Annotated in this window: 51 protein-coding genes; 36 read left to right on the top strand and 15 right to left on the bottom strand. The window is 40.7% G+C overall.

Annotated features, from left to right (window positions below; genetic code table 11):
- Positions 1 to 173: 173 nt before the first annotated feature.
- The 4 genes from miaA to KCG35_RS14865 form a co-directional block, all read right to left on the bottom strand.
- A complete protein-coding gene (gene miaA / locus KCG35_RS14880) occupies positions 174 to 1,148 on the bottom strand; it encodes a tRNA (adenosine(37)-N6)-dimethylallyltransferase MiaA (protein ID WP_215820575.1) in 975 nt (324 codons plus the stop codon).
- 398 nt (positions 1,149 to 1,546) lie between these two features.
- A complete protein-coding gene (locus KCG35_RS14875; RefSeq protein WP_215820574.1) occupies positions 1,547 to 2,287 on the bottom strand; it encodes an MIP/aquaporin family protein in 741 nt (246 codons plus the stop codon).
- Between the two features lie 348 nt (positions 2,288 to 2,635).
- Entirely contained in the window at positions 2,636 to 3,043 is a 408-nt protein-coding gene (locus KCG35_RS14870; RefSeq protein ID WP_215820573.1) for a YybH family protein, read from the bottom strand.
- Positions 3,044 to 3,090: 47 nt separating this feature from the next.
- Positions 3,091 to 3,762: an expansin EXLX1 family cellulose-binding protein gene (locus tag KCG35_RS14865; RefSeq protein WP_215820572.1), complete on the bottom strand. Its 672-nt coding sequence runs from the start codon at positions 3,760 to 3,762 to the stop codon at positions 3,091 to 3,093.
- Between the two features lie 136 nt (positions 3,763 to 3,898).
- On the opposite strand from KCG35_RS14865, the gene KCG35_RS26960 reads away from it, so the two are divergent.
- The 5 genes from KCG35_RS26960 to KCG35_RS14840 all read left to right on the top strand — a co-directional run bounded on the left by KCG35_RS26960 (position 3,899) and on the right by KCG35_RS14840 (position 7,190).
- On the top strand, positions 3,899 to 4,648 hold the full coding sequence (locus KCG35_RS26960) for a secretin N-terminal domain-containing protein (protein WP_215820571.1): 750 nt from the start codon (positions 3,899 to 3,901) through the stop codon (positions 4,646 to 4,648).
- Positions 4,548 to 5,036: a GspE/PulE family protein gene (locus tag KCG35_RS14855; protein ID WP_309227393.1), complete on the top strand. Its 489-nt coding sequence runs from the start codon at positions 4,548 to 4,550 to the stop codon at positions 5,034 to 5,036. Before KCG35_RS26960 ends, KCG35_RS14855 begins: the two co-directional genes overlap by 101 nt.
- A 6-nt stretch (positions 5,037 to 5,042) precedes the next feature.
- A complete protein-coding gene (locus KCG35_RS14850; RefSeq protein ID WP_215820570.1) occupies positions 5,043 to 6,182 on the top strand; it encodes a type II secretion system protein L in 1,140 nt (379 codons plus the stop codon).
- Positions 6,179 to 6,649, top strand: coding sequence for a type II secretion system protein M (locus KCG35_RS14845; RefSeq protein ID WP_215820569.1), 471 nt, complete (start codon positions 6,179 to 6,181; stop codon positions 6,647 to 6,649). The genes KCG35_RS14850 and KCG35_RS14845 overlap by 4 nt, the downstream gene beginning before the upstream one ends.
- Positions 6,650 to 6,794: 145 nt before the next feature.
- Positions 6,795 to 7,190 (top strand): fucose-binding lectin II, encoded by a 396-nt coding sequence (locus tag KCG35_RS14840; protein WP_215820568.1) that lies wholly within the window; start codon positions 6,795 to 6,797, stop codon positions 7,188 to 7,190.
- A gap of 129 nt (positions 7,191 to 7,319) precedes the next feature.
- Here the strand turns inward: KCG35_RS14840 and KCG35_RS14835 are convergent, their stop codons facing one another.
- The 4 genes from KCG35_RS14835 to KCG35_RS14820 all read right to left on the bottom strand — a co-directional run bounded on the left by KCG35_RS14835 (position 7,320) and on the right by KCG35_RS14820 (position 11,027).
- The gene (locus KCG35_RS14835) at positions 7,320 to 7,946 is read right to left on the bottom strand and encodes a type II secretion system protein N (protein WP_215820567.1); all 627 of its coding nucleotides are present in this window, start codon (positions 7,944 to 7,946) and stop codon (positions 7,320 to 7,322) included.
- A gap of 258 nt (positions 7,947 to 8,204) precedes the next feature.
- The gene (locus tag KCG35_RS14830; protein ID WP_215820566.1) at positions 8,205 to 9,026 is read right to left on the bottom strand and encodes a HesA/MoeB/ThiF family protein; all 822 of its coding nucleotides are present in this window, start codon (positions 9,024 to 9,026) and stop codon (positions 8,205 to 8,207) included.
- Between the two features lie 3 nt (positions 9,027 to 9,029).
- Positions 9,030 to 9,296 (bottom strand): MoaD/ThiS family protein, encoded by a 267-nt coding sequence (locus KCG35_RS14825; RefSeq protein ID WP_215820565.1) that lies wholly within the window; start codon positions 9,294 to 9,296, stop codon positions 9,030 to 9,032.
- A 168-nt stretch (positions 9,297 to 9,464) separates the two neighbouring features.
- Positions 9,465 to 11,027, bottom strand: a complete 1,563-nt coding sequence (locus tag KCG35_RS14820; protein WP_215820564.1) for an OprD family outer membrane porin — start codon at positions 11,025 to 11,027, stop codon at positions 9,465 to 9,467.
- A 669-nt stretch (positions 11,028 to 11,696) separates the two neighbouring features.
- On the opposite strand from KCG35_RS14820, the gene KCG35_RS14815 reads away from it, so the two are divergent.
- The 6 genes from KCG35_RS14815 (at position 11,697) to KCG35_RS14790 (ending at position 19,967) form a co-directional block, all read left to right on the top strand.
- On the top strand, positions 11,697 to 12,701 hold the full coding sequence (locus KCG35_RS14815) for a response regulator (RefSeq protein ID WP_215820563.1): 1,005 nt from the start codon (positions 11,697 to 11,699) through the stop codon (positions 12,699 to 12,701).
- An 8-nt stretch (positions 12,702 to 12,709) separates the two neighbouring features.
- Positions 12,710 to 13,681, top strand: a complete 972-nt coding sequence (locus KCG35_RS14810) for a sensor domain-containing diguanylate cyclase (protein ID WP_230409188.1) — start codon at positions 12,710 to 12,712, stop codon at positions 13,679 to 13,681.
- Between the two features lie 116 nt (positions 13,682 to 13,797).
- On the top strand, positions 13,798 to 14,955 hold the full coding sequence (locus KCG35_RS14805) for an AAA family ATPase (protein ID WP_215820562.1): 1,158 nt from the start codon (positions 13,798 to 13,800) through the stop codon (positions 14,953 to 14,955).
- Entirely contained in the window at positions 14,942 to 15,358 is a 417-nt protein-coding gene (locus KCG35_RS14800; protein ID WP_215820561.1) for a bpX5 domain-containing protein, read from the top strand. Before KCG35_RS14805 ends, KCG35_RS14800 begins: the two co-directional genes overlap by 14 nt.
- A 32-nt stretch (positions 15,359 to 15,390) precedes the next feature.
- Entirely contained in the window at positions 15,391 to 17,175 is a 1,785-nt protein-coding gene (locus KCG35_RS14795; RefSeq protein WP_215820560.1) for a hypothetical protein, read from the top strand.
- 2 nt (positions 17,176 to 17,177) lie between these two features.
- Positions 17,178 to 19,967, top strand: coding sequence for a bpX6 domain-containing protein (locus KCG35_RS14790; RefSeq protein WP_215820559.1), 2,790 nt, complete (start codon positions 17,178 to 17,180; stop codon positions 19,965 to 19,967).
- A 64-nt stretch (positions 19,968 to 20,031) separates the two neighbouring features.
- Here KCG35_RS14790 and KCG35_RS14785 read toward each other — a convergent pair whose 3' ends face one another.
- Complete coding sequence (locus KCG35_RS14785; RefSeq protein WP_215820558.1) at positions 20,032 to 20,388, bottom strand: hypothetical protein; 357 nt, start codon at positions 20,386 to 20,388, stop codon at positions 20,032 to 20,034.
- A 303-nt stretch (positions 20,389 to 20,691) separates the two neighbouring features.
- Positions 20,692 to 21,402: an SGNH/GDSL hydrolase family protein gene (locus KCG35_RS14780; protein ID WP_215820557.1), complete on the bottom strand. Its 711-nt coding sequence runs from the start codon at positions 21,400 to 21,402 to the stop codon at positions 20,692 to 20,694.
- Between the two features lie 228 nt (positions 21,403 to 21,630).
- Between KCG35_RS14780 and acsA the strand changes: the two genes are divergently transcribed.
- From acsA to KCG35_RS14710, 14 genes are all read left to right on the top strand, one after another.
- On the top strand, positions 21,631 to 23,418 hold the full coding sequence (gene acsA / locus KCG35_RS14775; protein ID WP_215820556.1) for an acetate--CoA ligase: 1,788 nt from the start codon (positions 21,631 to 21,633) through the stop codon (positions 23,416 to 23,418).
- Positions 23,415 to 24,404, top strand: coding sequence for a pyruvate dehydrogenase (acetyl-transferring) E1 component subunit alpha (gene pdhA, locus KCG35_RS14770; protein WP_215820555.1), 990 nt, complete (start codon positions 23,415 to 23,417; stop codon positions 24,402 to 24,404). The genes acsA and pdhA overlap by 4 nt, the downstream gene beginning before the upstream one ends.
- Positions 24,404 to 25,390, top strand: coding sequence for an alpha-ketoacid dehydrogenase subunit beta (locus KCG35_RS14765; protein WP_215820554.1), 987 nt, complete (start codon positions 24,404 to 24,406; stop codon positions 25,388 to 25,390). The genes pdhA and KCG35_RS14765 overlap by 1 nt, the downstream gene beginning before the upstream one ends.
- Entirely contained in the window at positions 25,387 to 26,661 is a 1,275-nt protein-coding gene (locus KCG35_RS14760; RefSeq protein ID WP_215820553.1) for a dihydrolipoamide acetyltransferase family protein, read from the top strand. The genes KCG35_RS14765 and KCG35_RS14760 overlap by 4 nt, the downstream gene beginning before the upstream one ends.
- Entirely contained in the window at positions 26,658 to 26,906 is a 249-nt protein-coding gene (locus tag KCG35_RS14755) for an acyl carrier protein (RefSeq protein ID WP_215820552.1), read from the top strand. The genes KCG35_RS14760 and KCG35_RS14755 overlap by 4 nt, the downstream gene beginning before the upstream one ends.
- Positions 26,907 to 26,935: 29 nt before the next feature.
- Complete coding sequence (locus KCG35_RS14750; protein ID WP_215820551.1) at positions 26,936 to 27,454, top strand: hydrogenase maturation protease; 519 nt, start codon at positions 26,936 to 26,938, stop codon at positions 27,452 to 27,454.
- Positions 27,455 to 27,737: 283 nt separating this feature from the next.
- Entirely contained in the window at positions 27,738 to 27,935 is a 198-nt protein-coding gene (locus KCG35_RS14745) for a hypothetical protein (protein ID WP_215820550.1), read from the top strand.
- Between the two features lie 28 nt (positions 27,936 to 27,963).
- Complete coding sequence (gene hypF, locus KCG35_RS14740) at positions 27,964 to 30,354, top strand: carbamoyltransferase HypF (RefSeq protein ID WP_215820549.1); 2,391 nt, start codon at positions 27,964 to 27,966, stop codon at positions 30,352 to 30,354.
- Positions 30,355 to 30,457: 103 nt separating this feature from the next.
- Positions 30,458 to 31,129 carry a response regulator transcription factor gene (locus KCG35_RS14735; protein WP_215820548.1) on the top strand — a complete coding sequence of 224 codons (672 nt, stop codon included), beginning with the start codon at positions 30,458 to 30,460 and terminating at the stop codon, positions 31,127 to 31,129.
- 2 nt (positions 31,130 to 31,131) lie between these two features.
- Entirely contained in the window at positions 31,132 to 32,406 is a 1,275-nt protein-coding gene (locus tag KCG35_RS14730) for a sensor histidine kinase (RefSeq protein WP_215820547.1), read from the top strand.
- Between the two features lie 92 nt (positions 32,407 to 32,498).
- Positions 32,499 to 33,173: a class I SAM-dependent methyltransferase gene (locus KCG35_RS14725; RefSeq protein WP_215820546.1), complete on the top strand. Its 675-nt coding sequence runs from the start codon at positions 32,499 to 32,501 to the stop codon at positions 33,171 to 33,173.
- Positions 33,174 to 33,189: 16 nt separating this feature from the next.
- Positions 33,190 to 33,900, top strand: a complete 711-nt coding sequence (locus tag KCG35_RS14720; protein WP_215820545.1) for a lipopolysaccharide kinase InaA family protein — start codon at positions 33,190 to 33,192, stop codon at positions 33,898 to 33,900.
- Positions 33,901 to 34,092: 192 nt separating this feature from the next.
- The gene (locus KCG35_RS14715; RefSeq protein ID WP_215820544.1) at positions 34,093 to 35,709 is read left to right on the top strand and encodes a phosphoethanolamine transferase; all 1,617 of its coding nucleotides are present in this window, start codon (positions 34,093 to 34,095) and stop codon (positions 35,707 to 35,709) included.
- 37 nt (positions 35,710 to 35,746) lie between these two features.
- The gene (locus KCG35_RS14710; RefSeq protein ID WP_215820543.1) at positions 35,747 to 36,433 is read left to right on the top strand and encodes a phosphatase PAP2 family protein; all 687 of its coding nucleotides are present in this window, start codon (positions 35,747 to 35,749) and stop codon (positions 36,431 to 36,433) included.
- Positions 36,434 to 36,461: 28 nt separating this feature from the next.
- Here the strand turns inward: KCG35_RS14710 and ampC are convergent, their stop codons facing one another.
- Positions 36,462 to 37,604: a class C beta-lactamase gene (ampC, locus tag KCG35_RS14705; protein WP_373687357.1), complete on the bottom strand. Its 1,143-nt coding sequence runs from the start codon at positions 37,602 to 37,604 to the stop codon at positions 36,462 to 36,464.
- Positions 37,605 to 37,852: 248 nt separating this feature from the next.
- On the opposite strand from ampC, the gene KCG35_RS14700 reads away from it, so the two are divergent.
- On the top strand, positions 37,853 to 38,767 hold the full coding sequence (locus KCG35_RS14700) for a LysR family transcriptional regulator (protein ID WP_215820541.1): 915 nt from the start codon (positions 37,853 to 37,855) through the stop codon (positions 38,765 to 38,767).
- A gap of 8 nt (positions 38,768 to 38,775) precedes the next feature.
- On the opposite strand, the gene KCG35_RS14695 is transcribed toward KCG35_RS14700, so the two are convergent.
- Positions 38,776 to 39,378 (bottom strand): nitroreductase family protein, encoded by a 603-nt coding sequence (locus tag KCG35_RS14695; RefSeq protein WP_215820540.1) that lies wholly within the window; start codon positions 39,376 to 39,378, stop codon positions 38,776 to 38,778.
- Positions 39,379 to 39,511: 133 nt separating this feature from the next.
- On the opposite strand from KCG35_RS14695, the gene KCG35_RS14690 reads away from it, so the two are divergent.
- From KCG35_RS14690 to hypE, 3 genes are read left to right on the top strand one after another with little or no spacing between them, the layout of a single operon-like run.
- Positions 39,512 to 39,751 (top strand): HypC/HybG/HupF family hydrogenase formation chaperone, encoded by a 240-nt coding sequence (locus tag KCG35_RS14690; RefSeq protein WP_215820539.1) that lies wholly within the window; start codon positions 39,512 to 39,514, stop codon positions 39,749 to 39,751.
- A 37-nt stretch (positions 39,752 to 39,788) separates the two neighbouring features.
- Positions 39,789 to 40,919: a hydrogenase formation protein HypD gene (gene hypD / locus KCG35_RS14685; protein WP_215820538.1), complete on the top strand. Its 1,131-nt coding sequence runs from the start codon at positions 39,789 to 39,791 to the stop codon at positions 40,917 to 40,919.
- The gene (gene hypE / locus KCG35_RS14680; protein ID WP_255561976.1) at positions 40,916 to 41,944 is read left to right on the top strand and encodes a hydrogenase expression/formation protein HypE; all 1,029 of its coding nucleotides are present in this window, start codon (positions 40,916 to 40,918) and stop codon (positions 41,942 to 41,944) included. Before hypD ends, hypE begins: the two co-directional genes overlap by 4 nt.
- 271 nt (positions 41,945 to 42,215) lie before the next feature.
- Here the strand turns inward: hypE and KCG35_RS14675 are convergent, their stop codons facing one another.
- A complete protein-coding gene (locus tag KCG35_RS14675; RefSeq protein ID WP_215820537.1) occupies positions 42,216 to 42,593 on the bottom strand; it encodes a hypothetical protein in 378 nt (125 codons plus the stop codon).
- Between the two features lie 870 nt (positions 42,594 to 43,463).
- Between KCG35_RS14675 and KCG35_RS14670 the strand changes: the two genes are divergently transcribed.
- From KCG35_RS14670 to KCG35_RS14640, 7 genes are all read left to right on the top strand, one after another.
- On the top strand, positions 43,464 to 43,790 hold the full coding sequence (locus tag KCG35_RS14670) for a hydrogenase maturation nickel metallochaperone HypA (RefSeq protein WP_215820536.1): 327 nt from the start codon (positions 43,464 to 43,466) through the stop codon (positions 43,788 to 43,790).
- Positions 43,790 to 44,596, top strand: a complete 807-nt coding sequence (gene hypB / locus KCG35_RS14665) for a hydrogenase nickel incorporation protein HypB (RefSeq protein ID WP_215820535.1) — start codon at positions 43,790 to 43,792, stop codon at positions 44,594 to 44,596. The genes KCG35_RS14670 and hypB overlap by 1 nt, the downstream gene beginning before the upstream one ends.
- Positions 44,589 to 45,704, top strand: coding sequence for a 4Fe-4S dicluster domain-containing protein (locus tag KCG35_RS14660; RefSeq protein ID WP_215820534.1), 1,116 nt, complete (start codon positions 44,589 to 44,591; stop codon positions 45,702 to 45,704). Before hypB ends, KCG35_RS14660 begins: the two co-directional genes overlap by 8 nt.
- Complete coding sequence (locus tag KCG35_RS14655) at positions 45,685 to 46,515, top strand: FAD/NAD(P)-binding protein (RefSeq protein WP_215820533.1); 831 nt, start codon at positions 45,685 to 45,687, stop codon at positions 46,513 to 46,515. The genes KCG35_RS14660 and KCG35_RS14655 overlap by 20 nt, the downstream gene beginning before the upstream one ends.
- Before the next feature lie 27 nt (positions 46,516 to 46,542).
- Positions 46,543 to 47,337, top strand: coding sequence for an NADH-quinone oxidoreductase subunit B family protein (locus tag KCG35_RS14650; protein ID WP_215820532.1), 795 nt, complete (start codon positions 46,543 to 46,545; stop codon positions 47,335 to 47,337).
- A complete protein-coding gene (locus KCG35_RS14645; protein WP_215820531.1) occupies positions 47,334 to 48,632 on the top strand; it encodes a Ni/Fe hydrogenase subunit alpha in 1,299 nt (432 codons plus the stop codon). Before KCG35_RS14650 ends, KCG35_RS14645 begins: the two co-directional genes overlap by 4 nt.
- Before the next feature lie 224 nt (positions 48,633 to 48,856).
- Positions 48,857 to 49,345 carry a hypothetical protein gene (locus KCG35_RS14640; protein ID WP_215820530.1) on the top strand — a complete coding sequence of 163 codons (489 nt, stop codon included), beginning with the start codon at positions 48,857 to 48,859 and terminating at the stop codon, positions 49,343 to 49,345.
- A gap of 26 nt (positions 49,346 to 49,371) precedes the next feature.
- On the opposite strand, the gene KCG35_RS14635 is transcribed toward KCG35_RS14640, so the two are convergent.
- Complete coding sequence (locus KCG35_RS14635; RefSeq protein WP_215820529.1) at positions 49,372 to 51,312, bottom strand: aconitate hydratase; 1,941 nt, start codon at positions 51,310 to 51,312, stop codon at positions 49,372 to 49,374.
- Positions 51,313 to 51,423: 111 nt separating this feature from the next.
- Entirely contained in the window at positions 51,424 to 52,329 is a 906-nt protein-coding gene (locus KCG35_RS14630) for a substrate-binding periplasmic protein (protein ID WP_215820528.1), read from the bottom strand.
- Between the last annotated feature and the right edge of the window lie 450 nt (positions 52,330 to 52,779).

The raw sequence follows: 52,779 nt of genomic DNA, 5'->3' as shown, positions 1-52,779 counted from the left end.
CAAGCAGGCCATTATGACGCTTTATAAAATAAAGCATAAACAGCCTTATAAAGCAGTATCATATACACCCATTACTGTTTGCTATCCCTATAATGTTGATCAGTGTACGAACTATTAATGTAGTTCGACATGTTTAATTCAGCCGTAGTTGAATTTGTAGGTGAAACAAGTGCTTAGGGTGTATATAAGTGATTTTGCATCAAAACAGTCTGTGCCTGCTGGTTTATATCCTGCTTGGCATCGAGCCAGTGAATAGTCCACCCTTGACGCTCCATACGGCGAAACCAGGTATCTTGCCGTTTAGCAAACTGATGGATTTGAGAATTGAGCTTTTGCTTCATGTCATTAAAGTTCAGTTGATTCTGCAAATATAAACTGACAAACCGATACTCAAGGCCACACCAGTCTAGCATTTCGTGGGTCACCCCCTGTTGCAGTAAACCTTCCACTTCTTCAATCATGCCATTGTTAAGCCGTTGCATTAAACGCTCAGTAATTCGCTTACGGAGTAAAGGCCGATCCCAGCGTATACCGATTAATAGCGGATTAATGGTGGGTAACTTAGGCACTGAGACCCCAGCCAATTCAGCTTCTGCAATTTTTATCGCTTGTTCGAGGCGGGTTCGATGCTGTAAGTCAGATGAATTATGTAATGGTTGCTGGAGATGTTGAGTTAATCTAAGGAGTCGTTGCTGTAGCTGTTCGACTGAAAGACCCTTGAGTTCCTCATCAAGTTCTGGATTTTCGGGTATATCAACAAAGCGATAACCATTGATTACTGATTCGATATACAAACCAGTGCCACCAACCATCACTGGCCATGTCTTTTTTTGCCATAAGGTTTGTATAACACTAAAACAGTCCCGCTGATAACGATGAACATTGTATTCATCACCAGGATTCACAATATCAATTAAGTGGTAGGGACATGAACCAAACTCTTCAAGATCTTTACCTGAGCCAATATCCATTCCTCGATACACTTGTCGTGAATCGGCCGAAACAATTTCGCCTTTTAACCAATCTGCAAACTGCACAGCTAAATGGGTTTTACCAGATGCTGTAGGTCCTAAAACCACAATAAGATTGATTTGATCAGGATTGCTTTGAACAGCCGCAATATTGGTTGAGTTGATAGAAGAAGACATGGACCAGAAAAATCTCTATGAAAATCAATTTTAAATAAGGCATAAAGCGCAGGGTAACTTAACAAAGTTATTTGTATCAAGGCAAGTTCTATACCCTTCACGAATCAATTTTATACCCCAGAGTGCAAGCGGTTTTTGTCGGCGCTCTTGACCATATAGTGCCAATACTTTGTGTATTATTTCAATGTATGCCAGGGACAAACAAAGGCTGGGTAACGCTCGTCGAACTGTTTGCCGCAAGGAAGCGGCAACCAAGCCTCCAGGAAGGATTTACGGCATGTTCGAGGAGTGTTATGCAGACTTTGAGCAAAAGTAGAGGGAAAGAAAGTAACCTCTAACGATTAATATTGACTACATTAGTCAGAGGTTACTGCTAGAAAATAATGCTTTAACTTAATTTAATGGGAAAGCAGCAAATAAAGCATACTGGCTATCCCTGCACCGGTTAACGGTCCTAACACAGGAACCCAAGCATAACTCCAGTTACTACTGCCTTTCCCCGCAATGGGTAAAACTGAATACACTAACCTTGGTGCCAGGTCACGGGCGGGATTGATCGCGTAACCTGTGGTGCCACCCAGCGACATACCAATGACAACCACTAACAACGCCACAGGTAGTGCACCAATAGAGCCTAAGCCGATTTTCGCCTGACTCAAACCATCCAGTTGGAGGCTGGGGCCTGCCATATACAAGATGACAAAGACCAAAGCAAAGGTACCCACCAACTCTGATAAAAAATTTCTGGGAAGGTTACGTATGGCAGGGCCTGTAGAGAAAACAGCAAGTTTAGTTTGATGATCATCCGTAGCATCAAAGTGGTCTTTATAAATTAACCAGACAACTAATGCCCCTAGAGCAGCACCTAACATTTGTGCCACACAGTAGGTAATAACAGATGCCCAGGGAAATAATCCAGCAATGGCTAAGCCGACTGTTACAGCAGGATTTAAGTGTGCTCCACTATGGGGACCTGCAACGATTACACCCGTAAAAACCGCTAATCCCCACGCAAATGTAATAACAATCCAGCCTGCATTATGGCCAATCGTTTTCTGTAAACTGACATTTGCGACTACGCCTGCACCTAATAATATAAGAAAAAACGTTCCTAGTAACTCTGCAATAAATGGTGTCATTATTATTCTCCCAAGCAGGATCGCCCATTATTCTTTTAATACGGGGCTATTATTATTGAACAACTTTTATACGACAATTATCGTCAATCCATGCAACGCACATTTAACCTGCAAATACGGTGAGAAACAATATTTTCTTGAAGAGATCGTTAGCAAATAGCTGAAGTTTCAGGAGAATAAAAACCTACAAAGTGTGTTAGTCATGTCAATACACTGGATTTAGTATTTAAGTTCGTTACTAAATTTTCATTTATTGAAGATAGCTTATTTAAAGTTAAAAGCGCCTAGTGTTTGCATCTAACAGAGGGGCTATGTTCTCAGTTATCATGTACATGTATTTTAATATTGTTATGAGTCACTGAGTTCATTAGGATCAAACGAATGGTGCATGTGACGAATTTTCCATGCTCCATTGTCATCACGCTCTAGAACATACGTCGTTCGTACACCTGGATAGGGTTTCGAGGAATACCGAAGCGTTGCGGTAATGCACGCCATATCGTTTGTAATAAACACACGGACATTTTCGCGAATCAAGCTTCCAATATCGCCATATTTAAAGAAATTGGCGACCTTATCTTCATGAGCTTTGTAGTTGCTGGAATCACAGTTAGCGTGGTTGTCAAAGAAAACGACTCCATTATCAGAAACATGTAATGACCGAAACTTATCAATATTTCTAGTATAAAAACTCTGGTCATACTCATCCATAAGCTGCTTGAATGGTTGAAGAGACTTCTCATCAGTCACTTCCATAATGTTTATACCTCCTAGCCATTATACTATATATTTATACAGTACAACTAAAATTGTACATCTGTTGTCACATGTTGACCACGCTTGATGTGGATAGGGGCCAGTCGTACTTCATTACGAATATCCGTTAGTCTTAAAGTGAAAGGGCCTTGACCAAAGCGAGCACGGCGGACAAATATATTGTAAGGCTTTCGTTGTAACTCAAACCACTGCCCCTGACCATTACGTAAGGCGACTGAGCGAACAGGGTACTTATGATTTAATATGGTCAGTGCTAAAAAACGTCCACCCGTGCCTTTTGTAAACTTAACTTGTATATTACCAATGACATTACCAGCAATGAACCGCCAACGTACTGGAACTCGTCCCTGTCGCAAGTCAGCTACCTGTTGAAAGGCTTGCTTACTTAAGTCCAACCCTCCTGGTTTGCATCCTGGGCAGCGATCAACCACTCGGACGATCGCTTTACCTTTTGGACCTTCCACTTCAATAAAGGCACCACAACTGTTTGAACGTTGATAATCACGGTTATTTAACGCAACGACATTGAGATTCTGAGGGGAAGGGGAGAAGCCACAATTGCCAGTACCATTAGCATGATAATAACTTGCTTGGCCTTTATACGATTGATCAAACCAAGCATTTGCCTGTGAATGATTCACAGCAAACATCAATAATAGTAGTGACACATAGCTCAAACACTGTCGTATACCACTCATTCAATACCCCACAACACCAACACCGACTTATTGGCTATACCAGAACCTTATTGCTAACCTGAAAACAATGGCTTATCCAGGCAATACCCTGATGAAATGAAGTGCCGCATGTTACTGGTAAAGGGTATGTAGTGCTATGAAGTTGTGTATTTTGAAGTTTTTTTGCGCATTAGTTGTTGCATTTTTTGTGATCAATCCTTCAGTCTCGTCTTCTGCAGACAATGAGGAAAAAAACAGTGAAGCGGTTACTATCAATATGCAGGATACCGATATACGCACATTTATTAAATGGATTGCTGAGCGTACCGCCAAAAATTTTGTCATTGATCCGAGAGTAAAAGGCAAAATAAATGTTATTTCTCACGAAGCATTAACACCAGAAGAAGCCTATCAAGTTTTTTTATCTGTCCTTCAAGTACACAACTTTACCGCAGTCACAACAGGCCAGGTAATAAAAATTATTCCTGACACACAGGCCAAACACACAGCCCTTCCTATGATTGATAAACCACCAGCTACCCCTCAACTCGATCAGATGGTAGTGCGTGTACTCAAGCCCAAAAATATTGCTGCTGATAAACTTGCGAGCCTGTTAAAACCTTTTATTCCACAATCTGGTTTGCTTGTAGCTTATCCGGAAAGTAATGCTTTAATTTTGTCCGACAGGATGGCAAATATCGATCAGTTACTCAAAATTATTCAGCATATTGACCAAGAGGGTGGACTTGATGTTGAGATAATTAAACTGAAACATGCAGAGGATCAGGGATGGGGAAACAGCTCATATTGCGGTCCAAGCCAGCTTAACGGGACACTTAGTTTTATCAACGTTACACACCAACACAGCGATTGGTGCTATTGCTCGACTAAGAGATATGGGTATTGAATCATTTCTTTTAGCGACCAGTTTAATTGGATTAATTGCTCAGCGGTTAGTGAGACGTTTATGTGACCAGTGCAAAAAGCAACAGACGGCATCGCCTTTGGCGCGAGAACAGTTTGGACTTACCAATAATACTGAACCTTTTTTACTCTTCACTCCTACAGGCTGTGATCAGTGTAATATGTCAGGTTTCCGAGGACGTCTCGCTATTTATGAAGTCATTGTTATTGATCACGTACTACAGAAAATGATTTATGAACAAGCTGCTGAACAAGAAATGCAAGCCTATGCTCATCAGCATAGCCTATCTATCAGAGAAGATGGTTTAGGTAAAGTACGGCAGGGCATTACCACGCTTGAAGAAGTTATGCGGGTAACACAGGACCGTTAACGTATCATGAGCAGGCTTTTTATTCATTTTCCATCACAATCTCAAGCGTTCAATGCACTTATTGAAAAACCCGTATCTTACGCTATTTATGATCGGCACGATAAGCCATTACAGCGTAATCAATGCTTGTTAACTGAAATAAATGAGATTGTCTCCTCAGCATCCATAAAAGAAACCATTGTTTTTTTTCCATTAGTGCATACTGTTGTCTGGTTTAGTGAACCTCCCTCAAAAAACATAAAGCACAATATTCAAGCGGCACCATTTTTAATTGAAGAAAAATTATGTGGCACACTTGAACAGTATGCTTTCTCTATTTACTACGGAGCAGATAAAACCTACCTATGTATTTGTGCAATAGAAAAGATCTGTCTTGATCAACTCTTACCTTTGATTACATTACCAAATTGCACAGTACTCCCAGAAGCTCCATTTACCTGCCTTCTCGGATGGCAGCTTATTCAACTACACAGCAGTTATATTTTAAACTGCAGTAAAGGGTTTACCTGTTTACCTAATGATAAGCAGCCCTTAAGCTTGTTTGGTGAATTAGAAAATACTGTTCCAGTTATACTGGACGATAATGAGTACTTCCAACAGCTAGTGACAATGTACTTTAAGCACCGATCAGACGTAATTAAACCTTTTGTAGGTGAAGGTTCTGCAGCCCCATCACTTATACGACAGTTTCGTACATCACTGGTCGCCTCATTTATTGTTTTAGTAGCTATTACAGGGTTTAATTACTGGCAAGCGCATCAAATTGGACAAAAAACATCTGCTTTACAAAACAAAACCACACAATTTACTCAAAAACTCTTTCCGGGTCTCGAGCTTACAGAGCCAAAGTTACAGCTAGAACGGCTTCTTAACCGCAGAAGCCTCCAAAAGCAACCCCTGTTTGTCCTTCTAAAGCATATTCAGCATACAATTAAGCAACTGCCTAAAACCAGTGTTTCACTTCAATCAATAAATTTCCATGAAGATCGAGGCATTAATGTAGTACTACAAGCAAGTACGATTAACACCATTGATCAGTTTATTGAAAAAGCCAGTACACAAAAAAATATGTCTATTGAATTAAAGTCAGCCAATCAACAAAATGAAGGTGTAAAAGCCATCGTTTTTATGAGTATGTTATTATGATTAAAGCATACTGGGCTAGGCTTTCTCCACAAGAAAAAAATGCATTAATATTTTTAGGTGTTTTTATTGTTCTTTATGTTTTAATTGATTATATCATTATACCATCATTTAACACTGTTGATACAGCTAACAAAGAGTGGCAGTATTGGCAAGAAAATGCTAATTATATTTTACAGCACAAACAGCAATTAGTAAAAATAAGCCAACAACAGCAATCAACAGAACATTTGGTTAGTTTACCCCAAAAAAGACAACGAATTATCAAACGTGCCGAAGCGTTAAAACTAACAATTCAACGGGTTGAGCCTTCTGAAGAGCAGCTCACTGTGTGGTTCAACCATGTTCCTTTTAATACAAGTATAAAATGGCTACAACAGCTAACACAACAAGATATGCTGGTTGTTAAAAGCCTTTCTGTAGACCGTCAAAAAAGCGGAAAAGTAAATATTCGAGTCGTGCTATATTAAATTAACAAAAAAGAGATTATTACTTCATCAACTGTCTGCTTTTTATTAATACAATATTATTTATTAATTATCTAAAGTGTCATATCAGCCTAATACCATATTACATTCTTAATGATAACTATTGTAAACAAGGAAGGAATGTATCATGCCAAGCCCAGTTACAGGCAATCAAATCATCAACATTGATCCACAAGATAAACTGGTACAAGTTGTTGCTTATGCTCAATCCAGTGGTGTCCAATCTGTTGTTATTAAGGATTCCAGTGGTCGTTCAGTCTTTGAAGCTAAAGGTAAAAGCAGCAGTGGCGGTGAAATAACTCGTATTGGTGAAGGTTCGTTCCTTTCTGGAGGAAATGGGGTATATACCGTAGAATTAACACCGAGTGCAGGCATACTTCCTTGTGAATCAGCCTGTGTCTATAAAGGATCTCCTTATATCCACTCTTATAGCTTTGCAACTAATGATGGTGGAGCAGATGCAGGAGATAAAGATTTTAATGATTTATATGTAGATATTATCGTGTTTAAAAACAAAGGGTAGTCCATACCCATAATACTTAGTGTTTTTTTGTATTCAACCCGTGACTATAAAAACACTCTTCATTAAGCCAGCTTTTATAGCTGGCTTTTTTATTAATATTTTTGGGAACGTTTTAAGAGAAAAAGTCATTTAAAGACTTGAACGAAGATTGAGTAATCGAGCTCTTATTTTATCTTCCTGCGTTGTTTTACCAGCAAGATTGAGCGATGCTCGATTTGTTCTGTTTAAATCTGCACTTGGCTGATAGGCTAACATTGAACTCACTTTCCCACTCTGGTCATAGTCTGCCATTGCTAAGCGTTCCAAACTGCCATTATGTGAAAAAACGATCTGACTTTTATTGATATTTTTAATGATAATTCCAGATTGTATTTCATCACCCACTTTAACTAATTTTTCATCATTTTTATTAACTTTAACGACTGCAACTGAGTCTGTTTCTTTTGAAGAATGAAAAACAGCTTCTAATGTCATCGCAAGCTTAGTTTCTTTAGGCTCTACTTTGGGCATTACTACTTTTTTGTCTTGTGTGACAACACCAAATAAATCGGTTGGAATTTCGCTATTGTTGTCGTTCAGCGCTTGAACTTTTGTTTCGTGAATAGAGGCAGTATCCAGTGATGAACTAAAATTAAATACGGGTGACTTTACAGCGTTAACGGATATAGCAGAATAAGCAAAGGCCAGGGCAATTGAAAAAACGGTCAAAGCAGTAACATAATCTATAATTCTAAGCTTTCTTGATGCCATGATCATGATCCATCAACCTCTACGAGTCTTTTTGATATGACATTTCCCGTCATAAGTGATTGGCGCCCACTATACGGTTTAATGGAACGCCCTAAAATGCGTAATTCACTCGTTTGTGAAATTAGTCACCCGTAGCTACTAATAAATTTGAAATATAAAAATAATTTTTATATTCGTAATTCTAATACGAAGCAAAGTGCCACTGCAGGCTAAACTACAGTGGCTAAGGGTTATGTGAGAACAATGAACCTTTATAAAATTGAACTACTCACAGGCATGTTCAGCCAGCCCTTTAGTTTTTATGGCTTGTTGGCAAGAGCACAGCGTATTTTTATTTAGCTGTAACTTACGTGTTGACATGGTACGTAAGTCGATGGTGAGCAGTGTATTTGTTAACAGTGAGCCCAAACCACTAATAAGTTTTATTGCCTCCATTGCCGCCATACAGCCTACTGTACCTGAGACAGCCCCAAAAACAGGAAACTCTCGCTTCCACAAAGGTGGTGTTTCAGGATAGATACAACGCAAACAAGGGGTTTGTTCAGGAATAATTGTGGTTAACTGCGCTTCAAGTTCATACATTGCGCACTCAATCAGGGGGATACCCTTAGCCAGTGCACCATCATTCATGGCAAATCGTTCGGCAAATAGTGGCGCACAATCAATAACCAAGTCGGCCTCAGCCATAATTTTATCGCAGTTTTCTGAGCTAATATTTTCATCAAATGCCTGAATATCTAGGCGAGGATTTAACTGCAATAACCGCTCTTTTGCTGAAGCTACCCGAGACTGACCAAGTCCTTGATAAGTCATCAAAATCTGCCGATTGAGATCCGAAGGTTTAATTTGTCCCCCATGAGCCAACACTAATTTACCGATCCCTGCAGCGGCAAGCTGGTAAGCCACAATAGAGCCTAGTCCACCTACACGAGAAACTAACACAGAGGTTGACTTTAATTTCTGTTGCCCTAATTCGCCAAAACCCGGTGTCCACATCTGCCACTCATAGATGGCTTGCTCTTCAGGTGTAAGCGCAGACAATGTCTCATGCTTAAGTGGCATCGTATCAATAACTTCTTGCTGCATAGCTTAACCCCCAGAAATAGGCGAGAGTAGGGTAAGCGTATCTCCTTCTGCAAAAAACACCTCATCTGTTGCTTTTATTTGTTGATCGCCCAGAAAAAAAAGAATGCTTGGAGAAATTGAACCATCTTTTGCTAATAAACGATGTCCAAATGAACGTTCACAAAGCATTTGCAGTGCAGTCGAAAGAGAAGGCTTAGTGAGTGATAAAACGACTTGATCTTTGCCAACTAAAAGACGTAGCTGTCCCTGTAAAAAGACCGTTAACTTCATGCTATCCACCTATCCATGTGATCCTCAAAACAATTACTCCTTCACGTATTACTCATAGTTAAGGCAACTATAAAATAATTCGTGAAGGTCATACATAATCTGAAGGATTTATATGCTAGGCAAATCTTTGTCCAATCGCAAGTTAAAGTCTTCCCTTTTGAATACCGTCTAAAAATTAGCCAAATTATACGTCAACAGAAAACGGCTGCTGTCTTCATTATTTTCAAAGCCTTGCCATCGAGCAAAATGCCAGCCTAACGTTAACCCTTCAAGTAAGCCTGACTGCAAGGTATAGGCAATATAACCTCCCACTTCCTGCTCAGTGTTCTTTTCGTCAAGTTCAAGGACAATATCTTCACCAGGTCGTTTCCCTCGTGCATAGTGAACCCCCAGATTAAGGCCTGGAAGCTTAATACCCGAAAAATCGTAGTCTAAGCCAATGACCCAGGCCAGCTCATTTTTATGGTTATAATTTTTATACAAAGCCAGTGTCGAGTTGAATGCACTTTGATCATCGTAAAAGTAGCCACTTCCCCAGTCAGCTAACTCCGTTTTATTAATACCAAAATAAAGCTTGCTATTTTGCGTATGTAGTGCAGCAGTTACATTATAATAGCGACTTTTATAGTCTTCATATTGAACATAAAAAAACTGATTGAGCGGAGACAGCCAGTCATAATAGCCATAAGCCTGTTTACCATGGGCTAATCCAACCCGACCATCAAGAGATAATGAAATCCCCTCAGCTACATCCATTAGGTAATAAAGTTTACCAAAGTATTTTTTTAGCTGATTACCAGCACGCCCCATTTCAAGCTGGCCTACCAAACCATTCTCAAAAGTGTATTGGGTGCCCAATACATCGATATACTTAACTCGCTGTTCTTGTGAATAACTAGTAAATGGCTTAATGAACTGGCTAGAGCCTCGCTCGTGGTATTGATTAAAGCGCCCATAATACACATCAGCACCAGAAACATTGGTACTTACTAACGCACCAAACACTGAGCTTGGCAAAACATAAGAACCAGAAGTAGAAAATGTTTCTAAGTTGAGACTTTGTAAACCAAAACGCACATGGAATGGCTGCTGTTTACTACCAAAACGCATTTTTGTGTAGGCTTGAGTGATAGCAGAGATTTCATTGGCCGAGGAGTTACCTAACTGTGGTTGTCGGAGATAATCAACTCGTTCTTGACCATATGGCAACTGGATGTCAGCACAGTGACTAGGTGTAGAAGGTGTTGATCCTGAGGGTGAGCATGCTTTTATTTGTTGCACTGTCGATCCTGTTAATGCTTCATAACTCGCACTTACATAATTAAATGTTTGCTCATCTGAAGGCTGAAGACTTTGAGCAATCCCAGTACTACTACCTGAACTACCTGAGTTATTACCACCTTGAGCGATGCCATTATTGATGTAGGTTGCACTACCAAGAGACACATCCATCCCAATAAAATTAAAGTAGTAGCGAGACTGAAAATCAACTTTTAAACCATGCACCCACTCATCGAGGTCAAAAATTTCACTCCGTTGAGAGGTATTTTTGGATAGAAAGTGATTATCATAACTAATATTAAATATGCCATGCTTTGGATCACTGTTAAATTGTGACGCATTTGTAGACTGAGAATCAAAACTCAGCGCATAAGCATTAAAGGAAGAAAACAAAGCTAACGTGATGGATAAAGGATTATTTAAAATCCGGTGTTTAAATAAATTCCACATTGTTTACAACTGCCGTCCATAACAGACCATGATACTCACTAGAAGATAATTTTCTGTAGGTATGCCTATAGATTTTTACGATAAAGTGAGCTTGTTTATGTCTTTTCAAAAAAAGCGCACTGAAAAACCATCTTCTTTCCATTAATGCATTTATGTCCATTAATTTAAAAAATTAGCAGTGTTATTTCTACCAATTAAAAATGGACGAATTTATTTGGTTTTTATAGGTATGATTGAATTGTAGTGTTTACTATTTTGCGGCGTATTTTAAAAGATACCTCTAAAATATACAGCATATAGGTCACATTTAAGACTGTAGCCTTTCGTGTACACCATAAGGCAATCTTGTTATTGCCAACTACTTCTCTCAAAAGTATTGAAGTAATCCAGACGCCTAAAACTATATGCACAAAGACCTCAATAATTTTTATTGTAATATCTTCGGGATAGAGAATTCAGCGTTAACACTACTATTACTGAAAAAGCGCAGTTATTGAGTGTATTTTCAATAAATACTGCCATAAATCAATTATTCGATTGTTTGATGATTGATTTACTGATCAACAAATAATCGAATAATTGATTCAGTAGCAATAACAGAATTTGTCCGGCTTACCCAAACGCTTGCAGCTATACTTTAACAAAAATATCAGGCGTAATGGTTAACCAATGACTCATCAAGTATTAATTTGTGATGATTCCAGTGTTGCAAGGAAGCAAATGGGGCGCGCTTTACCAGAAAAATGGGATGCCAATATCCAGTTTGCCAAGCATGGTAAAGAAGCCGTTTCAATTTTACAGGAAGGAAGTATCAATATCCTTTTCCTTGATCTCAATATGCCAGAGCTTGATGGTTATGGTGTGTTACAACAAATTCAAGAGCAGAGTATTAATGTAATAACAATCGTTGTTTCAGGTGATATTCAACCCGATGCCAGGAAGCGCGTCATGGATCTAGGGGCACTTGAGTTCATCAAAAAACCCGTATCGGCAGAAGAAATTGATCACTTGTTAAACCAATATGGATTATTGGTTGAAAGCCAGGAATCAAAAGTGCCCGAAGCCACTTCAACTCAGCCAGATCAAATAAGTGAAATGGAATGCTACCGAGAAATAGCCAATGTTGCTATGGGACGTGCTGCCGATCTACTTGCCCGTCTACTGCATGTTTTTGTGGTAATGCCCATTCCTAAAGTCAATACCCTTGAAGTTTCTGAACTCACAATGGCACTACAATCCTCAGCAGATACTGATACTTTTTCTGCTGTGTGTCAGGGCTTTATCGGCTCTGGTATTTCTGGTGAAGCATTGCTGCTGTTTTATGATTCCAGCTTTGAAGATATGGCTAAGCTAACAAAATATCAGGGTGAGCGAGATGAAAAAATGGAGTTGGAATTGATCATGGATGTCGCCAGCCTGCTGATTGGTGCTTGTGTTAAAGGATTTAGTGAACAGCTTGATGTCAACTTTAGCCAAGGACATCCCATTGTGCTTGGTCAGCATGTCAAAGAAGGTGATTTAATAAAGCAAGGAGAATGTTATTGGAAAAAAACCTTAACCATCGAGATTTGTTACTCGATCGAAAACTACAATATCAATTGTGATCTACTGCTTTTATTTACTGAAGACTCACTTACATCGCTACAACAAAAAATTGCTTATTTATTAGAGTAAGGGGCTACATGGTTGACCACAGCTTATTAGGGTTCAAAGAACTCCATTGGATGATGGGGATGCTTCAAGATATTGAAGTAGGATTGGTCGTATTGGACCATGAATATCGAATCCAGGTATGGAATAGCTTTATGGAAAACCATAGTGGTATGGGGCCAATTAAAGTCAAAGGCCAGGTTCTCTTTTCACTTTTTGATGAGATTCATGAAAAGTGGTTTCGAAATAAAACTGAACCCGTTTTTCTCTTAAAAAATAAAACCTTTACTACCTGGGAACAGCGTCCCTACCTATTCCGTTTCCGTAATTACCGCCCCATAACCGGTACTGAGCCTTTCATGTACCAGAATATTACAGTGAGTCCTTTGGTTTCTGCCAATGGTGAAGTAAACCACATATGCCTTATTATTTATGATGTAACGGATATCGCAATTAATAAAAGTGGTTTAGAAAAGGCCAATCACCAGCTTGAAGAATTAAGTCGCACAGATCGCCTGACCACGCTGTTTAACCGAGGTTATTGGGAAGAATGCCTGCAACGTGAATTTTTTCGGTTTATACGCACTCATGAAACGAGTTGTCTTGTGATGTTTGATATTGATCATTTTAAAAAGGTGAATGATACTTATGGTCATCCAGCCGGCGATGCTGTTATCAGTACTGTAGCAACAAAACTAAAAGACAATTTACGCTCTTCGGATATTGCTGGACGCTATGGTGGCGAGGAGTTTTCAGTAATTTTGGTCAATACTGACTCGCCTAGTGCCTTATACTTTACTGAACGGCTGAGAAAATCTATTGAAAAAACGATTGTAACTCATGAAGGGCGTGATATTAGTGTCACTATTAGCTTAGGGATTGCTCAAATTATTCCTGAAATTCAAGATTACAAAGTTTGGTTAGAAAGGACAGACCAAGCGCTTTATCAGTCCAAGCAAAATGGGCGAAATCAATCCACTATATACGACACAAGTAAAAAATAAACTGCTTGAGCAACGATACATTTATCCTTGTCTTGTTATACAAATAATAATAGCATCACAAATTATCATACTTTAAATTAACCCATTCAAATTTTTAATGAGAAGTAATACGTCGTATGCCTGAACACTTGTCTCAGTTAGTTGAGTCAGCAGCACATTCTATTCGAACAGGACTCAAGCAAGCCACTCAAGGACTCATTGATCGAGAGTCTTTAGTCGATTTAATTGCATTGGCTGCAGTAGCACAAGAACACCTTCTCGTTATTGGTCCTCCAGGTACAGCCAAAAGTGCAGCTGTTCGACGCGTTGCCCATGCATTAGGTGGTGAATATTTTGAGTATTTATTAGGTCGATTTACTGAACCAAGTGAGCTATTTGGTCCAGTTGACTTACGCAAGTTACGTGATGGCACCGTTGAGACTGCTACTGAAGGTATGCTTCCAGAAGCTGATATTGTTTTTTTGGATGAAGTTTTTTTGGCTTCAACGGCAGTCTTAAATACATTACTGGGTGTATTAAATGAACGTATTTTTCGACGAGGGCATACACTTCACCAATGTCCTTTAAAAGTATGTGTTGCAGCAGCTAACCATTTACCTGAAGATGAAGCACTTGCCGCCTTTGCAGATCGTTTTTTATTGCATACTTTTATCGAACCCGTCAATGAAAACTTGCTAGAAGATTTGTTAAGAGGTGGTTGGCAAGTAAGGCATAAAGCAGTTAGTAATGTCACTTCATTAGAACACCTTGATGTCTTATCTAAAGCTGCTGCAAATGCTGATATGGAACAAGTCTATCAACCGCTGACTCACTGTGTAAGCTTGCTACGAAAAGAAGGCATTATGTTATCAGACCGCCGTCTTGTGAAGTCATTATCACTAATCAGTGCAGCGGCTGCATTACGCGGAAGTACTAAACCAGATGCACGAGATTTATGGGCATTAGTTTATGTTATTCCCACCCAAGAAGGTCAAGAACAAAGTCGAGAAGTGCTACATGATATTTTGCAAGAAACTGAAAACACAACGTTAAATGCAGCGGCCGAGTTAGCATCATTAAGCCTGGCTACCCGAGCTCAGCATATTATTGATCGTGCTCAAACACTGTTACCTGAAGCCAATATACCTTTACCAGAAGAAACTTTAGCCAAACTTGAAGCCATTGGCCGAGAAATTGATTCCAGTTTTTCTCCAACCCAAATGCCTCCAGAGCTTAAGGCATTAAGAGAAAAGTTGATTGGACTGTTGGAACATTCTGCAAATGACTCAAACTAAGCTTGACTGGCAACTAAGACAACCTCCTCTAGAGCCCACCGCTGTGTTATGCAAACAGCGTCAATTTATACCAATGGTCAAGCACTTACTAGACTGGTCAGCAACAAAGCAAAATGCACTACAAGGATTACATTTTAAACAAACACTTATGGTGTTGATAGGCAAAGTAGAGACATTACCATGGTTACCTGGCTGCGTTTATTTTGGCAAAGATCACCTTGCTCCAAATCTGATGATGCCAACTTTGTTAGCGCCTACAATTAGTGCAGATATTGTGCAGTTTAGTGTGACTCAAAAATTAGGCACGGGTTTGTACTTGATTGATCCAGCAGAGCAACAAATACTTCCATTACATCAAGCACGTCAGATTCAAGCAGCTTACCTTGAATCACTACTGACTTAAATAAGCTAACTCTCTATTCATATTTTGATGTTATGCAGTTACCCTCAGGTTTAAAGCACTGGCATGTAATTTTAAGCATTTTTCCTGATGATATTCAGGCAGTGCTCATCTCTCTTATCAAACGACTAACAGGTTATATTCAACCAATACAACATAACGAGTACGAAGGGGTCGCTCTTCCTGATGGCATAGATGGCCTTTCTACGAGGGGGGATTATCAACGCCTGCTACTTTCTGAATGGGCATTACTTGATGATTATCCTGATGAGTTTACCCGTAGAGCTATTATGCAGGAGCACTTATTTACAAAAGTAAAACGAATCAATCAAGATGAGGGAAAACACTGCGTTATATTATTTGACGGCGGTCCAGACTTACTGGGACAACCTAAAGTAGTCCTGTTAGCCTTACTGATTTTACTATGGCGAAGAACACAGCTTGCAAATGCCACATTTGCATTTGGTTTTTTACAAAATACAACACTTCATAATCTCAATACACTTGAACAAGACACCATAAACATCTTGCTCTCCGAGCGCTACAGTGAGTCAGTGACAGAAAGACATCTGATGTATTGGGATAACAGGCTAAATGACCTCAGTTGTGAATTCACTGACTTATGGTTAATCAGTGGACACTCTCATCGTCTTTCTACATTAAACCACCATACCATTCAACTGCAGGAGCAAATCCTGTCCCAACCTGTGTTAATTGATTGTGTCATTAAACAACAAAAAATAGCTGAAAAATCCATTACTTTACCACTGCCTGAAGCTCAACAATGTTTACGTATTATTCGTAACCCATTTATTGTCAAGCAAACATTACCCGTTGTTTTTACGGGAACACATCATGAAGTGAAAGAACTTGGCTTTAGCTGTAATGGAAAAAAACTGATCCTTATTGATAAAAAGCAAAACTTATACGTTATTTATGTACCTCACCAAGGGCAGCGTCAGGCCAAGATCACACGACAACAATCGGGTAGTCCCATTGCCGCAGTTCACTTTAGTAAACGCTATCAAACAAAAATACTTGTGCAGCACGAAGGTTTAAAGTTTATAGATGTACCAGGCATGTGTTCGTTTATTAAAACCAAAGAACAGTCACTAATACTACCAAAAGGTACTGTCTTCAATACATTCATTTATCGTAAGAATACAGCAGAGCAGGGGGAAGCTCATTTACAGATAAGAGACATCAAAAACCAACTACGAAAGCTTGAGCTGAAAGCACCTTATCAAATCACAACCATTGATCAACAGGTGCTGTCTATTGGCAAGCTATTTTCCTATGCATACAAAATTAAAGTTGAGGTTAATGAAATAAATGAGCATGAATTAGTTCTGGTGCAGATGGTAGGCAATCGTGAAAAGTGCCATCGTTATGAATTGGGCGCATTCCAGCAGCCAGCACTATTTATTCATGGAGCATCAAGTAATTATTGGGTTGCGTTTCCCTACAATACATCAATTTGGCACATTGCTGCATGTTCCAATCAGAACGCAATCATTTCCGTAACCGTTCCAGACAACGCTCATGTCTTTGGTGTCTATCACGCATTTAAATCATCAAACCATACAGTTAAAGGAACGGCTAATAATGAACAACCTGTATTACTTGTACTCAGTGAAAACCGCATGAAAATTATTGCCCTTATGCCATCTGGAAGCGAAGTCATTCATCATGCTGAAGCCATGATCATGATGGCTGTTGTGAATCCTGTACAAGATACTATTGCGTTTATATGTGAGGAAAATAAAGTAACATTTTTTTCTATCAACCAACGTTCAACTATTTTGTCGGTGCAGCGCTAACAATGAAATTACCACAATGGGTTTTTAGCGGTAAAGTTAATGCAAATGGTTTATTGCTACCAGATTCAAAACCGACAAAACAAATTCAGTCAACTATTTTGCAGTGGTGGCAACCTGGAGCAGAACTTTATAAATTTACATCATTTTATATTTTAATTTATGCTCAACCAGTGCAACTTGTATGCGAATTAACACCAGGCTATGCATTGGTCAAAAAAGGTACTAGTTATGTCTCAGGAGACCATTTCTCAGATGATGAATGTTATCCACACACAGTAACTCATAATGATCAAGGCCAAGTACAGTACTATAAGCTGAATGACAGTGCGCGCTGCCATCCTGGAGAGTGGTTGACATTAGAAAATTATAACGTCGTTACTTTAACTGAACTTGCTTTTCCTCCAGTAAAACCCAAACTGATTGACAATAATGTGGATAAAACAACTCGTGATGTATTTGGGTCTGAAAAATTCGCTGCTTCTAGAGAACAGCAAACGCTTGCCGATGCGTTAAAAGAAGCGGGACAATCTACTCGTTCCATTCCAGCCAAAAAACCGTCATTTTGGCAAAAAATGCTTTTTCAATTAGCTCAACGACTTAATACTCCCACTCATCATAATTCAAATAACACCGCACCAGAGTCTTCCTCCTCAGTCGATCAATCCTCTTCTCAAGGTTCTGTTAAATTGAAAGGGTGGCAGCAATGGTTACGGAAAAAGTTGCTCACTTCGCGTTTCGGTGTATTTGTCGGTCATCAACAAGCAAACTACCTTAAAAATATGTTGGAGATGTTTCAACAAGGTAACTTTGATGAAGCACTTAAGCATGCGATTTCAATCGATAACATGCCAACCTCACCACAACAAAATATGCCTTCAGGTTGGCTTAGTCAGCAACGAAACACCCTAAACTTTAGCAAAGAACAGGCAAGTGGCACATCATATCTTAATGTTCATGATGACTTAAATAATCATCTACAAGATGTTTACCAGCAATCTTTTCGACAACTTGATCAAGCTGGTCGCTATGAAGATGCCGCATTTGTCTTAGGTGAGCTACTCAATAAACATGATGACGCTGTGTCCTATTTAGAACAGAAAAAAATGTATCGGCTTGCCGCTGAGTTAGCAGAAGCAAAGCAACTCTCTATTGCCAGAGTCATCCGTTTATGGATGCTTGCTGGAGAAAAAAAACATGCACTTTGGTTAGCACTCTCAACAAAGCAGTTGCCAGAGGCGATTAATTTATTGGAAAAAACACACCCAGAACTAGCAGAAGCACTAAAGGTTTACAGCGCACGACAGTATGCTCTTGCGGGTGATTATTTAAACGCTATAACAATAGGGTTAGGCGTAGCAGAGCTTGAAGATGAAGTGACAGGATGGTTTGCTAACTTGGAACAAATTGCAGACAGCGCTCTTTCTCTAAAGTTACACGTACACGGCTTATACTATGATAAAGCAAATGCCAGCCATCATGCGCAAATACTCCATAACCTATTCCAGCTACAGGGAAATACTAAAGCGGAAAGTGATCCCATCAGAAATCATTTACGGTTACAGGTTATAAATGAGCTTATAGCATTAAAACCCCAAACAACAGCAATAGCCTGGGTTGCAAAGCTTGCTACACGCTGTTATTACCGGTTAGCTGAGCAAGGTGAATATCAGTTATCCTCAGATATCCTTAAAAAATTACTAAGCAAAATCGATGACCCATGCTTTCTTTCAGAGGCACGCAAAGTAAAAATCGAACGTGAATGGCAAGGGCTTAACCAACGCTCAAACCTTCCCTTATGTTTTTCATTATCCACCAGTTACCCACAGACACCATTATTTGATGTAGTGTGCTTTGATAATTTCAATTTATTACTCGCTCAAGGTGATACAGGCTTAAGGCTTGTTGATATTACAGGAAAAACCATACAAGAATACAGTCAACCAGGTCATAAACTTATTCTATCCGATCACTGCAATAAGGCTTTAATTATATGTCAACGCTCAACATTTATCTCACTTACTGAGTTTGAGCTTGCTTCCCATAAACTTACAGTAATAGGTGATTTTGAGATTGATCATTGGGCGAAAACTTATGATGGTACTTTTTGGTTTTGTGCTAATAAACAAAGTGTTTATTGCTTTGATTTTTTGACTGATCCTGGCAGCACACATTGGCAAATTAATGACCTACCTGGAAATGTTATTTATATTGAACGTAATGAACAAGATGTAAATATTTTAATTGAAACTCAACATGATATTCAGTTTTGGAGCTACCGCTTTCCTGCACTTACCTTGAAATGGCGCGAACCCATTAAGCATTGCACTTTTGAAAAAGCCCTTGGTATAACCATGCTCTCCAATACTCAACAGGTTATTATTGCAAAACATGTCGAAGAGCAAGCTCTTTTACTGGGTTGTCAGAGCCTGGTTAATATCTCATCATCCCAATCTGCATATCAGAATGTGCCTATGAGCTCAGGTACATTAGAGCGAGAGTGGTTTAGCTTCCCGTTAACGGGTAATCTCGCAGGTTTTTATCAGCTGTCTTATTTTCACAATGTAGCTGTTTTTAGTTATCAAACAGAAGCTTACCATGTAAGCCTATTTAGTATGAAACAACCTATTACAAGACGAAGCAATAAAATTGAAAAGGAATTAATAAATATTACTGCCGATGGCCCATTACAAATAACACATTATCAACATTATATGATTGTATTCTCTCGCTCTGGCAGTATTTTAGTCATCAATACGTTAACCGGACAGAAAATTAATCAACTCAATATATGAACACCCAATATTTAAAACAAAAATCGAGTCCCACCTTAGTGAGACTCGATGGGTTACTCATAAACTACATATTGCAAATATGTTTTTGGGTTTGAATCCACAACCGATCAGCTGTGCCAATAAAATTGCCATTGTCATCATAAATTGGCGCTTTTTGGTCGATTAGCCCTTTACATACATAACCTTCATGAGTTTCTTCCAGATAGCTTGCCATAGCTCGCTTACAATCAACAACATCCTGGAAAGAGCAGGAGCGTGGTCGAGTTGGTTGTCTGGCAGCCCAACCATTGACAAGCTCATTGCATGTAAACTGGGCACCTGTCCATCCCATTTTCCAGGCATCACGAGTGCATTCAGCGGATGCAGGCAGGCTTACTATAGCTGATAATACAAGTGAAGTAAGAATTGATACTTTTTTCATTGCGGTCACCCTTTAGACTGAGCAAAAATCCATTTTTTAAAAGATGTGACGCATAAACTTGTTGATTGACTTTTATGTTAACTTATCTCGTTGCGTATTAGGCGCATGCCCTTATCAGTATAATCTATGCAATCATCAATCAAATTTTGTGTTTAATACAATAAAGAATACTTTTTGTGCTGTGTGAATTGGCTAAATTTAAATTTCCCTATAAAGAACCTCTTAAGACTTATTTAGAAAAACATATTTTAGTACTTTCGTGGCACGAATATAAGCCATACAGTTTCAGCTAATTGACTAAAATCAGACATCATGCACTTTTTTTACAATTTCTGTAGCAAGAGCCTCTGCCCAGCATTTATACGTATCTGGACTGGGGTGAAAACCATCCAAGGCAAGATAAGAAGGTTCAAACGGTAAATTCATAGGCAAGTATTGGCAATGTTTATATTTAGACAAATGCGTAGATAACGTACCGTCAAGATAACGGGCTCGTTTTCCTAAATACCACTTTAGTGGAAAAGGTAATGCTGAGAATAAATGCATGGGTGGTAAGCCAGAAAAAAACAGCGTAGGAGAGGCAAGTTTTTCTGTTAATAATTGAATCAGCAGATCCAGCTGCTGTTCCCATTGCTTTTGGTGGGTCCCCTTAATGACATCGTTAACACCCACCACCACAATGGCAATATCAAGTGGCATCTGTGGCATCGTGAGTAATATGTTAATCAAATCTTTTATGGTATAGCCGGTTTTCGCGGTCAGGGTCCATGCAACCGTGTACGACGCACTGAGTATTTCTACTAACTGCCCTGACAGTGCTTGCTGTTGAGAGGAGGCACCCACCCCCGCAGCAGAAGAGTCGCCTAGTATAAGTAATTTTAACGTGGGTCCTTGTCCCTGTATACCTTGTCGCGGACCTGCAGGTTCTGGTAAGCGAGGTGTTTTTCGCCTTACATATAAACCTTGAGCAAGCAAAAATGGTGCGAGTCCAAGGGTGACTAAGTGATGTTTCATTTCCTTTTCCCAGATGTCCTTTTTCCAGTTTGCATTTCCATGACAGCCTTAGGTGTGCCCTTATTTTAAGAATGAGTAGAAGCCATATCCAATTCACTCTTATTAAGTCTTAAAAAGAAGACGGTAAACGTCTTGTAAAAAGTCACATTTAGGATAGTGACACAATAACAGTATAAAAATAGGCCCGTAACATATGACTAAAAATGGGCCAGTAACAAATGGTGGCCTATGGACTTTCCAATTATTCATAAAAACCTGAAAAAATTCAGTCTTACGCCAAACCTTACCGACTATCATCGTTGTTATCAGTCATTTAGCTGGCAACAGGCTCGTGCCAATATCAAAGGCTATGGTAAAGGGATTAATATTGCCTTTGAAGCCGTTGACCGACATGTCGATGAAGGGAATGGTGAACAAAATGCATTGATTTGGTTAAGCAAGAAAGGAGAGCGTCAAACCTATACCTATACTGACTTAAAAATGCTCAGTAATCGCTTTGCTAATCTTTTAGATCAACTAGGTACCAAACCTGGTGATCGAGTTTTTAGTCTCGCAGGGCGCACCCCCCAACTTTATGCCGCAATTCTAGGCACGCTAAAAATAGGTGGCGTATTTTGCCCGCTTTTTTCTGCTTTTGGTCCTGAACCTATTCAGTCAAGAATGACGATTGGTGATGCCAACATTCTGGTCAGCAGTTTAAAACTGTACAAAAAGAAAGTCGCTGCTTGGCGAGATCAACTGAATACGTTGCAACATGTCTTATTGTATGACTGTAAAGGACAGTGCCCTGATGACTGTATCGATCTCGATAGCCAACTGTCACTTGCCAATGACCAATTTACAATCTGTGAAACCTCGGCAGAAACACCAGCCTTATTACACTTCACCAGTGGTACAACAGGGAAACCCAAAGGCGCGGTTCATGTTCATGAAGCCGTGGTACACCATAAACATTCTGGTTTTTATGCACTGGATTTACATCCTGGTGATACTTACTGGTGCACAGCAGACCCAGGCTGGGTGACAGGTACCAGCTACGGCATTATTTCGCCACTGTGTAATCGAGTGACATTGATTGTAGATGAAGCAGAGTTCGATCCTGAGCGCTGGTATCAAATTCTTCAGCGGGAAAAAGTTAATATTTGGTATACCGCACCAACAGCGATCCGGATGCTGATGAAAGTGGGAGAGGAGCTGATTCAACAATACGATCTTAGCAACCTGAGATTTCTTGCCAGTGTGGGTGAACCATTAAACCCCGAAGCTGTGACCTGGAGTCAGCGCGTTTTTGGTAAACCCTTTCACGACAACTGGTGGCAAACTGAAACAGGGGGCATCATGCTCGCCAACTTTGCCGCTGAACCTGTTAAACCTGGTTCAATGGGCCAGCCTTTACCGGGAATTCAGGCAGGTATCGTCAGAGTGGATGAGCAAGGGCAGCTGACTGAAGTGAATCAACAGGGTGAAATTGGTGAGCTAGCACTAAAACCAGGCTGGCCTTCTATGTTTCGAGAGTATTTGCATGAAGCTGAGCGTTATAAAAACTGCTTCAATAGTGACTGGTATCTCAGTGGGGATTTAGCTTACGAAGACCATGATGGTTATTTCTGGTTTGTGGGTCGTAGCAAAGACCTTATTAAATCAGCAGGTCACTTGATTGGTCCGTTTGAAGTTGAAAGTGTTCTGGTTGAACATCAGGCGGTAGCTGAAGCGGGTGTTATTGGTATACCTGATGATGTGGCTGGAGAAATAGTGATTGCCTATGTGGCACTCAAGCCTGGTTATGAGGCCAATGAAGAGCTGATAACGGCATTAATGGCCCATGCGCGAAAAAAACTAGGCTCCGCAGTGGCGCCCAGAGCAATCCATATTAAAGATAATTTACCGAAAACACGCAGCGGTAAAATCATGCGTCGGCTATTAAAAGCACGAGAGCTGGGCCTACCAGAAGGTGATATTTCAACCCTGGAAAGTGATGAACACCCACCGCATCAAAATGCAGGGGATGAAGTATGACTGCAGCCAATACCAAGCCCCATATTAATAAAACTCATCTGCACTTTTTACTCAAACAAATGGTGCGCATTCGACGCTTTGAAGAAAAGTGTGCAGAGCTCTACATGCAAGAAAAAATTCGTGGCTTTTTACACCTCTATATTGGTGAAGAAGCCGTTGCCGTTGGGGTAATGAAAGTGCTGCAAGAAGACGATGCCGTTGTTGCTACCTACCGGGAGCATGGTCATGCGCTTGCTAAAGGCCTCAGCATGGATGAGGTTATGGCAGAAATGTTTGGCAAAGTCACTGGCAGTAGTCGAGGCCGAGGTGGTTCTATGCATATTTTTGATGCTAGCAAACGCTTCTATGGCGGCAATGCTATTGTGGCTGGCGCATTACCAATGGCTGTAGGATTGGCACTGGCGGATAAAATGCAAAACCGCAATCGAGTTACTGTCTGCTTCTTTGGGGAGGGGGCTGCCGCTGAAGGTGAGTTTCATGAAAGCCTCAACCTTGCCAAGCTTTGGTCATTACCCGTGCTGTTCGTCTGCGAAAATAACTTGTATGCCATGGGGACAGCCTTATCTATCTCGGAGTCTGAACAGCATATTTTCAAAAAAGCCCAAAGTTATGGTCTCGCTGCTGTCGAAGTGGATGGTATGAATGTGGTTGATGTTGAAGCTGCCGCACAAAAATGCTGTACCGCAATACGTCAGGGCGAAGGCCCCCACTTAATTGAATGTCATACCTATCGTTTCCGTGGCCATTCGATGTTTGATACCCAGCTTTATCGCTCACCTGAAGAGGTTTCCACCTGGCAGCAAAAAGGACCTATTCTCCAGTTAAAGCAGTGGCTGGAGCATAATGGCAAGCTGGATGAAGTTGAGTGGCAACAAATAGAAGTAGAGGTTCAGCAAGAAATAGAGCAAGCCGTAGCGTTTGCTGAGCAGTCTGAGTTTGAACCTGCCAGCGAATTATGTCGCGATGTCTATCTGGAGTCCGCCTGATGAATCATACCGAGCAGCTCACTTATCGTGAGGCCATGCGTGAAGCGATTCGAGAAGCCATGCAGCAAGACCCCAGTGTATTCCTGATGGGGGAAGATGTCGGTCATTATGGCGGTTGTTATGCAGTGTCTAAGGGACTACTGCAAGAGTTTGGTGAATCGCGAATCGTCGATACACCATTATCTGAGTCAGGGTTTGTCGGTGCGGGTATTGGTGCAGCCATGGGCGGTATGCGACCCATTGTCGAAGTAATGACCGTTAATTTCAGTCTGCTGGCATTGGATCAAATTGTTAATAATGCTGCAACGTTACGCCATATGTCAGGGGGGCAGCTTGGGGTGCCCTTAGTCATTAGGATGGCGACAGGGTCAGGCAAGCAACTAGCAGCTCAACATTCCCATAGCCTGGAAAACTGGTATGCCCATGTGCCAGGCATTAAAGTGCTGGCACCTGCTACCATCGCAGATGCGCGTTATATGTTAGCCATGGCGTTAGTTGATCCCGACCCCGTACTGATCTTCGAACATGTCATGTTATATAACAGGAAAGAAGCTGTTCCCAAAGCAGACGACTGTCCAGCCATGGATCAAGCAGTGGTTCGACAGCAAGGGTCAGATATTACACTGGTCAGTTATGGTGGTTCATTGTTTAAAACATTAGCCGCTGCAGAAGCACTGACTGAACAAAAGATCAGTGCAGAAGTGATCGATTTACGCAGTTTACGACCACTTGATACGCAAACTCTATTTTCCTCAGTTAATAAGACCCACAGGCTGCTCGTCGTTGATGAAGGGTGGCGAACGGGGAGTTTAGCGGGAGAGATATGCGCATTAGTGGCAGAGCATTGTTTTTGGGCGTTGGATGCACCACCTCAACGTGTTTGCAGTCAGGAGGTCCCTATACCTTATCCAAAACACTTAGAAATAGCCGCTACACCACAGGTTGAACATATTGTGACAACAGCAAAGCAGATCGTGTACCGATGAAAACCATCACTATGCCTTCCTTTGGCGCAGATATGGAGCAGGGTAAAGTTGCAGAGTGGAATATAAAACCCGGCGATACTGTGCACAGAGGCGATATCATTGCCACCATTGAAACCATGAAAGGCCTAATTGATATGGAGGTCTTCGATGATGGAATTGTTGAACAACTGCTGGTACAAGCTGGCAGTGAGGTTCCCGTGGGAGAGCCAATTGCCACATTAAGGCTGTTAGGGGAAGTAGCCGTAGAAACACCACAGATTAAAACAACACCTGTTGAAAAATCAGAAAAACCATCAACCCCATTATACGCTAACAATGAAGCAGATTATACAACACCTGTCAGCACACCACCTTCTGAAACTACAGCGGCTATTTCCACGCAACCTCATCTAGAAACAGCACAACAGGCTATTTCATTAATATCACCCGCTGCACGCTATCAGGCAGAGCAACAAGGTTTTGACTGGCGAACACTACCAATGGGAACTGGCCCTAATGGTGCAATCGTGCTAGCCGATATCCAGCGTTACTTTCAAGCTGAAAAGTCTGATTTAAACGCTACCACGCCGGTAAAAAAACACACTCATATTGAGCACGATGAAAATGAACAAAAAATGCGTCAAGCTATCGCGGCAGTGGTCAGCCAATCCAAGCGTGAAATTCCACATTACTATTTAAACCAGGATATTTCTTTAACGCATGCGCTTCAGTGGTTACAGCATTACAACGAAACTCAACCACCTGAAAGTCGACTGCTTATAAATGCCTTGATTTATTGTGCTATTGCTAAAGCACTACAGAAGTTTCCTACCTTTAATGGTTTTTTTCAAAATAACCGTTTTCAACCGGCAGAACAGGTTCACTTAGGAAATGCAATTAACTTGCGTCAAGGTGGACTCATGGTGGCAGCCATACATAATGCAGCAACGCTGACACCCGTCACCATGATGGAAAAACTGAAAGATCAGGTTATCCGGGCGAGAGAAGGGCATCTTACAATGTCAGAGATGCAGGATGCGACTGTCACGATTTCTAACTTAGGAGACCGGGGTAGTGATGCCATTTTAGGCGTCATTTTTCCACCACAGGTCGCTTTAATTGGAGTAGGCCGTGTCCGCGAGGTGGCCTGGGTAGAAAACCATATTATAAAGCCTGTTACCATTGTCAGTATGAGTCTTGCCGCTGATCACCGTGTTACGGATGGACATGATGGTGCACGTTTACTGAGTAAAATTAATAAACTATTGCAAAAGCCGGAGCAGCTAACATGAAGGATAAGAATACATTAACACGTTTTCTGCTAGAACAAATTCAAACCATTGCACCTGATAGCGATACGGATAATTTAGATCCGGACGAGGACATGCGTGATGAGCTCGATTTAGACTCTATGGATTTTCTACGACTATTGGAGTCTATTTCCAAGCAATTGAGTGTCAATATTCCTGAAGTTGATTACAATAAAATCACAACATTAAACAACATGGTAAACTATATTCAGGCAATAGCACGTTAACTAATTTCTACTCATTGTAATCATTAGCTATGATACAACAATGCGAGTTTACGGCTGAAAAAATTGTACGCATTATTTGTCTCGGTAACCCACTTCATGGTGACGATGGTATTGGTTTTCATGTCTTGAATAGGCTACAACAACAGTATAAATGGCCACCTGATATTGAATTAATTGATGGTGGAACAGGAGGGGTTACGCTACTCCCTTGGTTTCACCATTGCTCTAAAGTCATTATTATTGACGCAGTAAACGCCCCTTCACAAGCAGGGCAGCTTATTTATTATCTTAATATTGATCCTGCGATGTTTTCGCAAACCGATATGAATAGTCAAACATTTGAGCATGGTGGTAATGCAAGTTCGTTGCTTGAATTATTGGCTGTATCGGGTGCACCCACACCCTGTATTGATATTGTTACTATTGCTGGCTGCAACTTTAATGCATTTAGTCATCAGCTGAGTCAGGAAGTTTCCAGTAGGCTACCGATAATTTGTGAGAAAATTTATGAAATAATATGCAAAGAGTTTAAAGGCACTTGCAAATAAAAATAGTTTTTGATGAATAGAGATTATTCAAGCACGGCAAACCCACTTTTTGCTATACCTCAATTATTGCGGGTTCAACGGGCATTATGCAGCCGTTGGACAAAGGTGCTTTAGAAAATGGCTTTTATAAAGGTAAAGTTATAGGCGATTGCCCTGGGTAACGTTCGATGACATCCTGTATTGATAACAAACATAATAGTTTTTAAATATTGAGAATAAGGCTGTCAAAATACAGGTGTCGTATGATATTTTATAACCAAGAAAATGTGCAAGGACTGCGACTATGAATATTAAAGCTTATATTTTGAGTTTATTATGTATTTTACCTATTTCAGCCTTTGGTCACCCAAACCATGGTTTATTTGACTTTTTTAATGCATGGCTGCATTACTTAGTGGAGCCAGAACATGGTTTAGTATTTGTTTTGTTATTTGGCCTTATCACCTTAGTTGTCTGGCAATGGCGAAAGCAACATAAATAACTGTCGTTAAATAGAGTATCAATCTATTGTGAGAACCATAATTAATGGTTTCCTGTTGGACGTTAAAGGCCAAGTACAAGGAATTGGCTTTCGTCCCTTTGTTTTTCGATTAGCTACATCGCTTGGGTTATATGGCAGTGTCAAAAATACCTCTGCCAGTGTAGAAATTAAGCTTTATACTGATCAGCCAACGGTTGAGGAGTTTTCCCAGTTACTCATTCAACAGTGTCCCAGCCCAGGCTTTATTGAAACCATTAAGAGAAAACCTTACCTATATGCTAAACGACCTAACTGCTTCGCTATCTTACCTAGTTTGTCAGAGGGAACAGGACTCTCATTTCCGCCGGATTTAGCTATTTGCCAAGCATGCATTCAAGAATTAACGAATCCAACAGACCGACGATACAATTATCCGTTTATTAATTGCACTCAATGTGGGCCTCGCTATACGTTAATCAACGAGGTACCCTATGATCGAATGCATACCAGTATGGCTGCATTTACCCTATGTGCTGACTGTCAAACAGAATATACCAATCCAGCCAGTCGACGCTTTCATGCAGAACCTATTTGCTGCCCACAATGTGGGCCTTCGATTTGGTTTCAATATAATACGGACTCGTTTCAACAAAATACTGAACAACTTGAAAATCATACAGCATATTGTACGACACTAGATACATTAAAAATATGCGTTAAACAATTATCTCTGGGGAACATCATAGCCATAAAAGGCATTGGTGGTTTTCATTTAGCTTGTGACGCCACCAATGAACAAGCTATTCATTTATTGCGTAAACGTAAACAACGGCCAAGCAAACCACTCGCCATCATGTTGAAAGATCACCAGCATTTACAAGCCTACTTTTCTTCCTCATCAGATATTTTGGCTCAGGCTCAGAAACAACTTATAAGCACTGCGGCCCCTATTGTACTGATCCCTAAAAAAATCTTGAAACAATCGTTACCCGATATACTAGCCCCAGGACAACATCATCAAGGCGTAATGCTAGCTTATTCACCACTGCATTGGTTGTTGCTGAATTTATTTCAAAAACCGTTAGTGATGACATCAGGAAATGTATCAGGGGAACCTATATGCATAACCAATGAGCATGCATTACGCGAGTTACAACCTTTCGTTGACGGTTGGTTACTGCATAATCGAAATATTATTCATCGATGTGATGATTCTGTGGTAAACGTTATAAATAAAACTTCCCATATCATTCGTCGCGCTCGGGGCTATGTGCCAAATTCATGGCCATTACCTGAACAACTTGAACAGAGTTTATTAGAAGAAAAATACCTTTTTGCCTTAGGCGCTGACTTAAAAAATTGTTTTAGTATGACAGTAGGTCAACACATATTATTGTCTTCACACCATGGAGATTTTGCCGATTTAGCCTGTTTACAGGCAATGCAACAAGATAGAAAAGATTATCAACGATTATTAAATCTACCCGACAAAAAAATTCAGGCTGTTGTTATTGATTCACATCCCGATTATCACACCAGTCGTTATGGAAAGCATTTAGCCGAAAAATACCAAGTCCCTATTATCAGTGTTCAGCACCACCATGCACATTTTGCATCTTGTTTATTAGAGAATCAGCTTTCCCCAGATCAGACAGTGTTAGGTATTATTTTTGACGGTCTAGGGTATGGCAATGATCACACTTTTTGGGGTGGTGAGTTTTTACTTGGAAATTACGCTTCTTTTCAGCGTGTGGCGTACTTAAAGCCTTTTCCATTATTAGGCGGAGAGAAAGCTAACAAACAACCATGGCGTAATCTGATTGCATTACTCGCTCAAAGTGATTGTTTACATCATTTAAAAGCAAACTTACCTATTCAGTATATTGTAAATGAAGAAATTGAATTACTGTTAAAACTAAGCTCACGATTTCCTTTATCCAGCTCAATAGGACGGCTGTTTGATGCGGTTGCTGCATTATTAAATATTGCGCCCTACGAACAAACCTTTGAAGGTGAGGCAGCCATGCAATTGGAAGCACTTGCTTTACAGTATACAGATTCAGCAGATCATTATGAGCTTTTTAGCATTATCCCACAGCATAAACACTTATTATTAGATTCTTCTCCACTTTGGCATTTCCTAATTGAACAGTTAAGAAATAATAAAAATAAAGCAAGGTTAGCCTATATTTTTCACCTCAGTCTTGTCGATACCATTATTAAAACGGTGATCACACTAAAAAAACAAGAAAAAGATTTTAATGCTATCGCATTAAGTGGTGGTGTTTTTCAAAATACGTTATTACTTTCAACACTCAAAAATAAGCTCGAATCTGAAGGTTTCACTGTTTATACCCAACATCAAATACCCTGCAATGATGGTGGTATAGCGCTGGGACAAATAGCAGTAGCATCAACACAAATTCAATCTAAAATCTAGACTGTTAAGCAATTAAACCTTTCCTAGCATTTAAGCTTTTCTCATTCAGACAATATGTTAGACTGGACAGCGGTATAGATTTTAATCAAAATGAGTCAATAAAATGCGCATTCTGGTGATTGAGGATAACCAAGACATCCTGAATAACATCCTAGATTACCTGGAACTTAAAGGTTGTACTGTTGATTGTGCTCAAAATGGGCTTGGTGGACTCCACTTAGCGACTACTGAACATTATGATCTTATTGTGCTAGATATTATGCTTCCTGGTATTGATGGTTTTCAGTTATGTAAACGATTACGTAATGATGCACAAATCGATACCCCTATCATTATGCTTACTGCTCGTGATGAACTCAATGATCGATTGGAAGGCCTTCATTCAGGCGCAGATGATTACCTCATTAAACCCTTTGCATTATCAGAGCTTATGGCACGTATTGAAGCTATTTTGCGACGCAGCCGTAAAACATGGCAACGCCAGTTACAAGTGGGTGACCTGTCGTATGATTTGGATACATTAGAGATTAAACGTAAAGGCCAAATACTCAAAATAAATCCTTTGGGACTAAAACTTTTAGCGTTACTCATGCAAAAAAGTCCCGCAGTTGTCCGTCGAGAATTACTTGAAGAAACGCTCTGGGGGGATCAAATGCCCGATAGTGACAGCTTAAGGACACACATTCATCATTTACGCCAAGTGGTTGATAAACCTTTTGCTACGCCTCTGCTCCACACTGTGCATGGCATAGGCTATCGCCTCGCGGAAAAATAGCCATGGCTTTTCAACAACCTTTAGTCTGGCGTATCACCACTGCATTTTTAGCCATGACACTTGTGGTTAGCGGCGTATTTTCCTTAAGCATTGTCGCCATTGTTCACTTTATTGAAGAACAAATGGTTTCCGAGTACTTGGATCATAAACTAAATAAAATCATCACAACCGACAATAAAAAAGACATATTATCCACTCTGGATGACAACCTCCACTATTACACGACAAACTCATCTAATCAGCCACTACCAAAGCATTTCTCTGACTTAGATACAGGTTTTACAGAAGTTATACGAAATAATGAAGCATTTTATGCCTATGTGCGAGATTTAAACGGCCAACGTTACATATTGGTTCAGGAGCAAAACGAATTTGAAGCGCACGAACAAGCACTCTTCACCGCAGTACTTATCGGTTTTTTAGTCAGTATCTTAGGGGCTTCCTGTTTAGGTTGGTTGACTGCTCGGCGAGTGATTTCACCTTTAACGCGCTTAGCCCAGCAAGTTCGTTATCGAGACCAGTTACACTCCTTGGCTCCCACATTGGCACAAGAGTATGCTGATGATGAAGTGGGTCATCTTGCTGCCGCCTTTGATGACACATTGAATAAATTAAGACAACTGCTGGAACGAGAAAAATTATTTGCAAGCGATGTCAGCCATGAACTACGTACACCACTGATGATTATTGCCAGCTCCTGTGAATTGCTTAAGGAAACCTCACTTGATAAGCCTCAATATAATCAGATAACACGTATTGCTCGTACCACAGATGATATGCGTGATTTAGTGCAAACATTTTTAATGCTAGCTCGTTCAAAGCATGACAAAACTACACTTGGGGGCAGCACAACATTATTTAAAGCGGCTAAAGAACAGGGTGAGTTATGGGCGGCGCAGTTTAAAGAGAAAGGTATTTCTTTTGAAGTGATCGATGAACAAAATGTTAATGAAAATTTAACTCAGTACAATTTAGCGTTCCTAAAAACGGTAATTACTAATTTACTGCGTAATGCGCTTCATTATACCGAACAAGGTCAGGTCCAGCTGATTTTAATGTCAGAGGGATTTAGAGTAGAAGACAGTGGGATAGGTATCCCCAGTGAACAAAAAGAACAAATTTTTCTGCCTTTTATCCGTGGAAGCCAAACCAGAGGAGAAGGGTTAGGACTAGGCCTGTCTTTAGTTAAACGGATCTGCGAACATCAACATTGGTTAATTAGCGTTAATCAATCAGCTTTAGGTGGCAGTTGCTTCCAAGTGATATTAAATTCTTAGTCTTAACGTTTTTTTGACATTTTCCTAACGAGCGCTTTATGCCCCCGCCTGTAGAGTGGTGGTTTCAGCCATGATTAAATGGATGGATCACCATGCCCAATATCGAACTTGAGTTTTCACAAAAATATACGTCAGAACATGCCCAGGAATACTTGCTTAAACATCAAGATGGGCTAGCCCGACGATTATCAAATTGGCGGGACTTTCAACTTGCCCGCCAGGCATTAAAACAGGCGGGTGATCCCACATTAGTTCTGGACTTACCCTGTGGGGCAGGTCGTTTCTGGCCCTTATTGGCTGAAAACCCCAATCGAGTGATTATTGCTGCCGATAACTCACAAGCCATGCTTGAAACCGCACTGGCAGCACAATCTTCTGAAGTAGTCGCTCGCATTAACGCTTTTCAAACCTCTGCTTTTGCCATTGATCTAGATAACAATGCGGTGGACTGTATTTTTTGTATTCGACTGTTACACCACATTGCAGAACACAACCACCGCCTTGCACTTCTCAAAGAATTTCACCGAGTAACACGGGATACCGTGATTTTATCGCTATGGGTTGATGGGAACTACAAGGCCTGGAAGCGCAAACGTCTAGAGCAACAGCGTGTTGATCAGGGAAAGAAAAACGAAAACCGGTTTGTGGTGAAACGAGACATGATAAAAAACGAAATAAAACAAGCTGGTTTTACTATTTTACATCAACAGGATTTCCTTCCAGGTTATGCCATGTGGCGTGTATATACCCTGCGCAAAGCAGCCTAAAGCGGGACTGTAGTTCATGATAAGCACAAAGTTAAGTGGCTTCTCGTTTGAAGATTGGTGGCAGTGCAAAGGGACATGGGTTGAGCCACCGAACCAGCGGAGAGGAGGGGAGAGTGGTGTCCAACACATACTATTCCCTGAACAGGTTCAACTTTACTGTAAACGTCAACAAGGGCATTTATATCATTCATTACGCTATCCTTTTGGTCGTCCAACCATACTACGTGAGTGGCATGCACTGCATATATTTCAACGCATTGGTATTCAGGTTCCTCGTATTGTTTATTGTGCGGCTCGAAAATATTCAGGTCAGTGGCAAGCACTCTTAATTACCGAACCATTGGCAGGGTTTATAAGTCTTGACGCATTTTACCAACAGAAGCTGGAGCGCGGGCAACGTGAAAAAGTACTCCATGCTGTCGCAAAAACATTAAGGCATTTACATTTAGCACGATGGCAACATGGTTGTTGTTACCCAAAACACATCTTTGTTAAGGCACAGCCGATTGAACACACTATGAATGTAGAAATAGCTCTGCTTGATCTTGAAAAAAGCCGGCGTCGATTAACCGTAAAAAAAGCGTCTACTCATGACCTTCAACAATTATTTCGTCACAGTCCAAACATGACACGAAAAGATGAACATTATTTTTTGAAACGTTATTTACAAACAGTGATACAACCACGTAATGTTTTAGAAAAAAATAGCATTATTTATGAGACATAAAACCATATAAATGTTTCGACTCTATTTATAGAGCATAATAGAAGGTTATTCTAATAATAACTAAGATCAATTAAATTAAGAATAAAGTAAAAATTCACAAAAAATGAGGCAACAACCATTTCAAATAGTTTTGCTTCAGAAGTCAAATAAAGTCTCTAGGTTAGTAAAATAAGATTGGAAATAATGTAATATATGCATCACTACAAACTCACCGCAAGGTGGATAATTTTTTTTACGACTATTTTTATCCTCACCTCAGGTAATATAGCCTTTTTTAAACAAGTGCTAGCCGTTTATCCATGGTCTGATAATGCTGCATTTATTCTCTCATTATCCATAATGTTGGGCGGCGTTATTATGTTGCTCTTAAGCCTCTTTTCTATTGTAATTCCTATCAGAGTTGTTGCCAGTATATTTCTATTATTTACAGCATCTATAAGTTATTTTTCTGATCAATTTGGTTCAATCATTGATGTCAGCATGATTCAAAACATGGTCGAAACAAATACACAAGAAGCTATGGATCTGGTCAGTACAGAACTTGTCTTTCGTATTGTGCTATTAGGTATCCTACCTGCAACGCTTCTATGGTGGTTGCCTGTTAAAAAAGCAGGATGGGGCAGGGAACTAGGTTTTACAATGCTAACAGGTTGTGCTGCGCTGGCCATCATCATACTCACAATGTTACCTTTCAGTGATTACTACGCGAGTTTTTTTCGTCAACATAAACCCTTGCGCTATTATACAAGCCCTATCTATCCGCTGTACTCGGCTACAAAGTATATTGTGAGCACGGTGAATGCTTCAGAGACATCCACTACTTATACTCGTGTGGTGCATACAGTAGAAAAAGTAAAAAATAATAGTCAGCCAAAACTCTTTATTATGATTGTTGGCGAAACAGCCCGTGCAGATCATTTTTCACTAAATGGATATTCACGTAATACCAACCCAGGTTTGTCAAAAGAAAAAAGAATTATTAGCTATCAACAGATCCACTCTTGTGGCACATCAACAGCCGTTTCTGTGCCCTGTATGTTTTCTTTTTCAAACCAAGCTGATTTTAACCTCAGTGCAGCGAACTATACCGAAAATGTCTTGGATGTATTAGTCAGGGCAGGGGTAAATGTATTATGGCGAGACAATAATTCCAATTCCAAAGGTGTTGCATTAAGAGTCCCTTATCAAGACTTTAGGAATAAAAAATTAAACCCTCAATGTGATGAGATTGAATGCCATGATACGGGTATGCTTGCAGGACTTCAGCAATATATTAACCAACAGCAGGGGGATATATTCATTGTGTTGCATCAAATGGGGAGTCATGGTCCAGCCTATTTTAAACGCTATCCAATTAGTTTTGAAAAATTTAAACCTGCTTGTCACTCAATTGAATTATCAACCTGTACCCAAGAAGAAATCATTAATGCTTTTGACAACAGCATTTTATATACGGACTATTTTTTATCAAAAGTGATTTCATTACTTAAGGCAAATGCACAGTATGAAACAGCCATGTTTTATGTCAGTGATCATGGCGAATCATTGGGTGAACATAATGTTTACCTTCATGGGTTGCCCTACTGGTTTGCACCAGACACTCAAAAACATGTACCACTGATTGCCTGGATAGGGCCTACCTCCAATATTGATTATCCACGCTCGCTAACACTTAAAGAAACACCTAACACTCATGATGCAATTGCTAAAACGTTATTGGATATCTTTGAATTAAAAACAGATATTTACCCCTATTTTAATCAAATCAAACCATTATTTTATTTGAGAGCAGTCAATGTCGTTCAGTAAACACATTATTTTAACAAGCAGTATAATGATTTTGAGTATGCTTTTGTTTGAGTGGACATCGCTGGATATTTGGGTACAGCATTATTTCTTCAATATTGAGCAACAACAATGGTTATGGGATAAATCAGAGCCTATCGCTCAATTTGTATTATATGATGGTATAAAAGTGCTACTCATCGTATTAGCATTATTTTTGATCATCTGTCTAACATGTTTCCGGCATATTCATTGGGTTAAGGAACGTTTACATGGCTTCCGTATTGTATTATTATCGCTGATTTTGGTGCCTTTAACGATCAGCACACTAAAAGCTACCACAAATGTAGCCTGTCCTCACGATCTACAAGTATTTGGTGGACAGATACCTTATATCAAAGTATTAGAAACTTACCCGGAAAATGAGCGGCCACTTAAACAGCAACGCTGTTTTCCTGCTGGACATGCCAGTGGTGGCTTTGCATTATTATCACTAACGTTTTTATTTCAAAGTAAACGAAACAAACAACGTGCATTGATTTTTGCTTTATGCCTAGGATGGGTAATGGGCGGTTATAAAATGATCATTGGTGATCATTTCTTAAGTCATACGTTGGTTACCATGGAAGTTTCATGGCTGTTAATTTGTTTTATCGTACTCATAAATCAATGGATACAAGCAATAAACGCTAAGCTATCAAGGAACGTGTCAAAAACCTTTTTACAGCCTGGTGAAAGCCCTCCATAGCTTTCTATACAGACATACGAGTGTACTCTTAATCATGTAGTATGGTTAAAATTTGATAACCCAAGGTGACTCTTTGCTCAATTGGGTAGGATTTATTAGCTAATATCACAACTCCTAGTTTTTGCGATGGAATAAATGCCGCGTACGCAGAGAACCCATTGGTTGAGCCTGTCTTATTAACCAGGACATCAGCTTGCAGTTGTTTTGGCGGATTAAATTTTTTCACTGAAGAAGGTTCTAAAATCATTGCGGGGGAATTACCCTCCAATAGCCTTTTTAAGCTGATTGGATAATCATAGTGTTCCCATATCAAGCCCTGCATCATGTTTCCAGACTTAAAATAACCGATATGCGTATTATTGATCGCTTGTTGCCATGTTTTTTCCAGTTTAATAAGTTGCATGTTGGCATCAATAAACCGAATTAAATCCATTGTAGATGACTTAACTCCATAGGCTTCGGAAGCAAGCATGCCCATATTTAATCTGATTGGTTCATCTTTTTTCGTATAGCCCTGTGCATAATACTTCTTCTGATCTGCTGGAACATTAATGTAGCTATGCTTCATACCTAGTGCTGGAAATAACTGCTTTTCCAGCGCCAAGTCAAACGGCTGGTTCATAACTTCAGCTGTGACCTTACCCAACAAGCCAATACCCAGGTTAGAATAGGTTCTGCGAGTACCTGGCGTATACGTCGGTTTCCACTTTTTATAATAATCCATTAATTGACTTCTATTATGGATATTCTCAGCTACAAATAATGGCAACCCCGAAGTATGAGTACCTAAACTCAATAAATTGATTGCATCAAACGTGCTGCCATGTAAGGCAGGCAAATATTTACTGGCACTGTCAGTGAACGATAACCTTGACGTGACGTGAGCATAAGAGGCAAGTGTTGCCGTCAATGTTTTACTTAAAGAGCCAATTTCAAAAAGGGTATGATTTGTGATCGGTTGCTGAGTGTTCTTTGATGCCACACCATAATTATAAAAAGAGTGATTACCATTATAGGTAACTGCGATGGCCATGCCAGGAATAGCATATTTTTTAAGCACAGGAAGAACTACGTTATCCACTGAATCTTTTAAATTACCCGACTCTAACCCATCGCCAGCATAACTCAAACAGGCTACACCAGACATTAAAATACAACATAGTTTTACCATTTTAATTTTCTTCATTTTTCCATACATGGCTTAACTCACTATCATTAACAGTAAATAATCAACTCCACTGCAACCAACGCATTAGTTTGGAATATTGTTATTGATATATAGAACTTTTACTGTGGAGATGGGGTCAGACGAAATGTTCGCAGTCAATTTTCAGGCTTAACTATCCACCCTTAACGACATATTGACAAGCGAGAATAATTTTATAGAGGGTAAAGAAAATCTTATGTTTCCATTCTAGTATGCGGCCCTATCTTCCTCTTAATGCTCTGAGAGCCTTTGAGTCATCAGCTCGACATCTCAGTTTTACCCAGGCCGCTCAAGAGATGCATGTCACTCAGGCTGCTGTCAGTCAGCAAGTTAGAATGCTGGAAGAACGGTTGAGAACCGTCCTTTTTAAACGTTTACCTCGTGGGTTAGAAATGACCGACGAAGGACGTTTATTGTTTCCAGTGTTAACCAATGCTTTTGCTCATATTGAGGCTGTCCTAAAACAGTTTGAGAATAAGCATCATAGCCATGAAGTACTGTCCATTGGCGCAGTAGGTACCTTTGCAATCAGCTGGTTGATGCCTCGACTTAACGTGTTTCGTGAAAACCATCCCTTTGTTGAATTAAGACTACTAACCAACAATAACCTGGTTAACCTTGCAGCAGAAGGATTGGATTTCGCCATTCGATTTGGCGATGGCAATTGGCCAACCACACATAATGTATTATTGTTTGAGGCACCACTTACCGTATTGTGCTCCCCCAATATTGCTCAAAGACTAAACCATCCGCAAGACCTTCAAAAAGAAACATTATTGCGCTCATACCGTACTGAAGAATGGAATAATTGGCTTACCACTGCAGGGCTTGAACCATGGGTTATGAACGGTCCAATGTTTGACTCATCACGTTTAATGGTTGAGGCAGCGATACAGGGTGAGGGCGTTGCATTAGCACCTAACCACATGTTTTCTCGCGAATTAACCTCTGGGTTACTGGTGTGTCCCTTTGATCATTATGTTAATGCTGGCGGTTACTGGCTAACGTCTCTTAAATCAAGACCAGCAACACCAGCCATGCAATACTTCTATGATTGGATTGTTCATGAAGCAACAAACGAAAAACTAATTAGGGAAAGAAACTTACCTGTGAAAAATAAATCTTGAGCCTTATGTTATTTCGGCTGCCAAATTTCTGCTAATGCTTTGCGGGAAGAGGGCTTTTCTTTTGCTTGCATCGAATCATTAAGCATTGTTTTATCACCTAAATAACCAATGACAAATCCCATCAATACCTGCTGGTTATCACCTAACTGCAAATATTGAGCTACTGCTTCGTAATGAATACCCGCCATACCGTGCGTGTAAAGTCCTTCCATTCGTGCCTGTAAAGTCATTGCCATCCATGCCGCACCACAGTCCAGCTGGTAAGATGAGTTCGGTTTGTTATTACGAGTAAACTGAGTATTTCCCACAAGAAAGCCAATCACACTGGCATTTTTGGCCCACACTTGATTACCTTCCTGCAATAACGCTAAAAAGTCACTGAATGTTTGTTCCGTTGAAGTATAAAAACACCAAGGTTGTTCATTGAAACAGGAAGGTGACCAACGTGCCGCATCAAATAGCCGGGTTAATGTTGTCTGATCAATTTTTTTCTGCTCAAACGCGCGAGGGGACCAGCGTTCAATAAATAAACGGTCCACACCGGGTACAACATCACGGGCACTAAAATCAATCGATAGATTGTCTGATCCTTTTTCATTGTGATTCATCATGCTCCCTCCAATGTAACCAATTTAATCGTTATGTCATTGCCTTAAGCTACAACGCTAGTGTAGTGTATTTTATGCACCATGCTGTTTATCGATATAAAAGTAAAAAGCATAGAATGAAACCAAATGGACGCTTATGTGCTTAGGTATTCCTGCAAAAATTATTTCTATTACTGATAAGGAAAGTGCCACCGCCTTAGTTGAAACAGCGGGCGTGAAACGGGAAGCCTGTATTTCGTTACTGTCACTGCAAGGCAATTCTTTTGATGACTTGATAGGCCAGTGGGTGCTCCTCCATGTTGGATTTGCAATGGCAGTTATTGATCAGGACGAGGCACTTCGTACCCTAGCGCTTTTAGCATCCCTTGAGGGTTAACCATATTATTGACTTAAGGAAAGAGTGAAGGGATGTAATGACACAAACAAACGCCTTTCGTGATCCATCTCGTGTCAATCAGTTAATAAAATGCATCCAAACTGAAGCGGCTCCTATTGCTGAACGCTTGGGACGTCCCATACAAATTATGGAAGTGTGTGGTGGACATACCCATGCAATTGTGAATACCGGTATTAATCAACTGTTACCGTCGTCTATCGAACTGATTCATGGTCCTGGCTGTCCTGTTTGTGTATTACCCACCACCGCAATCGATCAAGCGGTTTCTTTAGCTGAAAGTAGCAACCATATTTTAGCTAGTTTTGGTGACCCATTGCGTGTACCTGGTAGTCGGCATAGTTTACTTGATGCCAAAGCCAATGGCGCGCATATTCAAACCTTATATTCTCCTCTGGATGCGCTTAAACTTGCTAAACATCACCCCAATAAAACGATTATTTTCTTTGCGATTGGCTTTGATACCACCATCCCCAGTACCGCTTGTACACTGCAAATGGCAGCCCAACAAAGCATTACAAATTTCCGAGTGCTTTGTCACCACATTTGTCTTATGCCGGTTCTCACCACATTACTTGAACGTCAAGAAATCCAGTTGGATGGCTTTTTAGGGCCAGGCCATGTCAGCATGGTCATTGGGGCTAAAGCGTATGCATCAATTGCCGACAAATACCATAAACCACTGGTTATTGCCGGGTTTGAGCCAGTAGATATACTGCATGCTTTGTATTTATTAGTTCAACAGCTATCGGCCCAGCAACATTCTATTCAAAATGCTTATTCTCGTGTTGTGTTGGAGGAGGGCAATAAAGCTGCGCAGCAGTCCATAAATGATGTTTTTATTTCAGGCATAGATGCAAAATGGCGAGGTTTGGATTTAGTTCCAGGGTCAGGGCTTAGCATACGCCCCAAATACCAACAGCATGATGCTGTCCAGCTACTCAATTCACAACATGTCGCAGAGAATAATACAGATCCCGTCTATTGTAAGCAGGTATTAACAGGATCACTCAAGCCTCATCATTGCCCATGGTTTGGTAAACAATGTACGCCTCATCACCCCCAAAGTGGTCTAATGGTATCAACGGAAGGTGCCTGTGCCGCTTATTATGCTTCACACGCTAAGACAGCAGTAGGGACACTATCTTGAGCCAACAAATCATTACCCTTGCGCATGGCGCGGGCGGTGCAGCCATGCAACAGCTCATTGATAGTCTTTTCCTTAAAGCATTTAATAATGGATCATTAGCATTAAAAGAAGATCAAGCCCGATTACCCCTTGCTGAATTACAGGCTAAAGGTGATCGTCTGGCATTTACCACTGACAGCTATGTCGTTTCCCCCTTGTTTTTTCCAGGAGGCGATATTGGCAAGCTAGCGGTATGTGGCACATTAAATGACTTAGCTGTAGGTGGCGCTCAGCCATTATATTTAAGTGCTGGTTTTATTATCGAAGAAGGGTTGTCACTATCTTTACTGGAAAAAATTGTTTACTCAATGGCAACGACGGCTAAAGAGCAAGGTGTCTCCATAATTACGGGGGATACTAAAGTCGTTGAGCGGGGGATGGCTGATAAGCTATTTATTAATACTACAGGTGTTGGGGTTATTCCAGCGTCTACTCAGATAAGCGCTGCCAGTGCCCAGTCAGGAGATAAGGTATTAGTGAATGGTTTTATTGGTGATCATGGTGCCACAATTATGTTGGCAAGGGATAACCTTGGCTTACACACTGATTTACAAAGTGATTGCACTGCCTTATACCCTCTTATTAACCATTTATTGCTGCAACATACTCATGATATTCGCTGTATTCGGGATGTCACACGGGGAGGGTTAGGGGGCGTATTAACAGAGATTGCTCAAGCCTCAAATATCACCATTGAGCTGGATGAACTAGCACTGCCTATTCGACCTCAAACCCAAGGTGTTTGCGAATTACTTGGTCTCGATCCTTTATTTTTAGCTAATGAAGGACTTGCCGTATTTATTGTGGACCATGAACAAGCTGAAACTGTTTTACAATTAATGAGACAATATCCCTTAGGACAACATGCACAAATAATTGGTGAAGTTACAGAGTACTCAATTAACCACTTACATTTAAAAACCCGTTATGGAGCAAAAAGAATAGTTAATGTACCTTATGGGCTTCAATTACCAAGAATTTGCTGAAAAAACGTCTTAACACTCCAAGGCTATCGCATATAATTTTGCCTTTAATTTAAAGCTATTTATGGTGTTTTTAAACCACCTTTGCCCAAAGTCTGCATAACGCCCTTCGAACACACCGTAAATCCTTCCCTGGAGGCTTGGTTGCCGCATCCTTGCGGCAAACAGTTCGATGGGCATTATCCAGCCTTTGTTTTGCCAGTGGCTAACATCGAGATATTACAGTTGTTTATTAAAGGGTGATTAAGTGATACACATCCGCACCATAATATATTCATGAAAAATAGCCCCAGCGATGCTCTAATGGAAGACATTCCATACATAGATCCTTTCCTTCAAAAGTTCCCCCATCCCAAACTATTCCATTGTAGTCAGAGTCTAAATCAATCCAAAGGTCTTCCTTGTTGAACCGTGCAGGATTTTTATCGCGATTTACCATCAAATTATCACATTGCTCACACTTTGTTGCGGACATCTTCTTTTGAGGGATAAATCGTGTATCTATATTGAGTAGCTTTAAGTCATACCTTTCTAATAGCTTTTCTAACTCATTATCGAAAGCTGTCAATTTCTCATCAAAAGAGCAATTTTCAATTTCCTCTGAATTTGTTTCAAAGTAGCTATAAAACCTTCTTATTGCGAATTGCTTCATTCTATATTCCTAATCAATTATAGTTATAAAATCGTTAAAGCAGCTTTTATCCAGTTATGCGCATATTTTACGCTAAAGTTTACGTAAGACAGTTTTTGTTTCAAACTCAGCAGTAAACCTAGAACTCTAAATTCTACATACTTTTTTGGTATTAATTTTATAAATTCAATTCGCATGGCTCTTGCCAATCTATTATTTAAATTTTTTGGCCCCAGTAGCGAATTTCTAAAGTGACTGGAGTATTAATGAGGTACTAATAGATGTGGCTAGGTACCAGATCTTACGCTTCTCTGGTGTAAGGTTCATATACTGCCCATAAATCTAATTTAGTATTTGAAACCTCAGCTAAATAAACCACAAGCAATCTTGGTTAATTCAATTTTGAATATATCTTCCGACAGGTGCTTATCAATTACTGATACCCCTGGCATTAAGAAAAACAGCTCGCAAATTGTATCTATCAGATGTTTATTCTTCATCTTCTTTGTATCACTAATTTTACACATAACTTAACATCATTCTAGGCATAACCGTTTCTGCAATCTAGCAAGCAGAGATACTCTTAAATATGTATACAGCTATTTCAACCTTTACCTATAAGTTCAACAACACCAACTCTAGCCAACACATTTTTGTAGTATCTTCTAAGTATGCAGGTTTCAGACAAAGTCTGGGTAATACCTGTGAACCGTCTGCCGCAGGGAAGCGGCAGCCGAGCCTCCAGGGAAGGATTCACGGCGTGTTCAGCAGGTATTACTCAGACTTTGTGGCAAACTAAATATGTTGTACAACTACTTCAACCAAAAAGCTTTTAGACCTGAAGGTCACATTGTGAACATAAAATAGATAAGGACTATTAAGGACCAAAATGTGCATGAACTATCCATCATTAATGCTTTATTGAAATATATACAGCCGTATTTAAATCGAAAGATAAAATGTATTAAAATTGAAGTAGGCAGTATGAGTTGTATTGATCCTGAACGACTGATCGGGTGTTTTGACTGGGTAAAAGCCACGGCAGGCTTGAGCGATACGCAACTCATTATCGACCATCACCCAGCTAAAGCGTCTTGTCAGCAGTGTCACCAGGATTTTTCCTTAACCCAACTGGGTCAACCCTGTCCGTGTGGCAGCTATGACTATACGCTGCTATCAGGACAGCAACTAACGCTGACTGAAATCGAGTTTGCCTAATGTGTACTCATTGCGGATGTTCTTCAGATAAAGCGGTACTGACTGAGTTTGCGTCAGATCATCATAGCCATCATCACCTCCCTGCTGAATCCCAAACGCTGCATTTACAACAAGCATTACTTGCCGAAAATGAAAACCTGGCTGAACAAAACCGACACGGGTTACATCAGCAGGGTATGACCTGCATAAACTTAATGGGCACACCGGGTGCAGGTAAAACAGCCCTATTGGAAGCCACACTCCAAATGCTCGCTAACGATTTACCGCCCATAGCCATTCTGGAGGGTGACCAACAAACCCTGAATGATGCCAACCGGGTGAAAGCAGCCGGTGGTCATGTTGTGCAAATCAATACTGGGACAGGCTGCCACTTAGATGCTGAGCTGATCAAAACCGGGCTGGAAAAGTTAGCACCAGAACCTGGCTCGCTTATTTTTATTGAAAATGTCGGTAATCTTGTCTGCCCTGCGTTATTTGACCTGGGAGAGTCACACCGTATTGCGATGATGGCGGTTACGGATGGTAACGACAAGCCAAATAAATACCCCCACTTATTCAGTAGCTGTGAGTTGATCATTATTAATAAAGCGGACTTAATGGGTTATGTTGATTTTGACCTCAACACTGTCCAGCAAGCCATTGCTCAATTGAATCCTCAAGCAGAAGTCTTATTACTCTCGACCAAAACCCAACTTGGCTTTGACCAATGGCGTGAATGGCTAACCACTGCAACCAATACTGGATATTTAAACAGTAACCATTTTTTAGGCACTCACCAAGAGTCTCCAACCCTGCCTCATGATTAAACATTTTTTAGCGCGACAGCATCTGGACCAGCTCTTCAGCGTATTATCCAATGCGGGATACCAGGTTGTTGGGCCTACAGTTAAAGACAACGCTATCGTATTTACTGAGCTTAGCCATGTAGAACAGCTACCTTGGGGAAGGCAGGAAATAGCTAAACCAGGCCATTATCAATTAACAGATACATCGACAAACCGATGTTTTGCCTGGAATACAGGGCCTCAAGGATTAAAGCCCTGGTTGTTCAAGCCTGAACAGCCACTTTGGCAGGCAGAACAAACTGAGCAAGGGTTATGCTTTCGCCAAGCATCCATAGAAGCTCACCCTATTGCAGTAATTGGCTTAAGAGGATGTGACCTTGCTGCCTTAAAACTACAGGATCAGCATTTTCTGCAAGGTCCTTATCCTGATCCATACTACCAAGCTCAACGAGAGCAGCTTTTCATTATCGCCGTCAACTGCGCTCAAAGTGCAGAAACCTGTTTTTGTGTCTCAACGGGTGATGGTCCAGAAGCAACTCACAGCTTTGACTTAGTTTTAGACGAGTTGGAGGAGGGCTATTTAATGGGTTGTGGCAGTGAGCAGGGGCAGGCAATTTTTCAACAGCTCACATTGGGACCACAAGTTTCAAAGGACCAATTACATACAGCCCAAAAACAGTTAGCCGATGCCAGTCAGCAACAACGACAGATGCCAGATGAAGACTCACTGCTAAAGTTGACAGAAAATCTGGAGCACCCCCAGTGGCAAGATGTCGCTGACCGTTGTTTAGCCTGTGGAAATTGCACGCTGGTGTGTCCTACCTGTTTTTGTTCAAAACAGGAATCAACCAGTGATATTAAGTTACAACAAGCTGAGCAAGTACGTTTATGGGACTCATGCTTCAGCGAGCAACATGGCTACATCGCAGGCAAGCTGTTCCGACCCGAAATACGTCATCGCTATCGTCAGTGGTTATTACACAAGTTAGCGAATTGGCAACAACAGTATGGCCGAAGTGGCTGTGTAGGTTGTGGGCGATGTATCAGCTGGTGTCCAGTGGGAATTGATCTGGTGGCAGAAGCTCAAATACTGGTAAAAGGCACCCCCCATGAACCAACCGATCGCTAGCTTTGTGCCATTAACTACAACTTTGATGGATAAACATCAGGAATCACCCGGCATCTTTACACTGTATTTAAAGCTCAATACCTCAGCTCCATTTAACTTTTCATTTGGTCAATTCAATATGCTTTATTTATTTGGGCTAGGTGAAGTTGCCATTTCAATTATGGGCTGGCGAAACAATTTACTGTTACATACGATACGTGCCGTAGGTCGTGTTACCCAACCATTAGTGCAACTAGAACCAGGACAGCAGCTTGGCTTGCGAGGGCCCTTTGGTTACGGTTGGCCACTTGAGCAGACTAAAGGCAAAGACATTGTGTTTATTACTGCTGGATTGGGTTGTGCCCCCGTCGTTGCAGCAATAAACCATACCGTTGAACATAAACAACACTATGGACGTATTGTCATTTTACAGGGTGTAAAACATCACAATGATCTACTCTGGCAAACACAATATGACCACTGGCAAAACACCGGTAACTGCCAAGTACTATTGGCTGCCAGTGAAGAATACAAACATCGCTATAAGTGGCGGCTGGGCATGGTCACTGAACTCTTGAACTTTGCTGAATTCGATACCGAAAACTGTGCGGTTCTAATGTGTGGGCCTGAAATCATGATGCTAGCAGCCCTAAAGCAACTGGCTAAACTTCATGTGGCTGATGAAGCCGTTTATTTAAGCCTGGAACGTAACTTTCAATGTGGGCAGGCATCCTGCGGCCATTGCCAGCTGGGGCCCTTTTTTGTCTGTAAAGATGGCCCGGTATTTCATTACCCCACTGTGAAACCTTGGTTTGGACTTTCTGGTATTTGATAAACTGGAATTGAATGAGAACCTCTTATGCCTCCTAGCAAACTGGCCATTGCAATTCATAAATTGACATCCTGTTCAGGCTGCCAGCTGGCATTTCTCAATCAAGGGGTTGTGCTACTGGATTTATTAAATAAGGTTGAAATTAAACACTTTATTGAGGGTGGCATTAATAATTTTTCAGCCGAAGTGGATATTGCTTTTGTTGAAGGCAGTATCTCAACCCCAGAAGACCTTGAACGCGCTCAACACATTCGTCAGCACAGTAAATTAGTGGTCAGTATAGGTGCCTGTGCAACCAGTGGTGGCATACAAGCATTACGCAACCTGTCCGATGAAAACTGGCTACAAGCCGTTTACGCCAAACCGGAATTTGTTTCCTCACTACAGCACTCAACAGGTGTTGCCGAACATATTAAGGTGGATTTTGAGCTTTGGGGCTGTCCCATTACCATTCAACAAATGAACCACTTTATTCAGCAGCTATTGCTCGGCAGTAAACCTAAACCTTCAGGCGAAAAATTATGTATGGACTGTAAACGTCAGCAACAAGTGTGTGTGCTGGTGACCCAACAAGCACCTTGTTTAGGGCCCGTGGTACGAACGGGCTGCGGTGCATTGTGTCCAACCTTTGGTCGCGCCTGTTATGGTTGCTTTGGTCCTTCAGAACAGCCTAACTGTGACAGCCTAGCGAATCAATTTGCAGGACTTGGCCTGGTGTCAGTAGAGGTAGCCCAACGTTTTGCTGCAATCCACAGCCATAGCCAACCCTTTCGCGATCAGTTTCATCGTTGGCAGACCATTCATGCCAAGGAAGTGGAATGAATAATAACCGCACGATTAAGCTGAATGTGCCCTTTGTCACCCGCCTGGAAGGCGAGGGGGCTTTGGAACTCTCCGCCAAAGGTGATTCAATTGAAAAACTGCACCTGAAAATTTTTGAGCCCCCTCGGTTATTTGAAAAATTTTTGGAAGGTAAATCCTATAAAGATGTACCAGACCTGAATGCGCGCATCTGTGGTATTTGCCCCATGGCTTACCAGCTCACGTCCATTCAAGCCATGGAACAATTATTTGGTATTAAATTACCTAAGCACTTGGTGCAACTGCGTCGTTTAATGAATCTGGGAGAGTGGATTCAAAGTCATGCCTTACATATTCACTTTCTTGCAGCTCCAGACTTTTTAGGCTTTGACAGTGCCATTCACATGGCAAAACAGTACCCACAGATTTTACAGCGGGGGATGTTACTACAAGAAGCTGGCAATGCGTTGATGGCACTGCTTGGTGGGCGATCCGTTCACCCCGTAGGTCTTCAAGTAGGCGGATTTGGTCGGTTACCCGACCGTAAACGCTGGGATGAAGTGCGTACCAAAATCGATAATGCGCTTCCTGCCGCCAAGTCCTTGATTGCCTGGACCACAACCTTAGATCTGCCAGATTATAGTCATGACTTCATTTGGGTAAGCTTGAAACACTCAAAAAAATACCCCATTAATGGTGGCCGAATTGTGACGAGTAATGGGTTAAGCCTTACCTACAAAGGCTATGCCAAACAATTTCATGAACATCAGGTAGCCCACTCCACGGCATTTTATTCGCTGCTTAATGGACAAGATTATTTAGTGGGGCCATTGGCGAGACTCAATAATAATTACATGATTTTGCCCAATCCAATTAAAAAACTTATTACGCAGCTGGGCATAACTTTTCCAAACCAGAATATGTTTACCAGTATTCAAGCTCGAGCCATAGAAATAGTTTATTCACTTTATGAAGCCAGCAAAATAATGGCTGGCAGTTGCCCCACAGGAGAATCTCATGTTCCTGTTACGCCGAAAGCAGGAACCTGCTGCTTCTGTACTGAAGCACCACGCGGCATGATTTACCACCGTTATAAACTTGATGATAAAGGGAATGTTGTGCGTTGTACCATTATTCCCCCCACCAGTCAGAATCAAGCCCGCATTGAACAAGACCTTAAATATTCTGTAAAAAAATTTGGCCTTAATCACTCTGACCAAACATTAAAGTTTTTTTGCGAACAAGTGATTCGCAATTATGACCCTTGTATTTCCTGTTCCACACACTTTTTAGATTTTAAAATACTTCGCAGTTAAAAGAATATACGCTTATTCGATTCCGGCTTAACTAACAAAAAATCAACAATTAACTTTTATTGGTTAATTCTCAAATAGCATGATTATAATTACCTTAAAGAAGAGTAGTGCTTTATGTTATTCCAAAGAGTTTATTTGTGCTCTTTTTAATTAACATTTTGCATACACTGGACAAAATAGAGTGACAGATCCGTTTTTTGTCGGTCATAAAAGGGACTGTAATTATGCATCAAAAAGTACCTACAACCTGTTTAAAACTCCATAAACTGGGAGAGGTGCCTCGTTCAGCCTATATGGACTCACAGACAACGCCTTCCGATCTGATTGATGCCGAAAAACGCAGTTTCTTCTTTAAATTATTACGAAGTAGTAAGCCCCAAAAAGCAGTCCCACCACCAACCAAAAAAGTAAAACACAGCTTAAAGCTTAACGCGGTGGTCTGGTTGAATTTTATTACTCCACCAAAGCAAACCATCTCCTTTTTACTCGTTTATAAAGATGCTTCAGGTGAGTTTGGCGTTATTGTTGAGGAGGCACCACCATCTTCCTCGACATCAATGATGCTGTCTAATACCGTTGACATTGAATACTTAGGTGATATCGAGTATCTGAGAGCTTGCTGCACTGGTCTCAGCAAAGGGGAAAGCGTGATGGTTGAAAGCCTAAGTATCAAACCAGCACAAACCACAGACAAGCTTGCCTCTCAGCACTAGTGGCTCAGGGCTAGAGGCTTGTTGTTTTAGTCATTTGTTTGTTGCCTAACCCAATTTAATAAACCACCTGCAATAAGTGTTTTTATTTCGTCACTATCTAAATCATGCGTCACTTTTACTGTCCCTGAAGTGGTTTTATTTTCGATATTAATTGTCTTTCCTTGCAATAATTGGTCACCTAAGTGGCTTATCTCAAGTTCATGACCTTCGATTAATAGATCGTAATCTTCTTTTTTACTAAACAGCAAAGGGGTTATACCAAAATTAATGAGATTACGTCGGTGAATTCTTGCCAGGCTTTTGGCAATAACACACTGTACGCCAAGATAGCGGGGAGCTAATGCAGCATGCTCACGACTAGAACCTTGTCCATAATTTTCACCTCCCAAAATAAAAATACTGTCAAACGGCGTTTCTTTTGCCTTTTTATAAAATGCGTTATCAATTCGCTGAAAACAGTATTTACTAATCTCAGGAATATTACTGCGAAAAGGTAAAATGGTCGCGCCTGCAGGGAGAATTTCATCTGTTGATACATTGTCTCCCGTTTTTAGTAATAAAATACCGGTTATTTTTTCTGGTAATGGCGGAAAATCGGGCAGGGTTTTAATATTAGGTCCTTTCACCAGCGTTACGGCAATATCAATATCGCTGGGAGGTAATAGCATTTTCCGGTTAACTTCAACCTCATCCGGCTCTTGCCATGTTGGATAAGCAATATTCAAATCACGAGGATCGGTGATCTTGCTACTCAAGGCACTTGCGGTGGCGGTCTCAGGACTACATAAGTAAACCTGATCCTCTGGTGTCCCCGAACGGCCAGGAAAATTACGGGGCACGGTGCGTAGACTGATTCGTCCGGTAGCAGGGGCCTGCCCCATACCAATGCAGCCATTGCAACCCGTTTGATGAAGGCGGGCACCAGCATGAACCAAACGGCCTAATGCCCCAGACTGGGTAAGGTGCTCCAAAAGCTGGCGAGAAGTAGGATTAATATCAAATGATACGCTTTGGTGAACTTGCTGGTTTTCAACCATTAATGAAGGAATCTCAAAGTCCCGCAGACCTGGGTTCGCTGATGAACCGATATAGCACTGGTAAACCGGTTGGCCAGCAACCTCTCGAACAGGCACTACATTATCCGGACTGGAAGGGCAGGCAATAAGAGGCTCTATTGCGCTCAAATCAATATGGTCATGCTCATCATACTGAGCATCAGCGTCAGCACACAGTGGTTTAAAGCCATCACCACGCTGCTGCTGTTGTAAATAGGTTTTGGTTTGTTCATCAGCTGGAAAAACACTGGCTGTAGCCCCCAACTCCTGGCCCATATTAGCAATCACATGACGCTGCATCGCCGTCAGGTTAGCTAACCCAGGTCCATAGTATTCAATGATTTTGCCAATGCCTCCTTTTACGCCATGCCGACGAAGCATTTCTAAAATCACATCTTTAGCATTTATCCAAGGAGCGAGTTTACCTTCCAGCTTGACACCCATAATACGCGGCATTTTCAGTGCAAAAGGAAAGCCCGCCATTGCCATCGCGACTTGCAAGCCTCCAGCGCCCATGGCCAACATGCCAAGTGAGCCTGCCGCACATGTATGACTATCAGCACCCAACAAGGATTTGCCTGGCTGGCCAAACTGTTCCATATGCACCACATGGCTAATGCCATTACCTGGAGGGCTAAACCAGATGCCGTATTTTCGACAGGCGCTTTGTAAAAACAAATGGTCATCCGCATTTTTAAAGTCACTTTGAATCAGATTATGATCGACATACTGCGCTGACAGCTCCGTTTTGACTTTAGGTAGGCCCAGTTTTTCAAACTCCAGCATCACTAAAGTGCCCGTGGCATCCTGGGTTAATGTTTGATCAATGACTAGCTCAATAGACTCACCGGGTGACATAGTGCCAGTAGCTAAGTGAGATTTAATTAGTTTTTGCGCAACATTTAAGCCCATATAAACCTCAACTGTTTTACTTTAGCTTTATCTCAGCATAGTTGGTTTAGTGCAAAGGAGGCTGTTGAAAACGGTCAGAAGGCGTGATGATGGTGATGAAAGTCTAATGAATTATTGCTTAAATAAATCGTCCTGATAATAGTAAACATGACTTACATTTTGACTTTCTGTTGTTAGCAGTGGATTATACAACTTCAATAGTTTAGTTTTATGATTTTTCATTAGTTTATTAACAAGTTCAAATCCGTGATAATTTTTTAAATGTTTATCCAAAGCTTTCGTTGCAATTAGTCGTTTTAAACCAAGCTCAATACGCTCCGCTAGTTTAGAGTTTTGTTTATTGACAAAATAATAAATGGGTGCGCGATAAGTGATAAGTAAATGATTAGCAACAGTTAAGGAAAGCTCTTTTTTACTCTCAAGTTCTGGTAATGCTTCAAGTATACCTCTTGGGAAATAATCTGCTCTGCCTTTTGCTAACATTGAAAATGCCTCATGGTAATGCCTAACGGGAAGCACCAACAGGTAATTAGCCCTGAGAATTTTAGTGTCAGGCCAGTCATGACCTTGTAGGGCCAGTAATTTTCTAAGCGATTCAATGGACTTGATCGACTCAAAACGCTTTTTATCACTTTGGCGAATAACCAAACACCTTACACCAAGCAAACCTTTCATTAAGGGAGTTCGAATGGGACGTAAACGGGTTTCACGTTGAATATCGGTCATAAGCCATATGACATCAAGCTCTTCCCCATTTGCTAACAGTCTGACCGTACGTGCTTGCGTAAAAAATGTTGGATGATATGTTAATTTAATCGGGTCATAACGATCATTGGTAATTAATAGTACTTTATCCAGCAGACTGGAAAAGTAATCACTTCGTGTGTCTAAATCCCCTGAAGGCTGATGCTGTGGACGGGGTATGGTAATTGAGGAGAAACTTCCTGCGCCTTTGGACATTAAAGAAAGTTGGCATGAAATTAGAAAAAGTAGAATGCGTCCAAAATGTCCCATCACACTACATCACATGCCGTAATAAATAATAAATCATAGTATAGTCTTTATTACCAACGGGTACTAACGCCGTTAATTATGTACCAACACAAAGAGTGTTTTTCATTTTTTAGATGGTAATCAGTAGAAAATACCCTCAAAGAGGTATATTGGAATTTTATAAAAGCCATTTTATTCTAAACCATCTTTGCTCAAAGTATGCATAATGCCCTTCGAACACGCCGTGAATCCTTCCCTGGAGGCTTGGCTGCCACATCCTTGCGGTAAGCAGTTCGACATACGTTACCCAGCCTTTTTCTTACCAAACCATACATCGAAATATCATTATTGTTTATTTAAGCGTAATTGGAAGATTGCAAAAATCTATTAAATATGAAAGATTGCACTTTTTACTTGAAACCAAGTGATGATCAAAAAAATGGCCGATTTTGTGAAAACAAAGTCGGCCTCAAA

Origin of the sequence: Zooshikella harenae (assembly GCF_018837975.1) — a bacterium.
Lineage (GTDB): Bacteria > Pseudomonadota > Gammaproteobacteria > Pseudomonadales > Zooshikellaceae > Zooshikella > Zooshikella harenae.
This window is presented reverse-complemented; position numbering and strand designations above follow the sequence as displayed.

Coding starts and splice junctions, on each gene's coding strand:
- miaA (WP_215820575.1), bottom strand. CDS start 1,148: ATGTCTTCTTCTATCAACTCAACCAATATTGCGGCTGTTCAAAGCAAT.
- KCG35_RS14875 (WP_215820574.1), bottom strand. CDS start 2,287: ATGACACCATTTATTGCAGAGTTACTAGGAACGTTTTTTCTTATATTA.
- KCG35_RS14870 (WP_215820573.1), bottom strand. CDS start 3,043: ATGGAAGTGACTGATGAGAAGTCTCTTCAACCATTCAAGCAGCTTATG.
- KCG35_RS14865 (WP_215820572.1), bottom strand. CDS start 3,762: ATGAGTGGTATACGACAGTGTTTGAGCTATGTGTCACTACTATTATTG.
- KCG35_RS26960 (WP_215820571.1), top strand. CDS start 3,899: ATGAAGTTGTGTATTTTGAAGTTTTTTTGCGCATTAGTTGTTGCATTT.
- KCG35_RS14850 (WP_215820570.1), top strand. CDS start 5,043: ATGAGCAGGCTTTTTATTCATTTTCCATCACAATCTCAAGCGTTCAAT.
- KCG35_RS14845 (WP_215820569.1), top strand. CDS start 6,179: ATGATTAAAGCATACTGGGCTAGGCTTTCTCCACAAGAAAAAAATGCA.
- KCG35_RS14840 (WP_215820568.1), top strand. CDS start 6,795: ATGCCAAGCCCAGTTACAGGCAATCAAATCATCAACATTGATCCACAA.
- KCG35_RS14835 (WP_215820567.1), bottom strand. CDS start 7,946: ATGATCATGGCATCAAGAAAGCTTAGAATTATAGATTATGTTACTGCT.
- KCG35_RS14830 (WP_215820566.1), bottom strand. CDS start 9,026: ATGCAGCAAGAAGTTATTGATACGATGCCACTTAAGCATGAGACATTG.
- KCG35_RS14825 (WP_215820565.1), bottom strand. CDS start 9,296: ATGAAGTTAACGGTCTTTTTACAGGGACAGCTACGTCTTTTAGTTGGC.
- KCG35_RS14820 (WP_215820564.1), bottom strand. CDS start 11,027: ATGTGGAATTTATTTAAACACCGGATTTTAAATAATCCTTTATCCATC.
- KCG35_RS14815 (WP_215820563.1), top strand. CDS start 11,697: ATGACTCATCAAGTATTAATTTGTGATGATTCCAGTGTTGCAAGGAAG.
- KCG35_RS14810 (WP_230409188.1), top strand. CDS start 12,710: ATGGTTGACCACAGCTTATTAGGGTTCAAAGAACTCCATTGGATGATG.
- KCG35_RS14805 (WP_215820562.1), top strand. CDS start 13,798: ATGCCTGAACACTTGTCTCAGTTAGTTGAGTCAGCAGCACATTCTATT.
- KCG35_RS14800 (WP_215820561.1), top strand. CDS start 14,942: ATGACTCAAACTAAGCTTGACTGGCAACTAAGACAACCTCCTCTAGAG.
- KCG35_RS14795 (WP_215820560.1), top strand. CDS start 15,391: ATGCAGTTACCCTCAGGTTTAAAGCACTGGCATGTAATTTTAAGCATT.
- KCG35_RS14790 (WP_215820559.1), top strand. CDS start 17,178: ATGAAATTACCACAATGGGTTTTTAGCGGTAAAGTTAATGCAAATGGT.
- KCG35_RS14785 (WP_215820558.1), bottom strand. CDS start 20,388: ATGAAAAAAGTATCAATTCTTACTTCACTTGTATTATCAGCTATAGTA.
- KCG35_RS14780 (WP_215820557.1), bottom strand. CDS start 21,402: ATGAAACATCACTTAGTCACCCTTGGACTCGCACCATTTTTGCTTGCT.
- acsA (WP_215820556.1), top strand. CDS start 21,631: ATGGACTTTCCAATTATTCATAAAAACCTGAAAAAATTCAGTCTTACG.
- pdhA (WP_215820555.1), top strand. CDS start 23,415: ATGACTGCAGCCAATACCAAGCCCCATATTAATAAAACTCATCTGCAC.
- KCG35_RS14765 (WP_215820554.1), top strand. CDS start 24,404: ATGAATCATACCGAGCAGCTCACTTATCGTGAGGCCATGCGTGAAGCG.
- KCG35_RS14760 (WP_215820553.1), top strand. CDS start 25,387: ATGAAAACCATCACTATGCCTTCCTTTGGCGCAGATATGGAGCAGGGT.
- KCG35_RS14755 (WP_215820552.1), top strand. CDS start 26,658: ATGAAGGATAAGAATACATTAACACGTTTTCTGCTAGAACAAATTCAA.
- KCG35_RS14750 (WP_215820551.1), top strand. CDS start 26,936: ATGATACAACAATGCGAGTTTACGGCTGAAAAAATTGTACGCATTATT.
- KCG35_RS14745 (WP_215820550.1), top strand. CDS start 27,738: ATGAATATTAAAGCTTATATTTTGAGTTTATTATGTATTTTACCTATT.
- KCG35_RS14735 (WP_215820548.1), top strand. CDS start 30,458: ATGCGCATTCTGGTGATTGAGGATAACCAAGACATCCTGAATAACATC.
- KCG35_RS14730 (WP_215820547.1), top strand. CDS start 31,132: ATGGCTTTTCAACAACCTTTAGTCTGGCGTATCACCACTGCATTTTTA.
- KCG35_RS14725 (WP_215820546.1), top strand. CDS start 32,499: ATGCCCAATATCGAACTTGAGTTTTCACAAAAATATACGTCAGAACAT.
- KCG35_RS14720 (WP_215820545.1), top strand. CDS start 33,190: ATGATAAGCACAAAGTTAAGTGGCTTCTCGTTTGAAGATTGGTGGCAG.
- KCG35_RS14715 (WP_215820544.1), top strand. CDS start 34,093: ATGCATCACTACAAACTCACCGCAAGGTGGATAATTTTTTTTACGACT.
- KCG35_RS14710 (WP_215820543.1), top strand. CDS start 35,747: ATGCTTTTGTTTGAGTGGACATCGCTGGATATTTGGGTACAGCATTAT.
- ampC (WP_373687357.1), bottom strand. CDS start 37,604: ATGGTAAAACTATGTTGTATTTTAATGTCTGGTGTAGCCTGTTTGAGT.
- KCG35_RS14700 (WP_215820541.1), top strand. CDS start 37,853: ATGCGGCCCTATCTTCCTCTTAATGCTCTGAGAGCCTTTGAGTCATCA.
- KCG35_RS14695 (WP_215820540.1), bottom strand. CDS start 39,378: ATGATGAATCACAATGAAAAAGGATCAGACAATCTATCGATTGATTTT.
- KCG35_RS14690 (WP_215820539.1), top strand. CDS start 39,512: ATGTGCTTAGGTATTCCTGCAAAAATTATTTCTATTACTGATAAGGAA.
- hypD (WP_215820538.1), top strand. CDS start 39,789: ATGACACAAACAAACGCCTTTCGTGATCCATCTCGTGTCAATCAGTTA.
- KCG35_RS14675 (WP_215820537.1), bottom strand. CDS start 42,593: ATGAAGCAATTCGCAATAAGAAGGTTTTATAGCTACTTTGAAACAAAT.
- hypB (WP_215820535.1), top strand. CDS start 43,790: ATGTGTACTCATTGCGGATGTTCTTCAGATAAAGCGGTACTGACTGAG.
- KCG35_RS14660 (WP_215820534.1), top strand. CDS start 44,589: ATGATTAAACATTTTTTAGCGCGACAGCATCTGGACCAGCTCTTCAGC.
- KCG35_RS14655 (WP_215820533.1), top strand. CDS start 45,685: ATGAACCAACCGATCGCTAGCTTTGTGCCATTAACTACAACTTTGATG.
- KCG35_RS14650 (WP_215820532.1), top strand. CDS start 46,543: ATGCCTCCTAGCAAACTGGCCATTGCAATTCATAAATTGACATCCTGT.
- KCG35_RS14645 (WP_215820531.1), top strand. CDS start 47,334: ATGAATAATAACCGCACGATTAAGCTGAATGTGCCCTTTGTCACCCGC.
- KCG35_RS14640 (WP_215820530.1), top strand. CDS start 48,857: ATGCATCAAAAAGTACCTACAACCTGTTTAAAACTCCATAAACTGGGA.
- KCG35_RS14635 (WP_215820529.1), bottom strand. CDS start 51,312: ATGGGCTTAAATGTTGCGCAAAAACTAATTAAATCTCACTTAGCTACT.